The organism is Lachnospiraceae bacterium (genome assembly GCA_022794035.1).
In the GTDB taxonomy this organism is placed as follows: domain Bacteria; phylum Bacillota; class Clostridia; order Lachnospirales; family Bianqueaceae; genus CALWPV01.
Map to the genome: position 1 here is coordinate 1 of JAAWDX010000003.1, position 57,671 is coordinate 57,671.

Consider the following 57,671-nt stretch of genomic DNA (forward strand, 5'->3'; position numbering starts at 1 on the left):
ATAGAGGGTATTTTTGAGCCGATTTCATAGAATACATAAAAACCAAGAAAACCCTTGCAGGCCGCTTAAACACTGGAAAAACAAAAAACCGCCTATACAAGCGGTTTTCATGAAAAATCGGAATGACAGGATTCGAACCTGCGGCCTCTGCGTCCCGAACGCAGCGCTCTACCAAGCTGAGCCACATTCCGATTTGCCTTTCAGCCTAATCATTATAGCCAAAGTTCGGGTGATTGTCAAGAGCTCCCATAAAAAAGTTTGCAAAACCTTGTAGGATTACGATACATGTGTTGTTTCCTTGAATAGATCAAAACGATTATGCGCTCTTCTCTATTGCTTTAGCAATGGCTTTGTACAAGCCGTCCATAAAGACTTCCTTATCATTAGAACGAAAACGCAGTATGTAAAGTGATAATGTTTCCGGACTGCAACAGCTTTTACCCGTTTCCAGTGAGTTATAAGCCTTATAGCTCATCTCCAGAATGGCCGCCATTTTCTCTTGCGAAAGCCCTTCCTTACTCCTTGTTCTCAATAGCTCCACCCTAACATAATTTTTGTACGCCTCGCGAATTTTCTTCCTCATGATAAATTCCTCCTTCTATAAAAATTTATCATCATTGTACAAAGATTATGAGGTATACGCCATGAAGTACGCTTCATAAAATAGATTCGCCGTATTTTAGTGCTGTCCCCTCCGGCCTATAGTGGTAGTTATGATCAGAAATATAAAAAAATTTTACGTACAATAGATGTTAAAAGTACGTTAGCCATGGTTAGATGCGTTCGATATAACGGATCATTTGCGCCAATAAGCACGTTGCCAATGCTTAAATATAGAAAATCCAACGGGTAAAATGAAAAAAATAATACGTTATATCACCTGATCCAGCGGTAACACAACGTACCTATTTTCCCAAGTCACCCGTTAAAAGGATACGATTTCAAATCGGCAACGGATCATTTGACCATCTGCCCCCCCCCCCTCCTCCTTTTGATCATTTCGCTTGAAAGTCAAAGCAAAAGCCTGTCGTCCGTATTCATTACCTTCTGCTCAAAGGAGCAGCAGCACGCAATTTGACAATCCGCAGACACCTTGTTATAATAAATAAAAGAGCTGCCGATCATGAGCTTGAAAATATTTAAGTGGAGCGATCGCTTTATTTTCAGGCATAGGCGGTTGTTTTTTTATATTCAATAAAGCAGCGCAGATTCAATGGTTAGTAAGCCCGCGCATACATATGCGGATATTTTATATACTATCAGTAGCATCCGCACCATATCAGAAACGGAGAATCAACTTGGACTGGATTGAAATTTTAGGCTATCATTTAGAAAATCTGTCAGCAGCCGAGGTGCTGTTGGGCCTCTTTCTCGCCGCCGTGCTTGCCGCTTATCTCACAAAGCGCTGCCAAAAAGGCATGCTCCAGAGCAGGCAGGCCCTGTGCATTTGGGCGAGCTTCGTCTATATTTACATGGTCTATCTGATCACCATATTTTCGCGCAGTCCGCGCAGCGAGGCCGAGTACATGCTCACCCCCTTTTGGTCCTACGCCTTCATCATCCAATATGAAAACGAGGCCGTCCTGCAGGAGAATATCCTCAACTTCTTGCTGTTCATGCCAGTCGGCGTACTGCTGCAAGAGGCATTTCGCACCCGCAAGGCGGGAAAATGGATCACGCTTGGCGCCCTGGCGCTGTCAATCTCCATCGAAGTATTGCAGCTGCTGTTAAAACGCGGGCTCTTTGAATGGGACGACATGTTTCATAACGCGCTGGGCGCGTACATCAGCTGCCGAATCTGGTACGCGCTTCGGCGTAGAACATGGGAAAGGAAATCAGCATGAAAAAAGACATTTATATATTGGGGCACCGCAATCCAGACACCGATTCGATCTGCTCCGCCATTGCCTATGCAGAATTAAAGAATAAAGAAAATGACGGAAGCCGCTACATTGCGGCCCGTGCTGGCCAGATAGGGCCGGAGACAGCTTATGTGCTCAAGCGCTTTGGCGTGCGTCAGCCGGTCTATGTGAATAACATCGGAACGCGCGTACGCGATATGGAGATCCGCAAGGTGCCGAGCATCGCGAGAACGCTTTCGCTGAAAAAGGCTTGGAACCTGATGGCAGAGCTCGGAGCCGTTACGCTGCCGATCACCGATGAAGAGAATGTGCTGCAGGGGCTGATTACCATCAACGATATCGCGCTGTCCTACATGGAGGAGCAGGACGGCAACATTTTGGCAAAGGCCAGAACCTCCTATCAGAATATTTTAGAGACGCTGGAAGCAGAGATGGTGGTCGGTGACACAGGCGCAGTGTTTGACAAGGGAAATGTGCTCATTTCAGCGGCCAATCCGGATGTGATGGAGGATTATATCAAAAAGCATGATATGGTCATTACCGGAAACCGCTATGATTCACAGCTTTCCGCGATTGAGTCAGGCGCTGGCTGCATCATCGTGTGTCTGGGGGCGACAGTGTCCAAAACCATCCGCAAGCTGGCGGCGGACAGGCAGTGCAGCGTAATTGTAACGCCGTTTGATACATACCGCGTTGCGCGGCAGATCAATCAGAGTATGCCGGTGGAGGCATTTATGAAGTCCGAAGATTTGGTGCTGTTTCATCCGGGGGATTATACGGATGAGATTAAAGACGCGATGCAAAACACGCGTATCCGTGATTTTCCGGTGGTGGATAAGGCCGGGCACTATATCGGCATGATCTCACGCCGCAACCTGCTGGGAATCCGCAAGCGATCGGTCATTTTAGTCGATCATAACGAACGCAGCCAGGCGGTAGAGAATATTGAAAATGCAGAGATTTTGGAGATCATCGATCATCACCGCATCGGATCGCTGGAGACGATGGAGCCGGTTTATTTTCGCAACGAGCCCGTGGGCTGTACGGCCACCATTGTTTATGAAATGTACTGCGAAAAGGGGCAAACGGTATCGCCGCAGATTGCCGGGCTTTTGTGCAGCGCCATCCTGTCCGATACGCTGGTATTTCGCTCGCCCACCTGCACGCTGGCAGACCGAAGGGCGGCGAAGGAGCTGGCAGAGATTGCCGGCATCGACTGTCAGCAGTTTGGCATCGAGATATTTACAGCCGGCAGTAATCTGAAGGATAAAACGCCGGAAGAAATCCTCTATCAGGATTACAAGAAATTTGAATTCGGCGACGTCACCTTTGGCGTGGGGCAGATTAACAGCATGAGCGGCGAGGAGCTTGCCCGCATCGAGCAGCGCCTGCTGCCATATCTGGAAAAGCACTGCCGCGAGCATGGGATGAGCATGATGTTCTTTATGCTGACCAACATCATAGAAGAGAGCACGACGCTCATGTGCTTTGGCAGCGGGGCAAGGGAGCTCGCAGCAGAGGCTTTCGGCCTGCGGCCGGAAAAGGACAGCCTCGTTCTCGCGGGTATTGTATCCCGCAAAAAGCAGCTGATTCCGGCATTTATCGAAGTCATCAACAAAGAGACTTGACACAGCGGAGATAAAATAGTAAAATCGCATATATTATAGAAGAAAAGGCAAAGAAGAGAAGAGTACGTCCATGCAGGAAGCGGCAGAGAGTCCCGGCAGCTGAAAAGGGATGCGGAAGGCAGGGCGGAACATGGCCTCGGAGCTGCGCACCGACCCGCCCATGTAGGCGGCAGGCTGCGACGGGTACGCCCGTAAGCGCGTGTGGATATAACGGCTTAATAAATTAAAGTTTAGCCCTGTATCCAATGAGGCTTTTAGGCGCACCTCGGTGCGGCTGAGAGCAAATTAAGGTGGTACCACGAGCGGCGCTCTCGTCCTTAGTAGGATGGAGCGCCTTATTTATTTTGAGGAGGAATGTCACATGTGTGAAAGCTGTAACAAAAAAGGAAAGTATTATATGACCACGGCCATTGCCTATACGTCGCGCAAGCCGCATATCGGCAATACCTACGAGGTGGTGCTGGCTGATGCCATCGCGCGCTACCGCCGCCTGCAGGGCTATGACGTATTTTTCATGACCGGCACCGACGAGCATGGGCAGAAGATTCAGGAAAATGCAGAGCAAAACGGCGTTACGCCCAAGGCCTATGTGGACAAGGTGGCCGGCGAGATCAAGGACATCTGGGATATGATGAATGCAAGCTATGACAAATTCATCCGCACGACGGACCCGGATCATGAGAAGGCCGTACAGAAGATTTTCAAAAAGCTCTATGAGCAGGGCGACATCTACAAGGGCTATTATGAGGGCTGGTACTGCGTGCCCTGTGAATCCTTCTTCACGGAGACGCAGCTGGTGGACGGCAAATGCCCCGACTGTGGCCGCGAGGTGAAAAAGACAAAGGAAGAAGCCTATTTCTTCAAAATGAGCAAATATCAGGACCGCCTGATGCAGTATATCGAGGAGCACCCCGAATTTATCCAGCCGGAGTCGCGCAAAAAGGAAATGGTCAATAACTTCCTAAAGCCGGGACTGCAGGATCTGTGCGTATCGCGCACCTCCTTCAGCTGGGGCATTCCGGTTGATTTCGATCCGGGGCATGTGGTCTATGTATGGATGGACGCGCTCAACAACTACATCACCGGCATCGGCTATGACCCCGAAAATCCAAGCGAGCAATACAAAAAATACTGGCCGGCCGATCTGCATCTCATCGGCAAGGACATTCTGCGGTTCCACACGATCTATTGGCCGATCTTCCTGATGGCCATGGGCGAGCCGCTGCCCAAGCAGATCTTCGGCCATCCGTGGCTGCTGTTCGGCGAGATGAAGATGAGCAAATCGCTCGGCAACGTGATTTATGCCGACGAGCTGGTTAAACGCTTCGGCGTAGATGGCGTGCGCTACTATGTGCTGCGCGAAATGCCCTTTGCCAGCGACGGCAGCATCACCTATGAAAGCATCATCGCCCGCTACAACGCCGATCTTGCGAATACTATTGGTAATCTGGTCAACCGCACCATCGCCATGGGCAAAAAATATTTTGGCGGCATCGTGCAGGCGCAGGGCGCCAAAGAGGCGCTGGATACTGATCTGATCGATACGGCCCTGCAGGCAGTCAAAAACGTAGAGGAAAAGATGGCAGAGCTGCGAGTGGCTGACGCCCTGGAGGAAATTGTTAATCTGGCGCGCCGCAGCAATAAATATATCGATGAAACCGCGCCCTGGGCGCTGGCCAAGGATGAGGCGCAGAAGGAGCGTCTGGGCAGCGTGCTGTATAACCTGCTGGAGAGCATCCGCTATATCGGTGTGCTTCTGAAAAGCTTTTTGCCGGAAACAGGCGAGGGCATTTTAAATCAGCTGGGCGTGAAGGAAGCGGGACGCAGTCTGGAGTCCTTAGAAAGCTTCGGATTCCTGCAGGCCGGAGAGGAGACCAATGATCCGTCTCCCCTGTTTGCGCGCATCGATGAAGCCAAAATGCTGGCTGAGATTGCCGCTGAGCGGGCAGAGCAGGAGGCAAAGGCTGCGCCTAAGAAGGAGGAGCCAGCGCCGGAAGAAGAAGCCAAGGCAGAGATCACGATTGATGATTTTGACAAGGTAGAGCTTAAGATCGGTGAGGTACTGGAGTGTAAGCCGGTGGAAGGCGCCAAAAAGCTCTTGGTATCGCAGATTAAAATCGGGGATGAAGTGCGGCAGATCGTATCCGGTATCGCCAAATATTATAAGCCGGAGGAAATGGTTGGCAAAAAGGTTGTGGTTGTCACCAACCTGAAACCCGTGAAGCTGCGCGGCGTGCTGTCACAGGGCATGATCCTGTGTGCCGACGACGGCGAGGGCGGCTTCTGCGTGCTGCGTCCGGAGAAGGATGTGCCCAGCGGCAGTACGGTAAGCTAAAAGGAGAAAAACGATGTATTTTGATACGCATGCACATTACGATCATGAGAAGTTTAAAAAGGATCAGGCCGAGCTTTTCAGCGCGCTGCGCGCTGCCGGTGTGGAAGCCGTTGTCAACTGCGCCAGCGATCTTAAAAGCTGCGCGGCCACGCTCAAGCTCACGGAGCAGTATGATTTTATATTCGGCGCTGTGGGCGTGCATCCGCATGAGGTAGAAAAGCTGGATGAAGACGCCGTGTATCAGCTGTATAACTATGCGTGCCGCTCCGAAAAGATCGTAGCGATCGGCGAGATCGGGCTGGACTACCACTATGAATTCGCGCCGCGCGAGCTGCAGAAGGACTGGTTTGTGGAGCAGATCGAGCTGGCCAAGGAGGTAGAGCTGCCCATCGTCGTGCATAGCCGCGATGCGGCCAAGGATACCTATGATATCATGGAGGCTGCGGATGCCGGCGAGGTTGGCGGCGTGGTGCACTGCTTTGCCGGCAGTCTGGAGATGGCCAAGGCCTATGTAGAGATGGGCTTTTATCTGGGCATCGGTGGCATGCTGACCTTTCCGGATGTGAAAAAGATTCTGCGCGTAGTGGAAGAGATTCCGCTGGAGCATCTGCTGCTGGAGACGGATGCACCGTATCTGGCGCCGGTGCCGAACCGCGGGAAGCGCAATGATTCACGTAACCTAACCTATGTGGCCGAAAAGGTGGCGGAGCTAAAGGGGATCACTCCCGAAGAGGTGGCGCGCGTGACGCGCGAAAACGCTTGCCGTCTGTTTCAGGTGGAGCTATAGCATATGACCGATAAGCAAAATTTAATTGCAGCACCGCAAAATACGATCGCGGTGCTGCAAAAATATGATTTTCAGTTTAAAAAGCAATTTGGGCAAAACTTTCTGGTGGACCTGCATGTGCTGGATAAAATCCTTCGTGCGGCCGAGATTGGCCCCGAGGATGTGTGTCTGGAGATCGGTCCGGGGATCGGCAGCCTGACGCAGGCCATGGCCGAAGCCGCCCGGCAGGTGATTGCCGTAGAGATCGACAGACGGCTCATTCCGGTGCTGCAGGAGAATCTGGCGGCCTATGATAATATTGAGTTGGTGAATGCCGATTTTATGGAGCTGGATCTGCCTGCCTTCCTGCGGGAGCGCGGCATCACGCAGCCGCTCAAGGTAGTTGCCAACCTGCCGTATTATATCACAACGCCGATTATCATGGGGCTGTTTGAAAGTGGCATACCGCTGAGCAGCATTACGGTGATGGTGCAGGAGGAGGTAGCCAGACGCATGCAGGCCGGACCGGGCTCTAAGGATTACGGCGCGCTTTCTCTGGCCGTTCAGTATTACGCGGAGCCGTATATCGCCGCCTATGTGCCGAAAAACTGCTTCATCCCGCGGCCAGGGGTAGGATCAGCCGTGATCCGCCTTGCAAGAAGGCCGGAGCCGCCGGTGCAGGCCGATGATCCGCAGCTTTTGTTTGCGCTCATCAAGGCAGCGTTTGGCCAGCGGAGAAAAACGCTGGTCAACAGCGTAAGCGGAAGCCCAGAATTGAACGTGCCCAAGGAAGCGGTGCTGGCAGCCCTGCAGCAGACAGGAATTTCAGAAAAAATCAGAGGAGAGGCGCTGACACTGCCAGAATTTGCAGCGCTGGCCAATGCGCTGGGAAAGACGGGGAATTAAAAGATGACGCAGCATTATTATTCAAAGGAGCCGGTGAGCGCCTCCCATATCCGCCATATTGAATATGAAATTGCCTATCAGGGGAGGCCGCTGCAGTTTCACTTTGAAACGGACAGCGGTGTGTTTTCGACGAGCCGGGTGGATCATGGAACCGATATTTTATTGCGCGCCATCGCCAAGGAATGGCAGGACCTTAAAGAGCCGCCGAAGCATGTGCTGGACATCGGCTGCGGCTACGGCCCCATCGGGATTACGCTCGGGCATTTTTTCCCGGCCGCGTCCGTCTGTATGCTGGATGTGAACGAGAGGGCGATGGCGCTGGCCAGAGCCAATGCGCAAAAGGCCGGGCTGGCACAGTTTACGGTGGACACCGTAGAGCATTTTCCGCAGCAAGCCTTTGACCTGATTGTGACCAATCCCCCCATCAGGGCGGGAAAGGCCGTGGTATACGGCATCTTTGCAAAGGCACAGGAGCATCTTGCGCCCGGCGGCGCCTTTTATGCAGTCATCCGCAAAAATCAGGGCGGCCCCAGCGCAGTCAAAGAGCTCACGCGTCTGTTTGGAGAATGCCAGATCATCGAACGGCAATCGGGATTTCACATATTAAAATGCATAAAATGAGATGCCTTCTCATAAGATGGACTATCAACATCTTAGGAGGAAGCATATGGGATATGTGCGTTTATTTATAGAGCTGCGCAAAGAGGACAGCGGCGAGGCGGCAGGACAGGCACGGATCGAGATGCAGGACCGGACGGGCCGCGTGGATGTGAAGGTGCGGGGCGTGCTGATGGGCCTGGCAGAAGGGGAGCCCTATCAGGCGGTTTTGGTGTGTGAAAATGCGGGCAGCTACCGGGAATATCCGGTGGGCCAGTGCAGCGCCAACAGCCGCGGACAAGCCAGCCTCATGTACCGCGGCAGTGTGCAGGCGGAGCCGGGTGATCCGCTTGGCATCGGCAGTTTTAAGGCCATTTTGGCCCGCAGCGGCGGGAAAAGAGTGGTGGGCTATCGCTTTGAGCCGGTGCTGATTCCGGATCGGTATGAAGAGCCCGTCAGAGCGGAGCATTTGCCAGAGGAAGAGGATAGCGCGGTGATGGAAACAGCCGCCGCGGCTGAAGAGGCTGTAGAGGAGCTGATTGTGGCTGAGGAGCCGGCTTTGGCTGAGGTGGCGGCTGAGCCACCGGAAGCTGAGGAGAGCGTTGTTCCGGCAGAGTCTGATTCGGCAGAGGTGATGAGCAGAGAAGAGCCAGAAGCGGTCGAGGCCGAGGAAGCAGTATCGGGAGAGAACGTAGTGCCGGTGCAAGAGATGGGCATCGATCCACTGCCGGTGTATGTGCTGCAGGATCTGAATCAGGTTGAGGAGATCTGCGGCGAAGCAGGCCGGCGTGCATTTGACCGGTATCATCATTTAATTCTTGTACGGCAGGGGGAAAAAAGTCAGCTGGGTATGCCATGCCGCTATCGCTCCAGTCAGCAGGAGGAGCTGCAGGCGGATGGCTATACAGAGTTTATGACGCCGCACGGCGGCGCGCCCAGCTACGGAGAATTTGGCTATTGGATGAAACGGCTGGAATAGTCTGAAATAGAAAAGAGTGAAACAAATGATAAAGGGCGTTATATTTGATCTGGACGGGACGCTGCTGGATACGCTGGAGGATCTCTCGGCCGCGGGCAATGCGGTGCTTCAGAGGCATGGCCTCGCGGCGTATCCCAAGGAAGCGTACCGGCTGATGGTAGGAAACGGCATTCCGCGGCTGGTGCGCCGGATGCTGACAGGCACCGATGCCAGAAGCGGTGAAAAAAGAGAACAAGAAGCCGCCGCCATGCTTCCGGCAGGACTGGAAGAGGCGGCGCTTTCTGATTTTATGGCGTATTATGCAGCGCATAAGCAGGACCATACGAGGCCCTATCCGGGCATCAAGGAGCTGCTCATGCGGCTGCAGGCAGAGGGAGTGCGGCTGGCAGTTGTGTCCAATAAGGCGGATAGCGCAGTGAAGGAGCTGGCGCAGCAGTATTTTGGCGCTGCATTTACCAGTGCAGTAGGGCTGAAGGAGGGCGGCAGGGCAAAGCCGGATCCAGCCTCCACGCTGGAGGCTGTGAAAAGGCTGGCGCTTCCTAAAGAACAGATTTTATACGTGGGCGACAGCGATGTGGATATGCAGACGGCGTACAATGCCGGTCTGGCCGGGTGCGGCGTGCTCTGGGGCTTTCGTACGGAAGAAGAGCTTAAAAAAGCCGGCGCCAGATATCTGGCACCGGATGCACAGGCTCTTTATGAAATTATTTCATCGACAGGCCAATCCGCTTTTTAGCAAGATCGAGGCTGATGACCTTGACCTCGACAATATCGCCCACCTTAACGACATCCAGAGGATGCTTGATGAACTTGTGGCTCATCTGAGAGATATGCACAAGTCCGTCCTGATGCACTCCAATATCGACAAAGGCGCCGAAATCGATCACATTGCGAACGGTGCCTTTTAATATCATGCCAACGCTTAAATCCTCCATCGACATGACGTCGGTGCGCAGGATCGGCGCGGGCATATCGCTGCGCGGATCGCGGCCGGGCTTCGCAAGCTCCGCGGCAATATCCTGCAGTGTGGGCAAACCGATAGAAAGCTGATCGGCAAGCTGCTGCTGATCCATTCCTTTAATCTGCACGAGAATGCGCGGCATGCCGGCGCGCAGCTCGCCGCTTTCAGTAAGCTGCTGCAGATCATAGCCCATCTGCGTGAGCAGGCCGCGGGCGGCTTCATAGGATTCCGGATGCACGGCCGTATTGTCGAGCGGCTCGTCGCCGTCCTGAATGCGCAGGAAGCCGGCGCATTGCTCGAAGGCCTTGGGGCCAAGCTTGGCCACCTTTAACAGCTGCCTGCGGTTTGTGAAGCGGCCGTTTTCCTCACGGTAGGCCACGATGTTTTTGGCGATAGGCTTGCTAATGCCGGAGATGTAAGCCAGCAGCGAGGGGGAGGCGGTGTTGACGTCTACGCCGACACGGTTTACGCAGTCCTCGACTACGCCGGTGAGCGCGCTGCTGAGTTTTTTCTGGTCCATATCATGCTGATACTGGCCGACGCCGATCGATTTGGGATCAATTTTTACAAGCTCCGCCAGCGGATCCTGTAGGCGGCGGGCAATGGAAGCAGCGCTTCTAAGCGCCACATCAAAATCAGGAAATTCCTCAGTGCCGAGCTTAGAAGCAGAATATACGCTGGCGCCGGCCTCATTTACGATAATATAGCTGGCTTTTACGGTAGCGCCCGGATTATAGTCAGACAGCACCTGAGAAACAAATTGTTCAGATTCGCGCGAGGCTGTGCCGTTGCCGATGGCAATGATGTCCACATGATAGCGGCCCAGCAGCTCGGTCAGCTTCTTTTTAGCCTCCGGGATGCGGCCCGGCCCGGATGTCGGATAGATCACGGCGGTATCGAGCACCTTGCCTGTGGGATCGACTACGGCTAGTTTGCAGCCGGTGCGGAAGGCCGGGTCAAAGCCAAGCACGGTCTTGCCGGCAATCGGCGGCTGCATCAGCAGCTGCGTCAGATTTTTACCAAATACATGAATAGCGCCGTCCTGCGCCTTCTCGGTGAGCTCGGCGCGAATCTCATTTTCGATGGAGGAGGCGATCAGGCGTTTATAGGCGTCCTGGATTGCAGAGACTAAAAAGTCACGGCGCAGCGGACTTTGGACGATCTGAGCCTCCAGATAAGACAAAATCTGTTCGGCCGGGGCCTCTAAGGAGACCGTGAGCATCTTTTCGGCCTCGCCGCGATTGAGCGCGAGCACCTGATGGCCGGCGATTTTGGGGATGGCCTCGGAAAATTCATAATACATCTCATAGACGCAGGTCTGCTCCGGATCCTTAGCCTTGGAGACGATGCGGCCCAGCTTTTGTGTGAGCTGGCGGATGTGCTGGCGGTAGTCGGCCTGATCGGCAATGATCTCGGCGATAATGTCAGATGCGCCGGCAAGAGCGGCAGCAGCATCGGGCACCTCTTTTTCGGCGTTTACATAGGCAGCGGCCAGCGCCGCCAGCTCGCCGCTCTCCTGCTGAGCGAAAATGAGGAGGGCGAGCGGCTCCAGACCGCGCTCCTTGGCAATGGTGGCGCGGGTGCGGCGCTTAGGGCGGTAGGGGCGGTACAGGTCGTCCACCTCCACCATGGTCTGCGCCTGCTGGATCTGCGCCAAGAGCTCAGGCGTCATCTGCTCCTGCTCGGTGATAGAGGCGATCACCTGCTCCTTTTTGGCCTCCAGATTGCGCAGATAGGCCAAGCGCTCATTAAAATCACGCAGGATTTCATCGCTCAGGGTGCCGGTCATCTCCTTGCGGTAGCGGGCAATAAACGGAATCGTGTTGCCCTCGTCAATCAGCTGTAAAACATTAGTAACCTGCCAGTCCTGCAGGGCAAATTCCTGCTGCAGCTGGCGGGCAATAGAAGTAAGTTCTTGCATATATAGCATCCTTTTTGAATGAGTATTTTGAGAAATTATACCTAATCGAGAGAGAAAAGTCAAACAGGGCATGGGAGGGCGGCGGCTGCTCTGATTGTCCGGCCTTCCGCCGCCACTGGCGGAAATGGGCGAAATAGCTTAAATTTTTATGCCAACTGTGGCTGAAAAAGCAATCTATGGCTGAAAAAACTCAGTCATAGATTCATTTACTGCCCATGTGTGGCTGAGTCTTTTCAGCCACACATGGCGGAAGACTGCAGAATAGCTGAAATTCTTACGCCATTCGGAGAATTTACGCCAGACCCGGCGCAGGTCTGAACCCCGTGGCCACTATTTTTTAAACTAATTTAAAAAGGGCTTCCCTTTTCAAGCTGAATTTGTTATAATAAGAAATATGATCATTACAGGCCGCATGGCGGCAAAGGAGGAAATATGCACACATATCAAACAAAAGGTACCTGCTCACGGCAGATTGATTTTGAGCTGAGAGACGGCAAGGTTTATAATGTCAATTTTGTAGGAGGCTGCAACGGCAACTTGAAGGGGATCAGCAAATTAGTAGAAGGAATGGATGCAAAGGAGCTGATTGAGCGCCTGAAAGGCAATACCTGCGGCAGCAAGCCGACTTCCTGTCCTGATCAGCTGGCACTTGCTTTGGAGGCTGCACTGGCCGAAACGAAAGCAGAGGCGTAGATTGAAAAATAAGCTTGATAGCTTATTTTTCAATCGGCTATTTGTGCCGGAGCGTCACAAATAAGCTCAGATGGCATTCCTGCCACATACGCTTCGGAATGGAGGAATAAGATGCGAGGAAAAGGAAGAGTCACCAATTTAACAGAGGGAACCATTTGGAAGCAGCTCGTGCTGTTTGCTCTTCCGCTTATGGCCAGCAACCTGTTTCAGCAGTTATACAATACGGCTGATTCCTTGGTAGTTGGCCGTTTTGTTGGAAGTACGGCACTGGCTGCGGTAGGTTCCACAGGTGCACTGACCGGACTGATTATCGGCTTTTTCATGGGCATGGGTACAGGCTCAGGCGTAGTCATTTCGCAGTATTACGGCGCTAAAAACTATGAAAAGCTGGAAAAGAGCGTACATACAGCTATGGCGCTGGCAATCGCTTTTGGCGTGGTGCTGGCTGTAGTCGGCGTGATTTTATCCCCCTATATGCTCAAATGGATGAGCACGCCAGATGATGTCATGGATCAGGCTACGCTCTATCTGCGGATCTATTTTATCGGCATTATTTCATTAACAGTTTATAACATTGGAGCAGGAATCCTGCGTGCGGTCGGCGATTCTAAGAGGCCGCTGTATTATCTGGTGATCTCCGGTGTGACAAACGTAGTGCTGAACCTGATTTTTGTAATCGTATTTCACCTGGGCGTGGCCGGCGTGGCGCTGGCAACGATCTGCTCTCAGGTGCTGTCTTCTGTGCTCGTCATTTACAATTTGACGCATACCAGCGGACCGTTCCGCCTGCATCTGAAGGAAATTCGCTTTGACAAGGAGATCCTGTGGCAGATTGCCAAGATCGGTCTCCCAGCCGGTGTGCAGTCGATGGTGATTTCATTGTCTAATATCGTGATTCAGTCTAAGGTGAATATGTTTGGCTCAGCGGCCATGGCCGGCCACTCGGCAGCCAGCCGTATCGATTCGTTTGTATATATGCCGCTCAATGCCATTTCCTTGGCAACGACCACCTATACGGCGCAGAATCTGGGCGCCGGCAAGATGGACCGTGTGAAAAAAGGGACGAGAACCTCGATTCTGATTGGTCTTGGCGCAACCATTGCCGTAGGCTGGATTGCCGGCTTTGCGGCAAAACCGCTCATTGAAATGTTTTCAGATGAACAAGAGGTTATCTTCTTTGGCATCAAGTCGTTGCGGATGCGCTGTATGACCTATTTCCTGTTTGTATTTACCGATGTGCTGGCAGGCGTGATCAGAGGAAGCGGCAATGCCGTAGTGCCGATGGCGATTTCGATGATCAACATGTGCGCGGTGCGGATTCTGTGGCTTATGATTGCGATGCCCTTCTGGACGGATTTCAATGTGATCGTGTTTAGTTATCCGCTGACATGGGGGCTGGCGTCGCTTTGTTATCTGATTTATTATCTCAAAGGCGGCTGGCTGAAGAAATGGAAGCAGCTGCATGAAGAGCCTGTAATGGCAGAGGAGTAAAATCGATGGCCAGTATTATGGATCAGGAGCGGCAGTTTCACATTCAAACACTGCCGGATGAAGTCGGAGAATATGTGATCCTGCCCGGCGATCCGGGACGGGTGCCGGCGATTGCCGCGCTGCTGGAAAATGCCGTCTGCGTAGCGGAAAACCGCGAATATACGGTGTATACTGGATGGCTTGACGGTCAAAAGGTGACGGTCTGCTCAACCGGTATCGGCGGCCCTTCAGCGGCGATTGCAGTAGAAGAGCTGATTAAATGCGGCGCGCATACCTTTATCCGCGTAGGGACCAGCGGCGGTATGGATCTTGCCGTGACAGGCGGCGATCTGGTGATTGCAAGCGCTGCTGTACGCGGCGAGGGCACGAGCCGCGAATATCTGCCGCTTGAATATCCGGCGGTGGCAAACCATGAGGTAGTGCAGGCGCTGGAGCAGGCAGCTAAAAAGCTATCAGATGAAGCACTGGGGCATGGCTATCATGTGGGCGTGGTGCATTCTAAAGACAGCTTCTACGGAGAGGTAGAGCCGCAGGCAAGTCCTGTGAGCCGTGATATTGAGCAGCGCTGGGACGCCTACATGCGCTGTGGCTGCCTCACATCGGAGATGGAATGCGCAGCGGTATTTTCCGTCGGTTTGGCGCGCCGTGCGCGCTGCGGAGCGGTGCTGACAGCTCTTTGGAATGTGGAGCGTTCCAAGCAGGGGCTGCCGGATCAGATTACGTATGACAGCAGCCGGGCCATTCGATGTGCGATAGAGGCGATCCGCATTTTGATGGCGGGATCGGGTGCTTTGTAGGTTTTTCACAGAGAAGCAGCAAAAGATTTATTCATTTTGAATGAAATAGAGAAGTTGTGTTTTTGATTGCACTTGTGAGAGGAAATGTGTATAATACTAGGTGAATGACAGGGAACGGGTCAGTCGCCTAGTATTTTTATGCTGGGCATGTAAGAAGCATATGAAAAGAATGGGAGAGATTCAATGACTTCGGAAGAACTCAAACAGCTACAGATCATGGCCTGCAAGGTGCGCATGGGCGTGATCGAGGGGACGCATGCCGCCAAATGCGGACATCCGGGCGGAAGCTTGTCAGCGGCCGATATCTTTACGTATCTTTATTTTAAGGAGCTAACGGTAGATCCTTTGAATCCGGCATGGGAGGAGAGGGATCGTTTTGTGCTTTCTAAGGGACATACGGCCCCGGGCCTGTATGCGGCCTTGGCGCATCGGGGCTTTTTTCCTCCGGAGGATCTGCAGAAGCTAAGAAAAATCGGCAGCTACCTGCAGGGGCATCCGTGCATGACGGAGACGCCCGGTGTGGATATGTCCACCGGCAGCTTGGGACAGGGCGTTTCGACGGCAGTCGGCATGGCGCTGGCACTGAAATATCAGAAAAAACCGCAGCGCGTTTATACGCTTTTGGGGGACGGCGAAATTCAGGAAGGTCAGGTGTGGGAGGCCATGATGTTTGCATCTCACTATCATCTGGACAACCTGTGTGTGATCATTGATAATAATAATCTGCAGATCGACGGCTGGGTGAATGAGGTCATGAGCCCCTATCCGATCGACGAAAAGCTGGCAGCCTTTGGCTTTGGCGTTCAGACCATCGACGGCCATGATTTTAACCAGATCGAGCAGGCGTTGGCGCAGGCAAAACAGACAAAAGGAAAGCCCTATGGCATCATCCTTAAAACGATTAAGGGCAAGGGCGTATCTTATATGGAAAATGTGGGCAGCTGGCATGGCAAGGCGCCCGACGACGCACAATATGAAATCGCAATGAATGAGCTGAGAGCTCAGCTTGCACAGCTGGAGGTGGAATAAGATGAGTGAAGAAAAGAGAATTGCCACCCGAGAGAGCTGCGGAAACGCGTTAGTTGAGCTCGGTAAGGAGCATCCGGAGATCGTGGTAATGGTTGCAGATCTTGCCGATGCGACCAAAACAGAAATCTTCAAGAAAGCATTTCCGGAGCGCTATTTTGACTGCGGCATCGCCGAGGCCAATATGATGAGCGCCGCTGCCGGTATGAGCACCTGCGGTTTGGTCCCCTTTGTGAGCAGCTTCGCCATGTTCGCGGCCGGCCGCGCATTTGAACAGATCCGCAACAGCATCGGCTATCCGCGGTGCAATGTCAAGATCGCCGCGACGCATGCCGGTATTTCAGTCGGCGAGGATGGCGCAAGCCACCAGTGCTGCGAGGACATCGCGCTTATGCGCAGCATTCCGGGGATGGTCGTGATCTGCCCGGCCGATGATGCAGAGGCCCGCGCAGCGGTAAAAGCGGCGTATGAATATCAGGGACCGGTGTATTTGCGGCTTGGCCGTCTGGCTGTTCCTGTATTTCACAAGGATGAAAATTATGAATTTGCAATTGGTAAAGCAGAGGTGATCCATCCCGGACAGGATGTCACCATCATCGCAACTGGCCTGATGGTAAAGGAAGCGATGGACGCGGCTAGATTGCTAGAAGCAAAGGGCATCGGCGTGCGCGTGATCAATATGGCTACCATTAAGCCTTTGGATGAGGAGATCGTGTTGCAGGCGGCTAAGGAGACGGGGCGTATTGTTACGGCAGAGGAGCATTCGATTGTAGGCGGACTTGGCGAAGCGGTATGCAGCCTGCTTTCGGAGAAGTGTCCCACGCCTGTGCGCCGCGTAGGTGTGAACGATGTATTTGGTCATTCGGGACCGGCGCTCGAGCTGCTAAAGGAGTTTGGCCTCTCGGCGGAGCATTTGGCAGAGGTCTGCGAAGCGTTTATTCAGGAAGCCTGAGAGCGTTTTTAGTGGATGTGAATATGAAAAATGACGGAAAAATGATTCCGTCATTTTTTTATACTTTATCTGTGTTTTCTGATTGATTCTTTTTGAATTGATATTTTCCCTTTCCATGACCGGATATGGGGATAATTATGCCTGCTTGAAGCAAATTAGAAATCAGTTTAGAAGCGCCCGAGCTTTTCAAATCCAGAAGCTGCATCACAGCACTCCTGCCAAAAAATTCAGTAAAGCCAAACTGATCAAACAATCTATGAATATGGGCGATAGTTTTTATGGAGAACGTTTTTCCCTTTTTAGAAAGTACACTTTCAATGTCCACTTTTTTATCATGAATATCCACTTTTTCACCTTTTAAAAATCTGCTTATGTGCAAATCCCGATTATGCAGTTCATTCTTTTCATTTAAAAGTAAATTCCGCAGAAATGCTTCAAGATATTCTGTTGTCTCGTGAATGCCTTTCTGTAAATTAGTATAATTTGCACGAACAAGTGCATTTCTAAAATACCATGCATTTTCTGCAAATATATCATTGGTTGCAGTAAAGCCAAGCATTCGTAGATATTTGATAAAGAATACGGCTGTTGTTCTTGTATTACCTTCTCCGAAAATGTGGATTTGCCAAAGCCCTGAAATGAATATAGCAAGATGGTGGATGATATCATCTATTAAAAGCCCTTTATAACTAAAAGCCTTTTCTTGTGAAAAATCATATTCAAGTGTAGCTCTAAGCTGTGAAGCACTTCCATATAAAACTGTTGCTCCGTCAAGGACCCATTCCTTTTTAGTAATATTGTAATCTCTAATTTTTCCTGCATGCTTATATATTCCTTGAAAGAGTTTATGATGAATTGAAATATATTCATTAGGAGAAAAAGAAAACGCTGTTTCAGAAAGTATCTCGGCAATGCGGGAAGATACTTTATCAGCTTCTTCAGTGCGTTCATTATCGGAGGTATGCATGGGTTTTTCTTCGTAATAACTGTCAATAAGACGCTGAGCCTCTTTAAAAGTAATTCTACCCTCGATATTCTGAATAGCAGTATCAATCAAATATTTTGATGGTTTGAGCCCGTCCACTGCTTGAAGCCCAATTGCTGTACTCCATGCATATCCTTTAGTAGCTTTATCCGGCTCAGACTCTTTTAAGTATTCCTTAAAGGGGTCTTTTTTCATATCGATTACCTCGCATCACATTTTATCACTTACCTTAATTATTATAACATAAATGCCGGCAGCCTGTACAGAATAGAGATAAATGATCTATTTGAAAAAGGAGATGCTATCGTTATGATCAATGATCAAAGAAAAGTCGTATTAGTGGGGACCGGCATGGTGGGGATGAGCTATGCCTATGCATTGCTTAACCAGCCGATTTGCAATGAACTGATTTTAATTGACATCGATAAAAAAAGAGCAGAGGGAGAGGCTATGGATCTGAGCCATGGCATTCCGTTTGCTTCCTCGCATATGAAAATCCGTGCAGGTGAATATACCGACTGCAGCGATGCAGATTTAGTAGTGATCTGCGCCGGAGTGGCGCAAAAGCCCGGCGAATCCAGACTGGACCTTTTGCAGCGTAATGCCAAGGTGCTGCGCAGCATCGTAGAGCCGATTGTTGCCTCAGGCTTTCAGGGGATTTTTCTAACGGCAACGAATCCGGTGGATATCATTACACAGATCATCCATGATATTTCAGGCTTCCCGGCGCAGCGGGTACTCGGCAGCGGCACAACGCTGGACAGCGCACGGCTTCGCTATATGATTGGCGAATATTTTAGAGTGGATCCCCGCAATGTGCATGCTTATGTGATCGGCGAACATGGAGATTCTGAATTTGTACCGTGGTCACAGGCAATGGTAGCCACCAAGTCGGTGCTGGATATCTGTGAGGAATACGAGGAGCAATGCCATTTTTGCGATCTGCAGGGGATTGAGAATCAGGTGCGCACCTCTGCGCAAAAGATTATTGCAGCGAAAAAGGCTACCTATTATGGGATCGGCATGGCGCTGGTACGGATCACCAAGGCGATTTTTAATGATGAAAACAGTGTGCTGACCGTTTCGGTAAGAAGCAGCGGATGGTATGGCACAGAGGATATCTATCTGGGACTTCCGGCATTTATTAACCGCTCTGGTGTACGGAGCATTTTGAATCTGAAGCTGACAGAGGAGGAGGTAGCCGAGCTTCAGCGTTCCTCCCGTACGCTAAAGCAGTTTTATGATCAGTTGACAATCTGAAGGCTTGCAATATAAGAAGCAAGTTAGAAACAAAATATTACAAAGTGTATACAAAGCGGAGAAGCCCTCGCAATTTTTCCCTTATATAGTTAAAGCATCATTTATATGAATACCACAGAAAGAGGGAGAGCAAATGATTGAGATAAAGGAGTATAGGGGACAGATTCGCAACTGGAGAATGCTTTGTGAGAAATTAGGAGTTGCCTGTGATCTTACCAGACAGGAGCGGGAGGAGCAGATCCTGATCAGGGCATACGAGACATGGGGATATGATCTGCCGCAGCATCTCGACGGGATGTTTGCGGCAGCTTTATGGGATGAGGAGAGGCAGGAGCTTTTCTGCATGCGCGATCCCTTTGGCACCAAGCCGTTCTATTATTATCAAACAATAGAGGGCCGGCTTTTGTATGGGCACAGCCTGCAAAGCTTTATGAAGGATCCGGGGTTTATCAAAAGGCTGAATGAAAAGGCGCTGCAGCTGTATCTGAATATGACTTATATAGCGGGAGAGGACACCTTTTTTGCGGGCGTAAAGAAGCTAATGCCGGGGCATTATCTGATCTGGCGGGAGGGCAGGCTTACGGTCCAGTGCTATTGGAAGCCGAAGTTTTGCCCTGAAGAAGGACGGACGCTGCAGGAGTGGGCGGATGAGATTCATGATACGCTGGAGCAGGTAATGAGAGAGACCAAGGAAGAAGACGAGCAGGCAGAGGTATTTCTTTCAGGAGGTGTGGATTCTTCGTATCTACTCGCCATGTCAGATGCGGCGGTGTCAGATTCGTGCGGCTATGAAGAAAAAGAATATGATGAGGCAGAGCTGGCCAAGCAGATTGCGGAGGCGCTTGGAAGAAAAAATGAGAAATGCCTTGTGACGCCGCAGGCTTATTTTGCGGCGGTTCCCTATGTGATGAAACAGATGGAGCAGCCGCTGGGCGATGCTTCGGCCGTCGTATTTGCCATTGCCTGCAGGCAGGTCGGCAAAAGAGCACGGCTGTGCTATTCGGGAGAAGGAGCAGATGAATTTTTTGGCGGCTATCATATCTATCAAAAGGCAGAGGAATACGGTGAGCGTCTGGAAAGCTTCTATGTGGGCAATACCAATATCATGCGCGAAGAGGAAAAACGGGAGATTCTAAAGCGATATGATGAAAGCGTTCAGCCGCTTCAGCTGATGCAGGAGATCTATGCAGATACAAAGGGACTGGATCCGCTGACAAGAATGATGATGATTGATATCCGGCTCTGGCTGGAAGGCGATATCTATCTGAATATTGACAAGATGAGCGCGGCAGCGGGACTGGAAATCCGCATGCCCTTTACAAATATGAAGTTTTTGGAGATTGCCTCGCGTATGCCTTCAAAATATAAGATTGCTGCCGGACAAAATAAGGTAGCCTTTCGTACGGCAGCGGCCAAGGTGCTGCCGGAGGAGACGGCCTTTCGCAAAAAGCTGGGCTTTGCCGTCCCGATTCAGGACTGGCTTGCGGACGACCGCTATAATCAGGATGTGAAGCAAAAGCTGCAGGGGCCGCTGGCAGAACGGTTTTTCCAGCCGGCTCCTCTCACGGCGCTCTTAGAGGATTTCTTAAACGGCAATCGCCAAAGCTGGAGAAAGATATGGACGATTTATACATTTCTGGTGTGGTATGAGGAATATTTTGTGAAATGGTAGGATTTTGCAGGGATCTGTGGTACAATCTTGGATAAATGAACATAAGAGAGGAAGTCGCAGATGAAGTATCCTAGCTGTAAGAAAGTAGATGTTGAGGAAACGTTTTTTGGAATTTCACTGGAGGATCCGTATGCGTGGCTGAAGGCGGCGAAGGATCCGGAGGTGCTGGACTGGGTCAAGCGGGAGAATGCGTATACGGATGCATGGTTTGACCAAAAGGAGATTGAGGAGAAGGTGCGGCAGTTAAAAGAGGCTGCCGGCGAAAAAGTAACGTATCGCTCTATCTCGCCGTGGAGAGGGGGCTATGCGGCTACCCGGATTGAGGATGGCTGCTACAGTCTGGTGCGTTTGAATGCGGCCATGGAGGAAGAGGCTGTGATCGTGGGACAAAAGCAGATCGAAGGCTTTACGCCCTTTGAGCTTAAGGTGTGTCCCGCAGACAGCGACAAGATAGCGATCTATGGCTTATACGATGGCGCGGCGCGTCCGGCTGCTCTGATCGTGGACATGAAGGAGAAGCGCGTGCTGGCCAAGGCGGAAAATACATTTAGCTGCACATGGTCAAGGACGGCGCCGGTGTTTTACTATTCTGATACGATCTCCGATGCTGCCACGCAGCAAAGCCACTCGCGGGTGATGGGCTATCAGGTGCTGACCGGCGAGACTGTCTGCATTTACAAGGACTCAGCGTATTCCGTGTTTGGCACGGTGCAGGCTTCGACGGATGACCGGTTTTTGATGATGGAGATGATGAGCGATTATTCGCATGCGCGGTTTATTGTATATGAAGAGGCAACCGGAAAAACTGTGGATATCACTGAGAGCCGCAGCACCCAAATGCAGTATGTGGATTCTATGCAGAACCAGCATTTCTTTATCTCTAAGGAAACCAGCTCGTTTGGCGAGGTGCTGGCGGTGGAGAATGGGCAAGGACTTTCAGCGGCCAGAGTGGTGCGCGCGGAAGAAAAAGAAGTGCTGGACAGCGGTTTTGTGCTTGGTGAAAAGCTGTATCTGATGGCGATGGCGGATGTGCGCACCCGGATTTTATGTATAGAAGATGGCCGGGAGAGCGTAGTGGCTCTGCCGGAGGAGATCGGTACGGCCGGCATTATAGGACGGCTTGCCGAGGGCATTTTGCTGCAGTTTGAATCGTTTACCTGCCGGCCGATGACGCTGGCCTTTGACGGAGAACAGATGAAGGTTTTGCATTCGGAAAAGGCAGCGGAGCACCCGGATCTGATTGTGGAGCAGCGGTTTGCGCCTTCTGTGGAAGACGGACGGCAGATTCCGTATTTTATGGTGTATAAAAAAGGAACTCAGCGCAGCGGACAAAATCCGGTGTGGATGTACGGCTACGGCGGCTATAATTCGGCGATGCTGCCGGGGCATAAGGAAGCGGTGAGCGGCCTTGACATTGCGGATTGGGCAGAGAAGGGCGGCATCTATGTGCTCTGCTCCCTGCGCGGCGGCAGCGAATATGGTACTGGCTGGCATGAAGAAGGCATGGGCATGAAAAAGAAAAACTGTTACTATGATTTTATTGGCATCACAGAGCAGATCATCCGGGACGGATGGACGGCGCCGGAGCATATTGCTATTTCCGGCTGTTCTAACGGCGGCCTTCTGATGTCGACGCTGGTGACGATGCGGCCGGACCTCTTTGGCTGCGTGATCGATTCCGTGCCGCATACGGATATGATCCATTTTGCGGAGGATGACCGCGGGCCGATGTATATCACAGAGTATGGCAATCCGCGGGAGAGCCGAGAAATGTTTGAGTATATGCTGAGCTACTCGCCGTATCATAATGTGAAAAAGGTGAATTACCCCAGTATCTATATCCAGACCGGAGAATGTGATAACAATGTGCCGCCGTATCATGGCAAAAAGTTCGCGGCGCGTATGCAGGAGTGCAATCAGAGCGAGAATCCGGTGCTGCTGCGCGTGCTGGCGAAGGGTAGCCACGACCGCGGCAGCGGCGAGGTCTACTGGCGGACGATTGCGGAGATGCAGCTGTTTGCACAAAAGGCTCTGGGGCTGTGAGGCAGGGCGTTTGCTATGAGGTTTTGCGGCTGCGCCGCTAAAAATATTTTGGGTTAGTGTGGGATTTGCCCTCTCAAAGGTTCGATACTAATAGTAAAGAGCTTTTGGGAGGGTTTTTTATGCAGGAAAGAGAGAGGTATTTGCAGGAGCTGCAGGAGATGTTCTGGGAGCAGCAGCAGAGAGCTATGCAGCTGGAGAAGGTACTGACGCATACGCCGGGGTGTATTGTGCGAAAACGAGGGCGGATGTATTGGCAGGTGCGCTGCGGCGGCAAGCAGGTGCAGCGGTATGTGAAAGGGACGGAGATTGAGAAGGTGGAGGAGAGAATTTGGGTGATGAAACAGCTGCAGCAGAGGCTTGAGGAGCAGAGGCAGTTTCTGCAGGAGCTGCAGGGGGCCTTGCGGATGTTTGGTCTGGACGGGGCGGATGTCCTGCGGCAATATGAGGCGCAGCGCGGGCAGGACGGAATGCTGGCGGAGAAGCAGGCGGCTGCGCAGCAGGAGGCAGCGGGCAAGAAATATGCTGCAAATTATAAGCATCTGACGGATCGCGGTGAGCTGGTGGCGTCTAAGTCGGAGGAGATGATTGCTAATATGCTGAGTGCGCGGGGGATTCGATATGAGTATGAGAGGGAGATGATGGTGGCGGGCGTGAGCCTGAAGCCGGATTTTGTGATATGGCGCGCAGATGGGAGTATGGTGATCTGGGAGCATGCGGGGCTGCTGGATGATGTGAAGTATCGAAAGAATTTTGAAAGGAAGATGGAGCTGTACCGCCAAGAGGGATTCACGCAGATGAAAAATCTGATCGTGACATACGATGAAAATGGGGCATTTAGCATGAGGGCGGTGCGGAGAATGATTACGGCGTATGGGCTGTAATTGAGGGGGCTTGGCCCCCTCTGGGCGGAGGTCCGTCCCTTTAGCATGAGGGGGTAGTTTTGAGAAGGGCATTTGGAGCAATTTAACGTAGAGAATGTGTTTTAGGACCGTTAGGGATAAGCCTTTGGCAGTGATTTAACGTATCAAATGGGCCGTTAGGCACGTTATCCTAGAAAAGAGAAGGGTGATCTAACTGAGAAAAGCAGCAATTTGCCCCGTTAAATCAGCAAAAATAGCAGGAAGGCAACGTGCAAAAAGGGCCCGAGGCACGTTAAAATAGGAAATATCAGCATGAGGTAACGCGGTGACAAAGGGACGGACCGTCCTCTCAAAATATTAAAGTACTTTTTTTATGCAGAAGCTTGAGTTTTTGTGCAAATTGCTTTATACTAAAGAACAACACCAAGTTTAAGGAGATGGAATGATGAATCAGGATTTTTCTTTTGTCGACGAGATCTGTCGTGCATATATTGATAAAGGCTATTTCCCTTCAGTAGTAGTAGGTATTTTTGATAAGGAGGGTACACTGTATCGCACAGCATTAGGGGATAACCCCACCCACACATCCGTGCGGCAGCCCGTAAACCCAGACACTATATATGATGTGGCTTCTATGACCAAAATCGCAACATCTACACAGATTTTGCTGTTAATGGATGCCGGCCAGCTTACGCTGGAAACCACTGTGCCAGAAGTGCTGACCGAGATCAAGGCGAGACCGACCCTGTATGAGCGGCTTAAAGATGTCACTATGTATCAGCTGCTTACTCATACATCCGGCATCATTGACTGGTATCCCTTCTATGTGCAGGCAGGGCAGGATTTTTACGATGTATTTGAATCTTTTATCGGCAGCACCGAGATCGAGCCGGGGATGGTGTATTCCGATATGAATTTCATGCTGCTGGGAAAAGTGATTGAGAAAATTCAGGGAAAACCGCTGCAGCAGTGTCAGGAAGAATTTAAACAGCTGCTTGAGGCCTCGCATATGGATTTCCTGCCTAAGGATTTCACCAATATGGCACCGTCCAGCTATGGCAACGGCATCGAAGAAGAAATGTGCGCAGAGCGCGGGCTGACCTTTGATGGCTGGCGCAGCAAAACAGAAATTACGCTGGGCGCCGTGAATGACGGAAACGCACATTATTTCTTTGACGGAGTCGCAGGGCATGCCGGCATTTTTGCCAATGTGGATGCCTATGAGCGTCTTGGCCGGCTGTATCTAAACAGCAGCTCGCCGCTCTTTCAGCAGTCGATGAAGGAACAGACCGATGGACGCGGGCTTGGCTGGCAGACGGGTGATATGTATCCGGCAGGCTGCGGTCATACCGGCTTTACCGGCACCTGTATCTGGGTTTGCCCGGAGAAAGGCATCGGTGCCATCGCCTTTACTAATCGGCTTTGCTATCCCGATCGGTATGGAACGAATACCAATGAATTCCGCAGAGAGCTGAACCAGGCGATTTATCAGGCGCTTTAATGCGAAAGGGACGGTGATTGCAGTGACGATTGCACAGGTCAGTGAAAAATATCATATAACGGCCGATACGCTGCGGTATTATGAAAAGATCGGGCTGATTCCGCCGGTCAACCGTAATAAAAACGGAGTGCGGGATTATACAGAGGAAAACTGTAGATGGGTCGAATTTATCAAGTGCATGCGCTGTGCAGGACTGCAGATCGAAGCGCTGGTTAGCTACGTAAAGCTATTTAAAGAAGGGGACGCGACAGCGCAGGAGCGCTTGCAGATCCTTTTAGAGCAGCGGCAGCGCCTGACTGAGCGGATGCAGGAGATGCAGGAGGCGCTGGAGCATTTGGACGATAAAATTGAACGATATGATGTACTGCAAAAAGCAGGCTGTATGTAAGAAATCAAATAAAATCAGGAGGTAAAATCATGTTAGATATTCGAAGAGTAGAAAGAAGAGTAAGTCATCAGAAGAAGGAAATAAACAAGTGTCAAAGTCCGACGGTATAGTGAGGGCACGGTGAGCCTTTAATCACTGCCTACCCTGCTGCGCTGTCGGGTACAGGCCCTTGTTTATCTAAGCGATTATTTAGGATAGATGAGGAGCAAGGATAGATGAAATATTTGAATGCAGCAGAGATATTGCCGGCAGAGCTGATTCGGGAAATCCAAAAGCATGTCAGCGGCAATTTAATATATATTCCCAATGCTTACAGCCCCAAAAAGTGGGGAGAAAAAAGCGGTTCCAGAGAATACTACCGCAAACGTAATCAGGCGATTTGCGCAGCTTATCAAGAGGGAGTCAAGATGGAAGAGCTGACCAAGCAGTATGGGTTAGCGTATGACACCATCCGCCGTATTATTTATGGGAATATCACAAAATAAACAATAAAAAAGGACAAACGGAGTAATGTCGTTTGTCCTTTTATTTTTTAAGCATTTTCCTGTTTTTTCCTCACCAGCTCAATGGCCTGCTTGCCGGTCAGATGCTCTACGATCATTTCCAGAACGCATACCGAATCCCAAGATTTTTCAATTTCATGGCTGCGGTTTTCCTCTGTGTCATCGGGCGCATATTTTAGAGCCAGCTTCTGCAAGGCAAGCATCCGCTCCGTATGATCCTGAAGAAAACGGATCCGGCCAAAAGCGATTGCACTGCGAAAATGCGTTGTATAAGTCTCAGGAATGACTTCATCCTGATCAATCACACAAAAAGAAACCTCATTCTTTTTGCGCAGCGCGTCGATCTTATGACCTGTCTTGGCCGAATGAAAAAAGATGCGACCCTCGTCATAGACATAGCTCATCGGCAGCGCATAAGGATACGGCTCGTCTCCCATGAGCGCAAGCACGCCAGAGGTTCCTGCCTTCATAATAGCAATACAATCATCAAGAGGCAGCTGCTGGCCGCTTCTTCTCATTTCTCGAATCATACGATTTCCCTTTCTCTTTTGGTATCACATATTTATGCCTATCATAAGTGAAAAGCCATCAAAAGTCAAGAAAAGAAGCGCAGCTCATGGACGATAGCGCAGCCATTTGGGCGGAAGGGAACAGGCAGAGAACCCTTCGCGCCATGCGCGCAAAAGAGATTGAGCGAATGCCGTTAGGGGGACGGCTGTCAGAAGCAGCCAGAGATTTCCCAGAGAGGCGGCCGCTGTGATGACGGCGAGGACCCAAAAGGGGGACAGGCCGGAGGAACTGCTCAAAAAGTGAGGACTGAGAAACAGGTTGTCGATTTGCTGCCAGAGCAGGAGCAGGCAGCAGGTGACGATCATTTCGGGCAGCCCATATAAAAAGGAAAGGAAGGAGCAAAGCAGGATGCCGAGCAGGGGACCGATAAATGGAATCAGATTGGCGAAAAAGGTGAGCAGCCCCATGAAAAGGGGAGAGGGGATGGAGAGGCGGAAGAGAAGGTTGGCGGCCATGCTGCTGAAGAAGATGGCAGCGGCCTGGATCAGGCTGAGGAGGAGCTTGGAGCTGATGAAGGCGCGGAAGGCGCGGTCTAGCAGGCTGAGAATAAGCAGGGAGCGCTCGGCGGCAGCAACCGGCAGGAGATGATAGAGGGAAGCGGCAGTGGCTTCGCCTAAGGAGTGGTGCGTGAGGAGAAAATAAAAGGACATGATAAGAGCGATGAAAAAGGAACCGAGACCGCTGAGGAGCGAGGAGAGGGAAGTGAGCAGATCGAAAAGACTTCCCAGAAATTCGGGCAGCTTTTCGAGAAAAGGCTGCAGGTAGGCGCTGAGTGAAAGCTGTGCATATAGGGCCGGGAGGCTGCCGAGCAGATCGGACAGTGCCTGCAACAAATCGGGAATAAGGAAAAGGAGAAGGAGTGCGAGAAAGGCAAAAAAGCCTAAATAGGTGAGCAGCAGTGAGAGCAGGCGGGGAAGGCGGAGGGTATCGCTGAAAAAGTTGACAATGGGTTCTAGGAGATAGATGCAGGCAGCTGCAGCTAAAAGCGGATGCAGACAGGTGATGATCAGGGCAAGGCCGCCTTTTTCAAATAATAGATAAAGGCCTGTTAACAGGATGAGTAAGGGGAAATGACGGGAACAGGAGGAAAAAAAGGATTTCATAGCACGTACCTCGGGATGAATTAAAATGCCGCATAAAATAGCTTGTCATTTCTTTTATAATATGTGGCAAAATTCGGAATTATGAATTGCCGTTTTTGGTTGACGATTCAGACAACTAGGTATATAATTATGTATCGATGTCAATTGAAACCGGAGGTTAAGAAAATGGCACGCTACGAAAAAGAAGACTTTAAGAGAAATATGAAAATTCGCTTGAACTTTAACAATATGATGGAGAAGTTTGTGGGCGAAAAAGGCATTACCGAGGCGGAGCTGGCAGCTTTATCCGAAAAGATTGATTTGGCGGAAGCTGCGATGGTGCAAAAGCGCAAAGAGGGCGGCATGGATTGGAGAGATCTGCCGTATAATCAGGCTGAGGTGGTAGAGGATATCCTCTGCTATGCCAATGAAGTGAAGGATCAGTTTGAAGCCTTTGTTGTGCTGGGCATCGGCGGATCTGCGCTGGGTCCTATTGCGCTGCAGCAGGCGATTAACCATCCGTATTATAATGAGCTGCCGCGTGAAAAGCGCGGAGGCTGGCCTAAGTTTTATGTAGCGGATAATGTGGATCCGGAACGGCTGGTGTATCTGTTTGATACCATCGATCCGGCAACAACGCTGTTTAATGTAACCTCTAAATCCGGCGGCACCTCAGAGACCATGTCGCAGTTCATGATCATTAAAGAGATGCTGGAGGAAAGGCTGGGCAAGGAAGAGGCGGCCAAGCATATCGTCTGCACGACGGATGCGGTGAAGGGCAATTTGCGTCCGATCTGCGAAGAGGAAGGCTATAAGAGCTTTGTGATTCCGGCAGGCGTGGGCGGTCGTTTTTCTGAGCTGACCCCGGTTGGCTTGCTGCCAGCCGCAATGGCAGGAATTGATATCCGGGAGCTTTTGGCAGGCGCTGCCTATATGGATGAGCTGTGTCAGGATGAAAATACCTATACTAACATTGGCTTTATGTATGCAATTCTAAGCTATATTGCCATGCAGCAGGGAAAGAACATTCAGGTTATGATGCCTTATGCTGATTCCCTGAAATATATGTCCGACTGGTTTGCTCAGCTTTGGGCAGAATCTCTGGGCAAAAAATTCGGCAACGACGGCAGCGTCGTGAATGCAGGCCAGACGCCGGTGAAGGCGCTTGGAGTGACGGATCAGCATTCGCAGGTGCAGCTGTATGCGGAGGGGCCGTTTGACAAGATGATTGTTTTCTTAGGCGTAGACCGGTATCGGGAAACGATTACGATCCCCAAAATCTATCAGGAGATTCCGTCTCTGGGATTTTTAGGCGGCGCTACGCAAAATCAGCTCATTTTAACGGAGCAGATGGCAACGGAGTATGCACTTTTAAAGGCCGGGAAAATGAACATGACGATCACACTTCCAGAGGTTAATGAATTTACAATTGGCCAGCTGCTTTATATGTTTGAGGTAGCCACGGCCTTTGCCGGAGAGCTGCTGCAGATCAATGCCTTTGATCAGCCAGGCGTAGAGGGCGGCAAAAATGCCACTTATGCGATGTTTGGCCGGCCGGGCTATGAAGAAGTGAAGGCGGAGCTCGATGCGCGCCCGCAGGCGGAGGCAAAGTATATTATTTAAAGAAAGCCTTCGTCATATGAATTATGTATAATAGGAGAACGACTTTACGGAGTTTTTCTGTTAGAGCAGGTTTCCTGTAGCCTGCCCCATATTTTACAGGAAAAAATATTGTTAACGCTGCAAGGGCAGCAGAATGGAGAAAAAAATGACCAAAAAAGTTATCAGTGTCGCTTTGGCTTTGCTCATGGTATTTTCTTTGAGCGGCTGCAAAAAGGATGAGGTGCAGGCTTACAGAGATGAGCTGAGTCCGGTTATTACAGACGTGCAGAGCATGAATCAGGACGTACAGGATACGGTGAATGCAGTTCTGGAGGCTGTTAATAACAAAGATGAAGCAGCTTATGAGGAAAATGTAGAAAAGCTGGACAAAATCTGCAAGGATTTAAAAGAGAAATATAACAAGATTGCCAATACGACAGCACCGGCCGAGTATGCTGAGGATCAGAAGCTTCTGCAGCAGTATGCTGAGGAAATGGACAAAATGCTGGATGCCAGCATGGAGCTGTACGGTATGGCTTATGACTATGCGGTGACCGGCAATCTGAGCGAAGAGGATGCTGCTAAGATCAACAATCTGCAGAATGAGATCAATACCTACGCAAATTCTACTACGAATTTTGATGAAGTACTCAATCGCGTGATGGGTTTAACCAGCAAATAAGTGTGTATTAAGCATACATCAAAATGAAGGAGGACACCCGGTGGAGTGGATGCAGCGGGAGCTGGCTAAAGGAAAGGAAATCATCAGGAAAGGGCTGGAGGATCAAAGCTTATTTTCTTATGCGTTTCTAAGTCCGCAGCCGCAGGAAGCATCTGAGGATATCCGCTCCATTGTGGTTGTCCTTTTTCCTTATTATGCGGGAGACAAGAAAGGCAATCTGTCATTATATTGCCGGGGATTGGACTATCATGTGGTGACGAAACAGCGTCTTGAGCCGGTAGCCAAAGCGCTGCAGGCGTGTCTGGGCAGTGAGCTGCGTTACGGCATCTATGCAGACACGGGACCGTTGGCAGATCGATATTTGGCGCTGCGGGCAGGCCTTGGATTTATAGGCCGCAATCAGATGCTCATTCATCCGCAGTATGGCAGCTATTTTTTTATTGCGTATATGACGTTTAACGCAGTTTTTGAGCCGGATGTGCTGCCGGCAGCCGGACGGTCAGAATGCATAGGCTGCGGGCGGTGCATTTCCCACTGTCCAGGAGGGGCGCTGCAGCCGGAAGGAGGCTTTCGGGCGGAGCGCTGCCGAAGCGGGATTACGCAGAAAAAAGGGGAGCTGGAGCCGTGGGAGATGGAAATCTTTTACCGGGATTCTCTCATTTTTGGCTGTGATGTGTGCCAGCAGGTGTGTCCGCATAATCAGCAGGTGCCCCTATCGCCTATCCGGGAGTTTACAGAAGATCGGATTGATTTTTTAAGAGAAGAAGATCTGGAGGGGCTTTCTAAGAAACAGTTTTTACAGAAATATCCAGATAGAGCCTTTACGTGGAGAGGGCCGGAGGTTCTTAGACGGAATTTAAGGTGGATGAAGGAAAAATAGCCGGGGAGCCGGAGATGGAAATTGAAAAGAAATATTTAGTGAAGGAGCTGCCCGAACGGCTGGAGGCATTTTCCCACAGCCGTCTGACGCAGAGCTATATCAGCCGGAACCCTGTAATTCGGCTGAGAAAAATAGAGACAGAGCAAGGCTGCTCTTATGTGTTAACGGTCAAAGGGGAGGGGCTTTCTGTGCGGCAGGAATTTGAGCTGCCGCTGACGCGGGAGGCATATGAAGATTTATCCCGTAAAACAGAGGGCCGTATTTTGGAAAAGGTGCGATATCGTATTCCTCTGGCGCAGGGGTATACGGCAGAGCTGGATCAGTTTGAAGGGGAGCTGAGCGGACTTATTTTGGTGGAGGTAGAGTTTCCGTCAGAAGCGGAGATGAATGCCTTTGTACCGCCAGTCTGGTTTGGCGAGGATGTATCAGAAAGTAGGAAGTATCATAACAGCGTATTATCAGAAGGCTGATTACAATACGGAGAAAGCATATGGAAAATACACAGCTAGAGCTTCAGGCTTTATATCATAAGGCTATGGAGTGTTATCAACAAAACGAAGAGGATAAACACGATGAGGGGCTGCAGTTTTTGAAGAGCGCTGCCGAAAAGGGCATGCCGGAGGCCTGCAAGCTCCTTGGAATTATATATATGAGCGGGCAGTATGCGCCGTGGCCGGATAAGGATATGGAAGCGGCCGCGATGTGGTACCGGAAGGCGGCGGAAGGCGGCGATGAGGAGGCCATGTACTGGCTCGGACAGTGCTATGAGCTGGGCATCGGCGTGGAAGCCGATGCTAAGGAAGCTGCCTACTGGACGGAGCAGGCTAAGGAGCATGGCTTTGTGGCAGAAGAGGAAAAGCCGGGAGCGGATTTGCCGGCGCAGCCGGAGGAAGCAGAAGACGAGAAGGACGCACAGCAATCGGAAGCAAAGGAACCGGATGAGAATGCGGGCGCAGCGCATTGGCTGCAGGAAGAGGAACGGGCGCAGCGTGCGAACAGAAAATACCGGCGCATGATGGGTCTGGGCGGTGCTGTTATTGGACTGCTGGTCACCTGGCTGGCAGTGCTTCTTGGATATCTATTGTTGAAGGAGAAGCTGCAGGGGGATACGGAGATGATTTTTCTGGCAGCATCTGGAGCTGCTACACTGCTGGTGATGATCATTGGCGCCGCAGTGGGGGCAAAAAAGGCTGCGCGGAGGATTGAGCAGATCGGCGAATATCGTAAAACGCCGTTCTATCATGCCTTTGGCTGTGAGCTCGGACATATGGATGCGCAGCAGAGGTGGTGCCGCAGGGTGTATACGTCGCTCAGCAAGAATTATTATCCGGTTACGTACCGGCAAAAGGAAGACGCGGCTATGCTGCGGGAGTATAGAGGGCTGCTCTATCCGTATTGGATCTATGAAAATGGCAAGCAGCAGCGGAGACCGGAATTTGTGATATTGACTGAAAAGGCAGTTTATGTCGTGCACACGACTTATTATACAGGGCGGATACAGGGAGACCTGCGGGACGCGCAGTGGGCGCTGTACTCAGATGGCGATAAGGATCTGACGGCGCAGAAAATCCCCAATATGGTGGATGAAAATGCACAGAATATGGCCGCGGTTAAAAGTGAGCTGGCCGGGTATCTTAAGTGGCCGCTTGAGCAGGTTCCTTTTTATAATGTCATTTTGCTTAATCAAGAGGTGGATATTAAAGGACTGCGGCGCGTGAGCGCGGAGAACGATACGCTTATTGTGCAGGGAGGCGCGGATAAGCTGAGAGGGAGCATCGGTCTTTGGGAAAGCCGCTTTGCCACGCACAATATGAATATGCAGGAGCTGAGAGGCGCCTTTACTGAAGTGGGGCGGCGCTTTATGGAAAGAAGCGGCTGGTAAAACGGAAGGAGCAAAGGGATGAAAATACTATTTCAGGGAGACAGCATTACCGATGCCGGCAGGGACCGGCAGAATATGCATGATCTGGGCAAAGGGTACCCGCTGTATGCAGCTGAGTATATCCGCAGGGCTAATCCGGGCGGGACATTTGAATTTATTGATTTAGGAATATCCGGCAATCAGACAAAGGATCTGGTAGACCGTCTGCAGACAGATTTCATCGACATTCAGCCGGATATTGTTTCAATCTTAATCGGCGTCAATGATACCTGGCACCATGCCGAAGACAGAATCTGGATTCCAGATGCCATATTTGAGGAGCGCTACCGAAATGTGCTGACAGGCATAAAGCAGCATACAAAGGCAAAAATCATGATGCTGGAGCCATTTTTGATTCCGGCCGCGGACAAGCAGTTCTTTCGAGAGGATTTGGATCCGAAGATTCAGATCATCCGCCGCTTGGCGCGGGAATTTGCCGATGTGTATCTCCCGACGGATGGGCTGTTGGCGGCCGCCTACATCGGAGAGGATCCGCTATCGTTTGCAGAGGACGGCGTGCACCCCACACAGAAGGGGGCTCAGTTGATCGGCAGCCTGTACGCGCAGTATATACAGCCGCTTTTATCAGGACAGTCTTCATGAATTGTTCATCTTTCTTTAGTTGCATTCTAAAAAGCAAGATGGTAAAATATTTTATCATAGATAGGCGGAGGTAAGCATGAAACTACTGGAAAAGATTTTTGGAAATCCTAGTACAAAAGAAATTAAACGGATTCAGCCGCTGGTCGATCAGGTATTGGCGCTGCAGAGCGAAATGGAGCAGCTGTCGGATGACCAGCTTAAGCATAAAACCATAGAGTTCAGAGAGAGACTGGGTCAGGGAGAGACGCTCGATGATTTACTGCCGGAGGCATATGCGGCCGTACGCGAGGCCGCGTGGCGTACGATAGGCCAAAGGCATTTCCCGGTGCAGATTATCGGCGGTATTATTTTGCATCAGGGGCGGATTGCCGAAATGAAAACCGGTGAGGGTAAAACACTGATGTCTACACTGCCGGCCTATTTGAATGCGCTGGAAGGAAAGGGCGTTCATATCGTGACCGTCAATGATTATCTGGCAGCGCGTGATACCGAGTGGATGGGTCAGATTCACCGCTTTTTGGGACTGAGCGTAGGCTGTATTTTAAATGGGATGGATAACGCGCAGCGCCGGGAGGCTTATGCATGTGACATCACCTATGGAACGAACAACGAGTACGGGTTTGACTATCTGCGGGATAATATGGTGGTGTATAAGGAGCAGATGGTGCAGCGGGATCTGCACTATGTAATCATCGATGAGGTGGACTCTGTGCTGATCGATGAAGCGCGTACGCCGCTGATCATTTCCGGGCAGAGCGGCAAATCCACATCCCTGTATCAGCAGGCGGACATGCTGGCGTCACGGCTTCAGAAGGGGCGCGTGATTGGCGACCAGAGCAAGATGGCGCAGCTGATGAATGAGGAAGTCATTGAAGAGGGCGATTTCATTGTTGATGAAAAGGATAAGGCATGCAGCCTTACCGAGCAGGGCGTAAAAAAGGCAGAGCAGTTTTTCCATCTGGAAAATCTAGGCGACCCGGAAAATGCAGAGATTGCCCATCATATCAATACGGCGCTGAAGGCGCATTATCTGATGGCAAAGGATAAGGACTATGTCGTCAAGGATAATCAGATTATCATCGTCGATGAATTTACAGGGCGTATGATGCCGGGACGCCGGTATTCCGATGGCCTGCATCAGGCAATTGAGGCCAAGGAAAAGGTGGAGGTGAAGCGGGAAAGCAAAACGCTTGCGACGATTACCTTCCAGAATTTCTTTAACAAATATCATAAAAAATCCGGTATGACCGGTACGGCTAAGACAGAGGAAATCGAGTTCCAGCAGATCTATTCTATGGATGTAGTAGAGGTGCCGACCAATCGGCCTGTACAGCGAAAGGATTTGCCGGATATGGTGTACCGCACCAAGAAGGAAAAGTTTAATGCGGTGGTGCGCGATATTAAGGAATGCCATGAAAAAGGGCAGCCGGTGCTGGTGGGCACAATTACGATCGATACGTCAGAGCTTTTGAGTAAAATGCTGAAAAAAGAGGGCATTGCCCATAATGTGCTGAACGCAAAGTTTCATGAGCGCGAAGCAGAGATCGTAGCGGATGCCGGACAGCTGGGCGCTGTCACGATCGCAACGAACATGGCCGGCCGTGGTACGGATATCAAGCTGGCAGAAGGGGTGGCAGAGCTTGGCGGTTTAAAGATTATCGGAACCGAGCGGCATGAGTCCAGACGAATCGATAATCAGCTACGCGGACGTTCCGGACGTCAGGGAGATCCCGGCGCTTCTCGCTTCTATGTTTCTATGGAAGATGATTTGATGCGGATCTTTGGCGGCGATAGAATGCAGAAGGTGCTGACAACCTTCCGTATCCCGGAGGATCAGCCGATTGAAGATAAGATGTTCAGCGGTGCGATTGAAAAAGCGCAGAAGCGGGTAGAGGAGAATAACTTCGGAATCCGAAAACGTCTGCTGGATTATGATCAGGTAATGAATGAGCAGCGAGAGACGATCTATGCAGAGCGCCGTCGTGTGCTGGACGGGATCAATCTGCGGGAGGATCTGCTGCAGATGATGGATGGCCTGATTGAGGATAAGGTAAAAGAAGTAACTGCTGAAAGCAAATATGCGGAGGAGTGGGATCTGGACCAGCTGACCAGAGAGCTGTCAACGGTGATTCCTATGGGCAAGATTGCGATCAAGCAGGAGGACTATGCCGATACTACGCCTGAAAAGCTGATACAGGGACTGCAAAATAATGCGCATAAGCTGTATGAGCTGAAAGAGCAGGAGATTGAGCCAGAGCGCATGCGCGAGGTGGAGCGTAAAATCCTGCTGCACAGCGTCGATATGCTTTGGACGGATCATTTGGACATCATGGATCAAATGCGGCAGGGGATTGGTCTGCAGGCCTTTGCACAGAAAAATCCGCTGGATGAATATCGTCTGATTGGTTATGATATGTTTGAGGAGCTGAATGAGAATATTCTAAAAACAACGATCCGCAGCCTGTTTGCAGTGAAAATTGTGGAAAATCAGGAGGTCGAGCGGAAGGAGATTGGGAAGAATATTTCCACCAACCGAGGTCAGGACAGCAGTCAGGTTAAGAAACCGGTGCGCCGGACAGAAAAAAAGGTAGGTCGTAACGACCCCTGCCCTTGTGGCAGCGGCAAAAAATATAAGAACTGCTGCGGCAGAAATGCCTGAGGCGGTAAAAATTAAAAACAGAGAGGGTGACAGAAATGCTTGAATTTGATGAGTTCAAATTTGAACTTGACAAATACAAGGGAGCCTTAGCAGAACTGGGTGAGTCCCTTTAACTTAGATCGTCTAAGACTCAAGGTAGAAGAGCTGGAAAGAAAACAATCTGAGCCGGGCTTTTGGGATGATCCCGAACAGAGCCAGAAGATTGTGCAGGAGGCCGGTTCTTATAAACGGACATTAGATGAATTTGATGAAATGATGGGCGCCTACGAGGATGCAGAGGTCATGCTGGAAATGGGCGAGGAGGAAGAGGATGAATCTTTGATTCCCGAGATCCGTGAGCAGATCGATACCTTTGCGCGCCTATATGAAAAGCTGCGGATCTCTACGTTGCTGTCCGGCGAGTTTGACCATAAAAGCGCGATTTTGACGCTGCATGCCGGCGCCGGCGGCACCGAAGCCTGCGACTGGACGGGAATGCTGTACCGGATGTACACGCGCTGGGCAGAACGGCACGGCTTTAAGGTAGAGGTACTGGATTATCTGGACGGGGATGAGGCCGGTGTTAAGGGCGTAACCATTCAGATATCAGGCGAAAATGCCTATGGCTATTTAAAATCAGAAAAGGGCGTGCACCGGCTGGTGCGTATCTCGCCGTTTGATGCGGCAGGCCGCCGCCATACGTCGTTTGCATCCTGTGAGATCATGCCGGAGCTGGACGATACGATTCAGGTGGATATCAATATGGATGATCTCAGAATCGATACCTATCGTTCGAGCGGCGCTGGCGGCCAGCATGTCAATAAAACCAGCAGCGCAATCCGTATTACTCATTTGCCTACCGGTATTGTTGTGCAGTGCCAGAATGAGCGGTCACAGTTTCAAAATAAGGATAAGGCAATGATGATGCTCAAAGCCAAGCTGTATGAGCTGGAAAAGGAGAAACAGAGCGAGAAGCTTTCAGATATCCGCGGCGAGGTAAAGGACAATGCCTTTGGCAGTCAGATCCGCTCCTATGTATTTCAGCCCTACCGTTTGGTAAAGGACCTGCGGACAGGAGAGGAAAACGGTAATATTCAGGCCGTCATGGACGGAGATCTGGATGGTTTTATGAATGCCTATCTGGCCTGGATTAACCGGTAAAGGACTTTTCGTGCACTTAGTGCTCCGGAATGGAGGTTAGTATGAAGAAACTGTTAAAAAAAGCGTTGATATGTCTGATGACCGGCGTCTTGGCACTTAGCTGTACCGGATGCATCACGGGAACCGTCTATGGGAAACCGCTGGATGAAACGCGCGATGTGGATGATGTGCAGGCAAGCATGTTTATGTCTAAGATCATGGAAGCGATGCAGAAGGATTCACTGGACGAGATCAATCAGCTGGGCTACCATTATGGGCAGGAGGACGCAGAGACCTTTGAGGCCTTCTGGGAAAGCTGGCAGCAGTATAAGCCTGTTTATGGACAGATCGAGGGCTTTTCTCTTTCTGAAAGCTATCAATATGGCAACGAAATGGTCTTTGTTTTCCTAGCCTCCATGGAAAAAGGAGAGATGCAGATATCGGCCATGTATACCAGCGACTTTGAGCTGGTGATGCTGTATCTGTACGAAACGGGAGAGGCAGCGCTTGCAGGCGCTAAGATGCCCGATGAGGTAGCGGAAGAAGCGATTACGCTGGGAGCGGATACGGAATATCCGGTAGCCGCAAAGCTCACCTACCCCAAGGGAGCACAGGCAGGCGATCAGCTGCCGGCTGTCGTGCTGGTAGGGGGCGATGGTCCTAATACGGTGGACCTTAAAGCAGGCAACACGTATTTGTACCGGGATTTAGCCTGGGGGCTGGCTCAGCAAGGAATTGCCTCTATCCGATATGATAAAAAGGTTGCCACCTATCGTGAGCAGCGGCAGATGGCAGATGCACCGGCAGAGCTTTTCACTGTGGCATGGGAATATACGGATGATGCCTTAGCAGCTACAGAGCTTTTGCGCAGCAAGCCCTATGTGAACGCTGAGCAGATTTATTACATCGGGCATAGCCAGGGAGCAACTGTAGCGCCCAGAGCAGATGCGCAGGGCGGAAACTACGCCGGTATGGTGTTGCTGTCGAGTTCTCCCAGACCGTGGTATGATGTGATCTATGATCAATATATCAATTATGGATTGATAGATCAGGATGATGAAAAGATTTACTATCTGGTCAGCAAGATGGAGGCAGAACGGGATTTTCTGGCAGAAGCGGAATACAATGACATGGATGAAGAAGAGCTGCTGGGACAGTTTGTCGATCTGCAGCCGGCATATTTCTGGAAGGATTTCTTTAGCTTTGATTATCTGCAGGCCATGAAGGATGCCCAAAAGCCGACGCTTATTCTGCAGGGCGACGCCAGCTTTCAGATTACAAAGGACGTCGATTTTGCTGCCTGGCAGCAGGAGCTGGCAGGAGCAGACTGGGCCACGCTGAAAAGTTACGAAGGACTCAACTTCTACTTCACACCGTCGCAGGGCTGTTTTGCCGGACACTATAAAGAATTTGACATGCCCGGGCGAGTGCCAGAGCAGGTTATACAGGATATAGCCAGTTGGATTCTGAAAGGACATATTTAATAAAGAAAAAGAGGCTTTCTCTTAAGAGGGAGCCTCTTTTTAGACAGCATATTATTCTTGCAGCCGCCGGCGGCGGAAATGGATGAAATTCATTTCAATTCCACGGGAATCCATACCTCGTAATACCTGTTTTCTTTTCTCATATTATAGTCAGTCCAAAGATGCAAAACTTCGATTGCGAGATCAGATTTTAGCTTATATTCTGAGGTAGGAAGCCACGAATCATATATCAGTTCAAATAATTTCGGAAATTCTTCCCACGCCAGTGTTCCGCACTCTGTTGTAAAAGCAGCGTAGGTACCGGCAGGAATTTTAACCATCTCCAGTTTATCTGTCTTAACATCCGGTTTCTCTCGTGCGATCATGTATTTGCCGTCTTGCCATACGCCGTACCATGTTCCATCATAAGCTATGTTTCCTTTTTGGTTCCAGCGTCCTTCGCATAGCTGAGCGGGAACATCATCGCAAGTATCTGACCACATAGAGTGACGCAGTTCCTCCCGTGTCTTATATCCTTGATTTTCATACTGCTTTGAGATGCCGTAAACCTCGATGTCATTTAACTCAATCATTCTGAAATTCATTTCCTTTGCTCCTTTGATGATAATGTGAAAGGAAGCAGGTGAATATATCTTGAGGGAGCCGCCGTTTCTGCGATACGCTGATGGTGTAATGCCATGCTGCTTCGCAAAGGCTCGTGAAAAGGCGGTTGCACTGTCGTATCCGTATTTTATAGCAATGTCAATGACAGGCATTTTTCCATAGCGCAGCTCCTGTGCTGCAAGAGTCAGACGTCTGCGTCTTATATACTCGGTCAGCGTCATACCAGTCATATAGCTGAAAAAACGAATAAAGCTGTCTGTGGTAATGCATGCGATTTCGGCTGCCGTATTAAAATCTAATTCTGCGCACAAATTAGCCTCAATATAATCAATGGCTGCGTTTAGTTGCTTCAACATATTCATCTGTTTCACCTCCCGCTCATAGTGTATCAAATGGGCATGCTGCACGACTGATTTTTTAGGGGCAAAATCAGTATCATTACTTTTTATCAATCTTAGCGGAAAACACGGAATAAAAGTCATTTAGTCCTCGGTTTTGCCAAGGAGCGGCAGGGCGACGCGGGTCTTGAAAAATTGAATCAGTGGTCCGTTTAACAGTGCATTGCAGATCGTTCCGATCCCGACGATCATCCATAAATTGCCTCCGGCAAGCAGGCAGAATAGGATGCCAATGATGACGACGGTAATATCGCTGATCATGCGGGCAAGACGAAAGGACAGGCGGCCGTGACTTGCATTTTGGATCATGAGGGGGACACTGTCATAGGGGGAAATGCCCATATCTGCTGTCATGTAGAGGGCTACGCCTAGTCCGATAAAAAGACTGCCGAGGAGAATGGCAGCGATTTGCAGCGGCAGCGTCATGGAAAGCTGCAGGACATCATGCGCGAGCCAATAAATAAAATCAGCCATATATCCTACGCCCACCATATTGATGATTGTGCCCGCACCGATGCAGCGGCGTGCCTTGAAAAATATGACAATAAGAATGATTGTGTTCATAATCAGCTGCCAGGTGCCAAAGGACATATGCAAAAATTGACTGATGCCCAGATTCATACAGGTGAAGGCATCCACGCCCAGCTCGCTTACGCGGTATAGACCAACGCATATGCCGATCAGCAGGTTCCCGATCAGCATCATGCTCCATCTTTTTATTAGCATTTTTTTATTCAAAGTATCATTACCTTCCTCGGGTTTATTATGAGTTTTTGCCGCCTGTATTATACCATGACGACATCGCAAGTTTGCCTCTGGCAAACTTGGAGCGCAGCACAAATGCTTGAATAACCAAAATATATCTGGCTGTGCTTATTATACCACAAGTTCAGCTCGTTCCTCACTGAACTTGGCAAGAAATCCCTGCGGGATTTTTGCAGTCGTCCTGTGTTTGTATTATATTATAGATTCAGCTACGTGTGGCGTAAATATTGAAATTAGCTGAAAAAATTCAGCTATGCATGGTGGAAAAAGTGAACAATGGTGAAAAATTCTCCGTTACGGACGGCTTCTGAAAGGTTCCATGGCTGAAGAAATTCATCTAGACATAGCGGAAGAGATCAAAATAGCTGAAAAAATTCAGCTATATTTTCGATTTCAGCCACATCTAGCGCAGTCACTGTCACTTATTCAGCCATACCTAGCGCAGTCACTGTCACTTATTCAACCACACCTGACGCAGCCACCGATCATATAACTATACCCGGCGAAAGCAGGTTGCTTTTCATATCTGAGGCAAGAATCCAAAAACAAACGTTTATATTCGGGCAGCGACAGAAGCCTTGATTTTGCATAGCGCCATGAAGTATAATAAATATATTGTTAATGCGAAGTCGCGATGGATGAGAAGAAGAAGGAGAAATCAAATGGAAGTCATTCCTTTTGTTCATTTACATGTACATACGGAGTATAGTCTGCTGGACGGCTCTTCAAAGATCAAAGAGATTGTAAAACAGGCAAAAGCACTGGGGATGAACAGCCTTGCCATTACGGATCATGGCGTTATGTATGGCGTGATCGATTTTTATAAGGCCTGTAAAGAAGAGGGGATTCATCCTGTGTTAGGCTGTGAGGTCTATGTGGCGCAGGGCAGCCGTTTTCAGAAGGAGGATCGCAGCGATGCCAAGTACGATCATTTGGTGCTGCTGGCTGAAAATGAACAGGGGTATCGCAACTTAATGGCGCTAGTTTCAAAAGGGTTTTTAGAGGGGTTTTACTACAAGCCGCGTATTGACTTTGAGCTGCTTAAAGAATATCATGAGGGGCTGATTGCGCTGAGCGCATGTCTGGCAGGCGTTGTGGCAAGGCCGCTTTTGAATATATCCTATGAAAAAGCCAAAGAGGTTGCGCAAAAATATAAAGAATTGTTTGGACCGGAACATTTTTATCTGGAACTGCAGGATCATGGAATTCCCTCTCAGACGCAGGTCAATCAGGGACTGCTGCGAATGAGCAAGGAGCTGGATCTGCCGCTGGTTGCTACAAATGATGTGCATTATACCTATCAGGAGGATAAGGAAGCACATGATATTCTTTTATGCATTCAGACTGCTAAAAAGGTTCAGGATACGGACCGCCTGCGGTATGAAGGGGATTATTATTTAAAAAGCGCGGAGGAAATGGCGGCGCTTTTTCCCTATGCGCCGGAGGCCATTGCCAATACGCAGAAGATTGCGGATCGGTGTCAGGTAGAAATTCGTTTTCATGAGCGTAAGCTGCCCATATATGAGGTGCCCGAGGGATATACGGCGAGCGCATATCTGCGCAAGCTTTGCGAAGAAGGACTGCAGGAGCGCTATCTTAAGGGAGAAAATGCACAGCCGGAAAAGGAGCAGGAGATTCGTCAGCGGATGGAGTATGAGCTGAGCGTAATTGAAAGCATGGGCTTTGTGGATTATTTCTTAATTGTATGGGACTTTATCTATTTTGCGCGTCAGCGCGGCATCAAGGTCGGGCCAGGCCGGGGGTCAGGCGTTGGCAGCGTGGTGGCCTATTGCTTATATATTACGAGCGTGGATCCGCTGAAATATAATCTGATTTTTGAGCGGCTGCTGAACCCTGAGCGGGTGAGCATGCCGGATATCGATACCGATTTTTGCTACCGCAGAAGGCAGGAAGTGATTGATTATGTGGTAGAAAAATACGGAAAAGAGCAGGTGGCGCAGATCGTCACCTTTGGTACGATGGCAGCGCGGCTGGTCATCCGCGATGTGGGGCGAGCGATGGACCTGCCGTATAGCGAGGCAGACCGAATTGCTAAAATGATCCCGAATGAGCTGCATATGACGATCGATGGGGCGCTTGAGAAGAATCCGGAGCTGAGAGAGGCCTATGAAGAGGACGAGACGATCCGGAAGCTGATCGATATGTCGCGCAGGCTGGAGGGGCTTCCGCGCCATACCTCAACGCATGCGGCAGGGGTGCTTATTTCGCGCACGGCCACTATGGAATATGTACCGCTGAGCGCCAACGACGGCAATGTGACGACGCAGTATACGATGAATACGCTGGAGGAGCTGGGGCTTCTTAAGATGGACTTCTTGGGGCTCCGTACGCTGACGGTGATTCAGGATGCCGTGGATATGATCGAGGCTACCGAACATAAGAAGATTGATATCGATGCGATCGATATGGAGGACAGCGAGGTATATCAGATGATCGGCGCTGGAAAGACGGACGGCGTTTTTCAGCTGGAGAGCGGCGGGATGACTTCATTTATGCGCGAGCTGAAGCCGGAAAATCTGGAAGATATCATTGCCGGAATCTCTTTGTACCGTCCGGGACCGATGGATTTTATCCCTAAATATCTGGCGGGGAAAAAGGACCCCAGTGCGATTCAGTATCAGACGCCGCTTCTGGAGCCTATTCTCAATACGACCTATGGCTGCATTGTATATCAGGAGCAGGTGATGCAGATTGTGCGGGATCTTGCCGGCTATACGATGGGGCGTAGCGATCTGGTGCGGCGGGCGATGTCTAAGAAAAAGGCAGATGTGATGGCCAAGGAGCGTCAGAATTTTGTATTCGGAAATCCAGAGGAAAATGTAGAGGGGTGTATTAGCAGAGGAATTCCGCAGCAGGTAGCGGAGACGATCTTTGACGAAATGACGGACTTTGCTAAGTATGCGTTTAATAAGTCTCATGCAGCTGCCTATGCAGTGGTGGCGTATCAGACGGCGTGGCTGCGGTATCATTATCCAATAGAGTTTATGGCATCCATATTGACATCCGTGATAGAACATCCCGGAAAGGTGATCAGCTATATCCAGAGCCTCAAAAATATGGGAGTTGAGCTGCTGCCGCCGGATATCAACGAGGGCTACAGCGGCTTCTCGGTATCGCTGAGCGGGGGCGTCAAAAAGGTGCGCTATGGCCTTTCTTCTATTAAAAATGTGGGCAAAACGCTGATCGACCGGATGGTTGAGGAGAGAACGCAAAATGGTCCCTTTAAGAGCTTGACTGATTTTTGCCGGCGGATGCAGGAGCTGGATTTGAATAAACGAGCGATGGAAAACCTGATCAAGGCGGGAGCCTTCGATTCGTTTGGCGCTGAGCGCAGCCAGTATATGCAGGCATATCCATTGATTATGAATGCGGCCGTGCAGTGGAAGAAGAATATGCTGAGCGGGCAGATGGACTTGTTTGGCATGGGCGGCGAGGAGGAAGCGGCAGAAGAGACGAGGGATCCGCTGCCGAATATTCCGCCGTTTCCGGATGGCCTGCGGCTTTCGTATGAAAAAGAGGTGCTGGGGATCTATCTGACGGGGCACCCGCTGGCCAGTGATGAAGAGCTGTGGCGCAGTCATATTACGCATTTTGCTTCGGATTTTCAGCATAAGGAAGAGGATGAAGAGGGCGGATATGACGATCAGCAGAGCCGGCTCATCGATGGGCAGGAGGTTGTGATCGGCGGCCTGATTATGGATAAAACGGTCAAATCAACGAAAAACAATAAAATGATGGCCTTTATCACGGTAGAAGACTTGTATGGCAGCGTGGAGGTTTTGATTTTTCCCAATCGGTATGAGCAGTACCGGCATCTTTTGCAGGAGGATAGCAAGATCTTCGTTAAAGGTAAGGTGAGTCTGGAGGAGGAAGAAGACAGCAAGCTGATCTGCGATTATATCGCACCGTTTGAAAAGGCGGATGAGATCCATCAGACACCGGGGCGTTACCGCAGGTCTGCCGCGGAGGGAGTGCAGGCTGCAGCACCAAAGCAGGCGCCGCCGGCGCAAAAACCTTCTTTGTTATGGCTCAGATTTGCTTCTAAAGAGGAGTGGGAAGCCAAGCAGGCTCAGGTGTGCAATCTGCTGACGGCCGACCCGGGGGGATATGAGGTGCGGATCTTCTTAACGGCCGAGCAGCTGAGAATGAGAGCGCCAAGTCAATATAATACGGCGGCATCCGAAGGGACGCTTCTGCGTCTGCGGCAGCTGCTGGGAGATGCCAATGTTGTATTATGAGGCGCTGCGCCGGTAAAAGTATAATTACTACTTGAAATTCAGGCCAAGATGGAGTAAAATTAAAGAAATATAAAATTATACTGGCGCAAAGTTGCGAAAAAGAAGGGAGATCAAAAGAATGGCGAAAGAAATTCGCACCATTGCTGTTATGACGAGCGGCGGTGATGCACAGGGGATGAATCCGTGTATCCGTGCAGTCGTAAGAAGCGCCTTAAATAAAGGGTTAAAAGTAAAGGGGATCATGAAAGGCTATAGCGGCCTTTTGAATGGAGATATCGTAGATATGACCGCGGCTAGCGTGGGCAATATCATCAATAAAGGCGGTACGATCTTGTATACGGCGCGCTGCCTGGAATTTATCGATCCGGATCCGGATAAGGCGGCGGCAGCGCATAAGGCGGCTGCGGATAAAGCGAAGGAGCATGGCATCGACGGTTTGGTCGTGATCGGCGGCGACGGTTCGTGGAAGGGCGCGCAGAAGCTTTCTAAATATGGAATCAATGTAGTAGGCGTACCCGGAACGATTGACCGTGACATTGCCTGTACGGAATATACAATTGGCTTTGACAGTGCTGTCAATATTGCGCTGGAGGCTGTGATCCGTCTGCGCGATACCTCTGCTTCTCATGAGCGCTGTTCCGTTATCGAGGTGATGGGACGCCACTGCGGTGAGATTGCGCTTTGGGCTGGTCTGTGCGGCGGTGCGGATGCCATTTTGATTCCGGAGCGTCCGGAGTCCGCCAACATAGAGTATATTTTGAAGGTCATCAAAGAAAACCGTGCACGCGGCAAGAATCATAACATCATCGTGGTTGCCGAAGGCGTCGGACATAGCCAGGAGCTGGCAAAAGAGATCGAACGGATCACCGGCATTGAGTCCCGTGCGACCGTGCTGGGGCATGTGCAGCGAGGCGGAGCTCCCACGGCGCTCGACGTCAAGCATGCGTCCATGATGGGAGCCTATGCAGTTGACCTCTTGGTAGCCGGCGCAAACAACCGCGTGGTGGCTTATCGAGATGGCGAATATGTGGATTATGATATTGACGAGGCATTGGCCATGGAGCGTAAGCCCTCGCTGGACATTGCGGATGTCAACAGCCGAATTTCCACCTATAACTAATTGAAGATTTATAAGAAAGGAGGATGCAATGCAGCGCATCGCTCCTTTTTTGCTTTTTATAAAGAAGGGATCCCACATGAAAGAAATTAAAGTACAGGTACAGGTCAAACCGGCAGCATATCAGCTGCTGATCGGGCATGATTTATTTACAGAGCTGGCAGAGCAGCTGCGGAAATCTCCTTTGGCCACGCGATATGCCGTCATCACAGATTCCGTGGTAGGACCGCTTTGGGCCGGCGCATTGCTATCTGCCTTAGAAAACGAAGGCCTTGCGGCCGAAAAATTTGTGTTTCCGGCAGGAGAGGCATATAAGACGAGAGAGACAAAGGAGCTGCTGGAGAACCAGCTGCTGGAGCGCGGCTTTGGCCGCGACACGGCGGTATTGGCGCTGGGCGGCGGTGTTGTCGGCGATGTTGCCGGATATGTGGCGGCCACCTATATGCGCGGCGTACCGGTGATTCAGATCCCAACGACAACCTTGGCGATGGCGGATTCCAGCATCGGCGGCAAAACCGGTGTGGATACGCCGTATGGAAAGAATCTGATCGGCGCCTTCCATCATCCGGCGCAGGTCTATATGGACATGAAGACGCTGACAACGCTTGATGAGCGAAATTATCGGGCAGGGCTGGCAGAACTGGTCAAGCATGGGTTTATTAAAGATCTTTCGATACTGGATTTTGTGCAGGCGCATAAGGAGCTTATTTTGAAACGCGATGCAGCCGTGCTCGAGCAGCTGTTTGAAAAAAACTGTGCGGTTAAAAACGACGTGGTATCGCGGGATGATCAGGAAAAAGGACTGCGGCAGATTTTAAATTACGGGCACACAATGGGGCATGCAGTTGAAGTGGGAAGCAAGTTTGATTTGATCCATGGAGAGTGTGTGGCAATCGGCATGGTCTTTGCCGCTAGGCTGGCCTGCCAAAAAGGCATCTGCAGCAGAGAATGGGCCATCCGACAACGGACGATTCTGGAAGAGCTGGGGCTCCCCGTCGATTTGCCAGCTGCGCTGGAGGCGGAGGAGGTGCTGCGCCTGATGAGAATGGATAAAAAGGTGCGGCAGGGGCAGATTCAGTTTGTGTTACCGACGCAGCCGGGAGAGGTGATTTTCGGGGCGGCGGTTTCAGAAAAAGAAATCATAGAGGCGATGAAAGGAGACAGGCTATGACGTATCGAAGAGTGCGGCTTGGACAGATCGGCAGTGAGAGGACTATCAGCTTTGCAGTGCAGGAGATCGCGAAGTATCTGAAAAAGATGGATCCCGAGCTTTATGTGGATGTGCTGCAGACAGAGCGGATGGAGCAGGATTTTGCACATATCATCTGGATAGGCCGGGACGAGGCGCTGGCAGCCCATGTGCCGCAGGTGAAGGATTCGGCGCTGGATGATGCGATTGCTATTGATGTGGAAGACGGAGAGGGCTACATCACCGGCTCGAATGATCGCAGCGTGCTGCTGGCGGCTTATCGCTTTTTGCGGGAGCTGGGCTGTGAATTTGTGCGCCCGGGGGAAGAAGGCGAACGAATCCCTGCGCGCGAGGCGCGAAATTTGACGGTGCATGTGCAGGAAGCGGCCAGCTATCGTCATCGCGGTGTCTGCATCGAGGGGGCGGATACGTATGAAAATATTCTGGATATGATTGACTATCTGCCGAAGGTGGGGATGAATGAGTATTTTATTCAGTTTCTAGTGCCGGCAACCTTTTTTGAGCGCTGGTATTGGCATGAGAGCAATCCGTATTTGGAAAAGGAGGAGCTGACGCGGCAGGATGTGGCAGCTATGGTGACCAGCCTGGAGGGGGAAATTGCCCGGCGCAGCCTTAATTATCATAAAACGGGGCATGGATGGACCTGCGAGCCGTTTGGCATCGACGGAACCTCATGGGATACGAATCGTAAATATGATATCACAGAGGAAACAAAGCAGTATCTGGCGCAGGTAAACGGCAAGCGGGAGCTTTGGGGCAATGTGCCGCTGAATACGAATCTGTGCTATTCGAATCCGCAGGTGCGCGGCAGGATGGTGGAGGCCATCACGCGCTATTGCAAGGAAAATCCGCATGTGGACACGCTGCATTTTTGGCTGGCAGATGGGTCTAACAATCACTGCGAATGTGAGGAATGCAGGAAAAAACGGCCGTCGGATTGGTATATCCGGATGCTGAATGAGCTGGACGCCCGAATGACGGAGGAGGGCGTGTCTACACGGGTTGTTTTCTTGATTTATGTGGATCTGCTGTGGGAGCCGGCAGAGGAAAGGCTAGAATATCCTGAACGGTTTATTTTGATGTTTGCACCCATTACGCGCCGCTATGGGCAGTGCTATGGGGAATGTCTGCGCTTTGAGGGAGAGATTCCGGAGTATCAGCGCAATCAGCTGGCGATGCCGCAGTCGCTGGAGCAGAATTTGGAGCATTTGCGGCGCTGGCAGAAGAAATTTGCGGGCGATAGCTTTGATTATGATTATCATATGATGTGGGCGCATGTGCTGGATCCGGGGTACGAAAAGTGTGCGAAAAATGTATTTCAGGATATGAAGGATCTGCATAAGGTTGGGCTTGAAGGGATGATGAGCTGCCAGGTGCAGCGGTGCTTCTTTCCTACGGCGCTGCCCTTTGTGATGATGGCGGCTGCCCTGTGGAATGAACAGGCTGATTTTGAAGAGCAGGCTCTTGCGTATTATCAGGCAGCCTTTGGAGAGGACGGTGCATTAGTTCACTGCTATCTGGGAGAGCTTTCAGAGCTTATGCTGGCATATGACGGCCCTGCTTTTGGCGGTCATTCATTGGGCCCCCTGTGTCAGGATTATGCCGCGCTGCAGGAGGCGGTGACAGCCTTTCAGCCGGTGATCGAGCGAAATCTCAAGAAGGCCGGAGAGTGTCATAAGGAGTGGGAGCTATTGCAGTTTCATAGCGCTTATGTGAGCGCGGCGGCCTCTTGTTTGCTGCTTCTGGAAAAAGGAGAGACAGAAGCATGTGCAAAAGAGGCGGAGCAGCTTTTTGATCTGTTGAACTGCAATGAGCTGGCGGTGCAAAAGGTGCTGGATGTCCAGAATATGTGCAATGTTTTAAAGACGCGGCTGCTGCCTAAAAAATAATTTTATGGCGACGGTGGGATTTGGGCTAAAAAAGTACGATACTATAAGTAGAGGACTATAGGCCGCTGTACTTCATTTTGTAATGAAGTAAAAATATTTCTTGATTAATAGATGAGAATGTGCTATAATTTGCTTCTGGATTAAATCCTTGCTCTTGTACTGATGCGCCAAAGGGACGGATCAGAAGAGGGCCATAGACCAAAAGGAGGTGTACACGATGAACAAGTACGAGGTTGCAGTTGTGATTTCTTCTACCTTAAGCGATGAAGAAAGAGCTGCTGTATTAGAGCAGGTAAAAGGCTACATTGCCAAGTATGATGGAGTCGTTACGGATGTGGATGAATGGGGCAAGCGTAAGCTGGCTTACGAAATCCGCAAACAAAGCGAAGGATACTATTACTTCATCAAAGTGGATGCAGAATCTGCTATGCCGATTGAGCTGGAAAAGAATCTGCGTCTTATGAACGAAACCGTGCTCCGTTACCTGATCGTTAGAGAAGGCGAATAAGTAGCACAACCGAAAGGGGTTTTGTGATGAACAAAGTAATTTTGATGGGCAGACTGACAAGAGAGCCGGAGGTTCGTTACAGCCAGGGCGCACAAGGAACGGCCGTGTGCCGTTACAGCCTAGCTGTAAATCGTTCTTATAAGCGAGATGGCGAGCCCGACGCAGATTTTATCAATGTGGTTGCGTTTGGCAATCGCGGTGAGTTTGCCGGTAAGTATTTTAAAAAGGGTATGATGGTCGCCGTTGTAGGTGAGCTGCGGATCAGCAGCTACACCGATAAAGACGGCAATAAGAGATGGAGTACCGACGTAGTCGTAACGGAACAGCATTTTGCAGAGAGCAAGGCCTCTTTTGAGGGTCGTTCTTCTCAGGATAGCTACGGCGGCGGAAACTCTGATTTTGCGCCGGCTGGAGGCCGAGGGTATCAAAATGCACCTCAGCAGCAGGCACCTGCCTATCAGCAGCCGGATGGATTTATGCCGATCGATAATGAGATCGAAGGCGATGAAGACCTACCCTTCTAATTAAGCATAAGGAGGTAATGACGATGCCTGAGAATACCGCACCCCAGAAGAAGAGAAATGGCGGCATGAGACGTAGAAAAAAGGTCTGCAATTTCTGTGGCAATGCAGCAGAGCAGATTAACTACAAGGATGTTGCTAAATTAAGAAGATACGTTTCCGAGAGAGGAAAGATCCTTCCTCGTCGTATCACGGGTACCTGCGCCGAGCATCAGCGTGATCTGACGATTGCCATCAAGCGCGCCAGACATTTGGCTCTGATGCCTTACGTAGGAGAATAAAAAAGGAAAGAAAGGAATGACGCAGGGTCATTCCTTTTTTAATATTGAGATGAAAATAAGAGAAGTTGTGAGTGCTCAAAACAGCATGTATAAACAGATCATGCGCTATCAGAGCAGCCGGGAAGCTAAAAAAGCCAATGTATTTATTGTCGAAGGGGTACGAGCTGTAGAGGAGCTTTTATTGTCTCCGGAATGGAAAATAGAGAGTCTGTGGGTTTCACAGGAGCGCCTGCAGGAGGATGCCTTTTTTAGTGTATTGAAAGAGACTCTTCCGGAGAGCAGCACTGTGTATGTGCTGCCGTCTGCTCTGCTGTCAGATCTTGCGGATACACAGTCTCCGCAGGGAGTGCTGGCAGTTGTGAAGAGAAAAACTGTTAAACCAGAGGAGTTGTTCTCAGGCGCAGAGGCGGCGCCCCTTTACGTAGTACTGGAAAACCTGCAGGATCCGGGAAATCTGGGAACTATTTTGCGTACAGCGGACAGTGCGGGAGCTGCCGGGGTTTTATATACAAAAGGAACTGTGGATATTTATAATGCTAAGGTTGTGCGCGCAGCGATGGGGTCGCTGCTGCACATACCGGTCTGTGCGGTAGAGACGATTGAAGAAGCAGGAGCACTGCTGCATGCGCATCAGGTGAAGCTTCTGGGAGCGCATTTAAAGGCAGCCAGCTATCATTTTGAACAGGATCTGACAGGGCCGGTAGCCATTATGATCGGCAACGAAGGAGCAGGGCTATCTGTACGGGCAACCGAGCAGGCAGATGATCTGGTCAAGATTCCGATGCTGGGCAGGGCAGAATCACTCAACGCGGCGATGGCCGCCGGAATTCTGATGTATGAGACGGTGCGCCAGCGGCTGCAGGGCTAGAAGCTGTAAAACATGGCAGAAAAAGGGGCTGTATGAAAACAGCCCCTTTTTTTAAATGATGCAGGTTTATTTGGCGAAAAGCTCTGCCAGCTTTATGACGACCTGAACACTGGTCTCCATGTCTTCGATACAGGCAAATTCGAAATGACCATGGCAGTTTTGACTGCCGGTACCAAGATTAGGGCAGGGAAGGCCCATAAAGGAAAGCCGAGCGCCGTCAGTGCCACCGCGGATGGGCTGGATGTGGGGCTGAATACCCAGCTCCTCATACACCTTGATGACATGATCAATTAAGACCATATGCGGCTCAATCTGCTCTTTCATATTAAAATAGGAATCCTTTATGGTAAGGCAGATCGTACCTTCGCCGTATTTGTGATTGAGAAAATCAGCAATGCTTTGCATGAAAGCTTTTTTCTTTTCATATAATACAGTATCATGATCGCGGATGATGTATTTGAGCGTGGCATGCTCGACACTGCCGCTGATGCTAATTAAATGCGTAAAGCCTTCGCGGTTTTCGGTGTATTCCGGGCGTTCAAAGGTTGGCAGCATGCTTTGAAATTCCATGCCGATGAGCGCGGCATTGAGCATTTTATTTTTGGCGGAGCCGGGGTGGATGCTGAGGCCGGTGATTTCAACTACGGCAGAAGCGGCATTGAAGTTTTCATATTCTAATTCGCCGAGTGTACCGCCGTCCAAGGTGTATGCATAGTCAGCGCCGAATTTCTGAACGTCAAAATGGGCTACGCCCTGACCGACCTCTTCGTCAGGAGTAAAGCCGATCCGAATGGGGCCATGCAGGATCTGCGGATTCTGGATCAGAGCTTCAGCCGCCGTCATGATTTCGGCTATGCCGGCTTTATCATCGGCGCCTAAGAGGGTGATGCCGTCGGTAACGATGAGGCTTTTACCCTGATAAGCGGCTAAATTTTCAAATTCGGATGTGCGCATGACGATGTTTTTTTCGGTGTTTAGGACAATATCCCTGCCGTCGTAGGCTTCGATGATGCGGGGCTGGATATTGGCGCCGGGAGCATCGCAGGAGGTGTCCATATGAGCGACAAAGCCCAGAATGGGGCCGGTGTAGTTTTCGATCGTGGAGGGAATGGTGCCCATGACATAGCCGTATTCATCGCGGCAGGCATCGGTGATGCCGATGGACTTCATCTCTTCGACCAGTGAATCGGCGAAGGGCAGCTGTTTGTCGGGAGTGCTTGGAAAAGTAGCGGAATCCGGATCGGATGTAGTATCGATGCGGACATATTGTAAAAACCGTTTAGAAACGTGCATGGTAGAACCTCCTAAAAGTAGTTTGATATTTTGTATACTATCACAAAGCGCGGAGGTTGTCTACTTAAGAAGAGAGAAGTAATTTTTTTGGAATTAGCACTTGACAGTGGGTTGAGGCGTATGCTATACTAAAGTCCGCTTCGTTAGGAGCGTTTGCGGCCCGTTGGTCAAGCGGTTAAGACATCGCCCTTTCACGGCGGTAACGGGAGTTCGATTCTCCCACGGGTCATCTGGTGCCATAGCCAAGTGGTAAGGCAAAGGTCTGCAACACCTCTATCCCCAGTTCAAATCTGGGTGGCACCTCTTATTGTCCTCTCTGTATATTGGATGTATACGGAGAGGATTTTTATTTATATGCTGCGGCTCGCTGCTGTGTATGGGCTTGAGGGGAGTTTTGAGAAGAGAGATTCGGAGAATATAACGTACAAAGATCAGTTAAGGGGATGCTTTTAAGGCAATGATAACGGGCTAAATTGTGTGTTTTACCCAGTTATAAATTAAAAGTACTCTGCATTTTAACGGGGAAAAGTTTGATTTTCTCCGTTAAAATGCAGAACAAAGCATCATGACAACGGGTTACAGGAAGAGCAAGATACGTTCAAGGCTCAATCTGAGCGGGTTGGTAGCAGTGAATTACTGAATTACGCAGCAGGAGGCAGGGGCTGGACAAAATAGGAAAAAAGGTCTATAATCAATTCGGCGATGAAAGCCTGTATAAAAAAATTACAATTGTTACAGCATAATAATAAAACGATGGGAGTGTATCAAATGAGTGAAGCGATTGAAAATTGCAATCATGATTGTTCCAGCTGCAGCGCTAACTGCGAGTCACGGGATCCGAAAAGCTTTTTAGAAGCGCCTAATCCAAAAAGCAATGTTAAAAAGGTGATTGGCGTTGTCAGCGGCAAGGGCGGGGTAGGCAAGTCATTAGTCGCCAGTCTTTTGGCGAGCGGCCTGCAGAAGCAGGGAGTGCATACCGGCATTATGGATGCTGATATCACAGGTCCGTCGATTCCCAGAGCTTTTGGAATCCGCAGCAGAGCAACGGCAAATGATGACGGCCTGATTCCCGTTAAGAGTCAGGGCGGAGTCGATATTATGAGTATTAACCTGCTGCTGAATGGAGAAACGGACCCGGTTATTTGGCGCGGCCCTGTGATTGCAGGTACTGTAAAACAGTTCTGGACAGATGTCGTATGGGAGGATATCGACTGTCTGGTAGTGGATATGCCGCCAGGAACCGGTGATGTACCGCTGACCGTATTTCAGTCGCTGCCGATCGATGGTATTGTGATTGTCACATCTCCGCAGGATCTGGTTTCTATGATTGTCACCAAAGCGGTAAAGATGGCGGCTATGATGAATGTGCCGATTATCGGTATTGTAGAGAATATGAGCTATCTGGAGTGTCCTGACTGCGGAAAGAAAATTTCCGTATTCGGCGAGAGCCATGTGGAGGATATCGCGCAGAGAAATGGCCTGAAGGTGCTTGGGCGTCTGCCGATCGATCCTACAATTGCTGAGGCAGTAGATCATGGCGCGGTAGAAACCGTAAACGGCAACTGGCTGGATGAGGTCATAGAAGCAGTAAAGGCAATGCCTAATAAAGAATAAGGATTCATTTAAACTAAAGAAAACGCTCAGGAGAGGTACTTTACAGTGAAGTGCCTCTCCTTGTATTTTATGAATTATTCCTTGACAAAAGCGGCTATAGATCATAAAATCTTTTTTAGTTAGCATATGTTAACTAAGAGGGGTTTTCACACGGTTATTTGTGCCGAAGCGCCGCAAATAGCTTCTATTACAGGTGCAAATTTGATATTTGCGCCGTGCCCTCAGCATTAAAGTGCTTCGGAACGGAGAGTATGATGACATTAGATACATTAAAGCCCGGTCAATCCGGGATGATTGCGGCTGTAGGCGGAGAAGGAGCGCTGCGCCGCCGGCTGCTGGATATGGGGCTGACACCGGGGACAAGGGTAGCTGTTAAGAAAATGGCGCCGATGGGAGACCCGATTGAGCTGTCGCTACGGGGGTATTTGCTGAGTATCCGCAAGGAGGACGCGGCCAAAATTACGCTGAAGGAGGAGCTTTCGAGCCGATGAGTTATTTGTTTGCACTGGCAGGAAATCAGAACTGCGGCAAGACAACACTGTTTAATTGTTTAACCGGAAGCAATCAGCATGTAGGAAATTTTCCGGGTGTTACAGTCGAGAAAAAGGAAGGGCAGCTAAAGAATCACAAAGATGCCTATGTAGTGGATCTGCCGGGAATCTATTCGCTTTCGCCGTATACCTCGGAGGAAGTGGTAACGCGTGATTTTATTATTCAGCAGCATCCGGATGCTATTATCAATATCATTGATGCGACCAATATTGAGCGCAATTTGTATTTAAGTCTGCAGCTGATGGAGCTGGAGGTTCCGATGGTGATTGCACTTAATATGATGGATGAGGTCCGGGCCAGCGGCAACAGCATAAAAATAAAGCAACTGGCAGAACAGCTCGGCGTGCCGGTAATTCCGATCTCTGCCGCAAAGAATGAAGGGATTTCGGAGCTGGTGCATCAGGCACTGGATGTGGCTAAAAACCATCAGAAGCCGGAAAAAATGGACTTCTGCCATGGAGAAGTCCATGTGGCTGTGCATTCAATCGCGCATATTATTGAGGAAAAGGCGATGCAAAAAGGTCTGCCTCGCCGCTATGCGGCTACCAAGATGATCGAATGGGATATGCCGACGATGGCACTTTTGGAGCTGACCGAGAATGAAAAGCACATTATTGAGCATGTGGTGCAGAACATGGAGGAAAAGCTGGGGACCGACCGCGAAGCAGCGCTGGCAGATATGCGCTATAGCTATATTGAAACGGTCTGTCAAGCCTGCGTGCATAAGCAGGGAGAGACGAGGGAGCAGGTACGTTCGGAAAAAATGGATCGCTTGCTGACGCATAGAGTTCTGGGAATCCCGATTTTTCTGGGCGTGATGCTGTTGATCTTTTGGCTTACGTTTGATTTTTTGGGGGCACCGCTGCAGGACTGGCTCGGAATGGGCATCGACGCAGTTACCGATATGGTGGAAAAGGGCCTTGTTTCTTTGCAGGTGCAGCCATGGCTGCAATCGCTGATTGTGAATGGGATTTTTGTCGGTGTAGGAAGCGTGCTTTCCTTTTTGCCGATTATTGTGCTGCTCTTTTTCTTCCTTTCCCTTTTAGAGGACAGCGGATATATGGCCAGAGTGGCTTTTGTAATGGATAAGCTGTTGAGAAAGATTGGGCTTTCGGGCCGTTCCTTTGTGCCTATGCTGATCGGCTTTGGATGCAGCGTGCCGGCAATCATGGCTACGCGGACGCTTTCGAGTGACCGCGACAGAAAGATGACGATTTTGCTTACGCCGTTTATGTCCTGCAGTGCTAAGCTGCCTATTTATGGTATGATCACGGCGGCTTTCTTTCCGCATGCAGCAGCTCTGGTGATGATCGGTGTGTATGTGCTGGGCATTGTGGTTATGGTGCTCTCGGGGCTTCTTCTGAAAAATACCATTTATAAGGGCGATTCCGTTCCGTTTGTGATGGAGCTGCCGGCATATCGTTTCCCGAGCCCGAGGAGCGTTGTGCTGCATATGTGGCAAAAGGCTAAGGATTTTTTGCGCAAGGCATTTACGATTATCTTTGTGGCGTCGATTGTCATTTGGCTGCTGCAGAGCTTTAATTGGTCGCTGCAGTATGTAGAGGACGGCGCTAACAGTATCCTAGCTTCTGTTGGCAGTTTCATTGCGCCTGTTTTCAAGCCGATTGGATTTAGTGATTGGCGCGCGGCAACGGCTATCATCACAGGCTTTACCGCTAAAGAATCTGTGGTAAGCACGATGTCAGTATTGACAGGGGCGGCAAATGATGCTCAGCTTTCGCTGATTTTGTCGGAGATGTTTACAACAACAAGTTCGCTTTCGTTTTTAACGTTTACCATTTTGTATATGCCCTGTGTGGCCGCTTTTGCTGCCTCTAAACGGGAGATGGGGTCATGGAAAGGCGCAATTGGAAACGCTGTTTATCAGACGGCAGTCGCGTATTTGGCTGCACTTTTGGTGTATTTTGTGGCCGGTGTCTTGCTGGCACTTTGAGAAGAAAAGGATTTGTTATAAGGTTGTCAAAGAGTTTTAAGTGGAAGTGTTGCATAAGAAACAGAGTTATGCTAAAATAAATTCTGTAGGATATATACGAAGGCGATGTGTCTTGTTAGGAGGGCTTACGTGGGACAAGACCGAAGAGTCTGGAAGGGACTTGCTTCTTTTTTACAGCTCAGTTATCTGATTTTGATTCCGATCGTTCTATGCACTTTGCTGGGAAAATGGCTGGAAAGCAAATGGGATACCGGTGGAATTCTAATGGTTATTTTCATTTTGCTTGGGATTGCCGGCGGTCTCAGAAATCTTTATATGTGGTCAATTGCACAGGTGCGGATGAGTCAAAAAGAGCAGCAGCGCCGCGGATTTGATGAAGGAGATCAAAATCATGTTCGATGATAAGCTTTCTCTGTTTTGGCAATTGGCTTGGAAAATTCTGGTGATCTGTCTGCTGATTTTCGGAGTAGGTATATTTTTTGCAGATCCTTTGCCTTGGGGCCTAGGCTGCCTTTTAGGCGGCGGTTTTACCCTGATCAGACTGCGAATGATGCAAAGCTCCATAGAAAAGTCTGTTCAAATGGACGCGAAAAGAGCCTCCCGATATGCGAAGGCTCAATATATTTTGCGCTATTTTTTATCAGCAGCTGTGCTGGCAGCTTCAGCAATCCTTTCGTGGCTGAATCCAATCAGCACCGTTCTGGCCATGATCTCGCTCAAAGCGGCCACCTATATTCAGGGGATTTTGGATAAGAAATTCAGGCCGGAAGAGGAGTATCCCATTGTAGAATGGGAGGAGGAAGAGGACAGCGAAGACGAAGAGTGGGATCGCTGGCAGACCTATCATCGTAAAGCCGGAAAAAAATTAAAATACGAGCTGCGGCAGGGCGTGCTGAAAAAGCAGCCCGATGTGATTTCAAAAACAGAGGAGCCGCCGGCAGAGCCGGAAGAGGCTGATGGCCAGCTTTCTCTTTTTGATCAAGAGGATCCGCAGTAAAATCATAATGTTACATCATTGCAAGGCATGATAGTAGGAGGAAAGAATGAATCTTAACAGATTGCTTTGGCTGGCAGCGGCCGGCGAAGAGGAGATGGATTTTAATATCCATGT

The 57,671-nt window shown here is 50.3% G+C and carries 50 protein-coding genes, 3 tRNA genes, 1 pseudogene and 1 other annotated feature (1 of these 55 running past the window's edge); of the genes and pseudogenes, 45 read left to right on the forward strand and 9 right to left on the reverse strand.

Annotation, left to right across the window (positions count from 1 at the left end):
• Positions 1 to 117: 117 nt before the first annotated feature.
• Both HFE64_01685 and HFE64_01690 read right to left on the reverse strand, forming a co-directional pair.
• Positions 118 to 191, reverse strand: a tRNA-Pro gene (locus HFE64_01685).
• Positions 192 to 316: 125 nt separating this feature from the next.
• Positions 317 to 583, reverse strand: a complete 267-nt coding sequence (locus tag HFE64_01690; GenBank protein MCI8632182.1) for a helix-turn-helix transcriptional regulator — start codon at positions 581 to 583, stop codon at positions 317 to 319.
• A 715-nt stretch (positions 584 to 1,298) separates the two neighbouring features.
• Between HFE64_01690 and HFE64_01695 the strand changes: the two genes are divergently transcribed.
• The 8 genes from HFE64_01695 to HFE64_01730 all read left to right on the forward strand — a co-directional run bounded on the left by HFE64_01695 (position 1,299) and on the right by HFE64_01730 (position 9,809).
• Positions 1,299 to 1,844 (forward strand): VanZ family protein, encoded by a 546-nt coding sequence (locus tag HFE64_01695; GenBank protein ID MCI8632183.1) that lies wholly within the window; start codon positions 1,299 to 1,301, stop codon positions 1,842 to 1,844.
• Positions 1,841 to 3,490, forward strand: a complete 1,650-nt coding sequence (locus tag HFE64_01700) for a putative manganese-dependent inorganic diphosphatase (protein MCI8632184.1) — start codon at positions 1,841 to 1,843, stop codon at positions 3,488 to 3,490. The genes HFE64_01695 and HFE64_01700 overlap by 4 nt, the downstream gene beginning before the upstream one ends.
• Before the next feature lie 41 nt (positions 3,491 to 3,531).
• Positions 3,532 to 3,812 (forward strand) — a binding site (T-box leader).
• A 39-nt stretch (positions 3,813 to 3,851) separates the two neighbouring features.
• Positions 3,852 to 5,825 carry a methionine--tRNA ligase gene (metG, locus tag HFE64_01705; GenBank protein MCI8632185.1) on the forward strand — a complete coding sequence of 658 codons (1,974 nt, stop codon included), beginning with the start codon at positions 3,852 to 3,854 and terminating at the stop codon, positions 5,823 to 5,825.
• Positions 5,826 to 5,838: 13 nt separating this feature from the next.
• Complete coding sequence (locus tag HFE64_01710) at positions 5,839 to 6,612, forward strand: TatD family hydrolase (protein ID MCI8632186.1); 774 nt, start codon at positions 5,839 to 5,841, stop codon at positions 6,610 to 6,612.
• 3 nt (positions 6,613 to 6,615) lie between these two features.
• On the forward strand, positions 6,616 to 7,497 hold the full coding sequence (rsmA, locus tag HFE64_01715) for a 16S rRNA (adenine(1518)-N(6)/adenine(1519)-N(6))-dimethyltransferase RsmA (protein ID MCI8632187.1): 882 nt from the start codon (positions 6,616 to 6,618) through the stop codon (positions 7,495 to 7,497).
• A gap of 3 nt (positions 7,498 to 7,500) precedes the next feature.
• Positions 7,501 to 8,118 (forward strand): class I SAM-dependent methyltransferase, encoded by a 618-nt coding sequence (locus HFE64_01720; protein ID MCI8632188.1) that lies wholly within the window; start codon positions 7,501 to 7,503, stop codon positions 8,116 to 8,118.
• Between the two features lie 46 nt (positions 8,119 to 8,164).
• Positions 8,165 to 9,073, forward strand: coding sequence for a hypothetical protein (locus HFE64_01725; protein MCI8632189.1), 909 nt, complete (start codon positions 8,165 to 8,167; stop codon positions 9,071 to 9,073).
• 25 nt (positions 9,074 to 9,098) lie between these two features.
• Complete coding sequence (locus tag HFE64_01730; GenBank protein MCI8632190.1) at positions 9,099 to 9,809, forward strand: HAD family hydrolase; 711 nt, start codon at positions 9,099 to 9,101, stop codon at positions 9,807 to 9,809.
• Here the strand turns inward: HFE64_01730 and HFE64_01735 are convergent.
• The gene (locus HFE64_01735) at positions 9,778 to 11,955 is read right to left on the reverse strand and encodes an RNA-binding transcriptional accessory protein (GenBank protein ID MCI8632191.1); all 2,178 of its coding nucleotides are present in this window, start codon (positions 11,953 to 11,955) and stop codon (positions 9,778 to 9,780) included. The two genes, HFE64_01730 and HFE64_01735, sit on opposite strands and share 32 nt — an antisense overlap.
• A 432-nt stretch (positions 11,956 to 12,387) precedes the next feature.
• Here HFE64_01735 and HFE64_01740 point away from each other — a divergent pair, with 432 nt between their 5' ends.
• From HFE64_01740 to HFE64_01760, 5 genes are all read left to right on the forward strand, one after another.
• Positions 12,388 to 12,648: a TIGR03905 family TSCPD domain-containing protein gene (locus tag HFE64_01740; GenBank protein MCI8632192.1), complete on the forward strand. Its 261-nt coding sequence runs from the start codon at positions 12,388 to 12,390 to the stop codon at positions 12,646 to 12,648.
• A 111-nt stretch (positions 12,649 to 12,759) separates the two neighbouring features.
• Positions 12,760 to 14,139, forward strand: coding sequence for an MATE family efflux transporter (locus HFE64_01745; GenBank protein MCI8632193.1), 1,380 nt, complete (start codon positions 12,760 to 12,762; stop codon positions 14,137 to 14,139).
• 5 nt (positions 14,140 to 14,144) lie between these two features.
• A complete protein-coding gene (locus HFE64_01750; protein ID MCI8632194.1) occupies positions 14,145 to 14,936 on the forward strand; it encodes a nucleoside phosphorylase in 792 nt (263 codons plus the stop codon).
• A gap of 183 nt (positions 14,937 to 15,119) precedes the next feature.
• A complete protein-coding gene (locus tag HFE64_01755; protein MCI8632195.1) occupies positions 15,120 to 15,965 on the forward strand; it encodes a transketolase in 846 nt (281 codons plus the stop codon).
• Between the two features lies 1 nt (position 15,966).
• Complete coding sequence (locus HFE64_01760) at positions 15,967 to 16,914, forward strand: transketolase family protein (GenBank protein MCI8632196.1); 948 nt, start codon at positions 15,967 to 15,969, stop codon at positions 16,912 to 16,914.
• A gap of 58 nt (positions 16,915 to 16,972) precedes the next feature.
• Here the strand turns inward: HFE64_01760 and HFE64_01765 are convergent, their stop codons facing one another.
• Entirely contained in the window at positions 16,973 to 18,094 is a 1,122-nt protein-coding gene (locus HFE64_01765) for a cell filamentation protein (GenBank protein MCI8632197.1), read from the reverse strand.
• A gap of 114 nt (positions 18,095 to 18,208) precedes the next feature.
• On the opposite strand from HFE64_01765, the gene HFE64_01770 reads away from it, so the two are divergent.
• The 7 genes from HFE64_01770 to HFE64_01800 all read left to right on the forward strand — a co-directional run bounded on the left by HFE64_01770 (position 18,209) and on the right by HFE64_01800 (position 26,108).
• Entirely contained in the window at positions 18,209 to 19,159 is a 951-nt protein-coding gene (locus HFE64_01770; protein MCI8632198.1) for an L-lactate dehydrogenase, read from the forward strand.
• Between the two features lie 133 nt (positions 19,160 to 19,292).
• Complete coding sequence (asnB, locus tag HFE64_01775) at positions 19,293 to 20,831, forward strand: asparagine synthase (glutamine-hydrolyzing) (GenBank protein ID MCI8632199.1); 1,539 nt, start codon at positions 19,293 to 19,295, stop codon at positions 20,829 to 20,831.
• A 60-nt stretch (positions 20,832 to 20,891) separates the two neighbouring features.
• On the forward strand, positions 20,892 to 22,874 hold the full coding sequence (locus HFE64_01780; GenBank protein MCI8632200.1) for a S9 family peptidase: 1,983 nt from the start codon (positions 20,892 to 20,894) through the stop codon (positions 22,872 to 22,874).
• A 119-nt stretch (positions 22,875 to 22,993) separates the two neighbouring features.
• On the forward strand, positions 22,994 to 23,755 hold the full coding sequence (locus HFE64_01785; GenBank protein MCI8632201.1) for a hypothetical protein: 762 nt from the start codon (positions 22,994 to 22,996) through the stop codon (positions 23,753 to 23,755).
• Between the two features lie 424 nt (positions 23,756 to 24,179).
• On the forward strand, positions 24,180 to 25,235 hold the full coding sequence (locus HFE64_01790) for a beta-lactamase family protein (protein ID MCI8632202.1): 1,056 nt from the start codon (positions 24,180 to 24,182) through the stop codon (positions 25,233 to 25,235).
• 22 nt (positions 25,236 to 25,257) lie between these two features.
• Positions 25,258 to 25,623 carry a MerR family transcriptional regulator gene (locus tag HFE64_01795; protein MCI8632203.1) on the forward strand — a complete coding sequence of 122 codons (366 nt, stop codon included), beginning with the start codon at positions 25,258 to 25,260 and terminating at the stop codon, positions 25,621 to 25,623.
• A gap of 215 nt (positions 25,624 to 25,838) precedes the next feature.
• Entirely contained in the window at positions 25,839 to 26,108 is a 270-nt protein-coding gene (locus HFE64_01800; protein ID MCI8632204.1) for a hypothetical protein, read from the forward strand.
• Positions 26,109 to 26,155: 47 nt separating this feature from the next.
• On the opposite strand, the gene HFE64_01805 is transcribed toward HFE64_01800, so the two are convergent.
• Together HFE64_01805 and HFE64_01810 are read right to left on the reverse strand one after the other, a co-directional pair.
• A complete protein-coding gene (locus tag HFE64_01805; protein ID MCI8632205.1) occupies positions 26,156 to 26,656 on the reverse strand; it encodes a pyridoxamine 5'-phosphate oxidase family protein in 501 nt (166 codons plus the stop codon).
• 84 nt (positions 26,657 to 26,740) lie between these two features.
• Positions 26,741 to 27,799 carry an AI-2E family transporter gene (locus HFE64_01810; protein MCI8632206.1) on the reverse strand — a complete coding sequence of 353 codons (1,059 nt, stop codon included), beginning with the start codon at positions 27,797 to 27,799 and terminating at the stop codon, positions 26,741 to 26,743.
• Between the two features lie 165 nt (positions 27,800 to 27,964).
• Here HFE64_01810 and HFE64_01815 point away from each other — a divergent pair, with 165 nt between their 5' ends.
• The 9 genes and pseudogenes from HFE64_01815 to HFE64_01855 all read left to right on the forward strand — a co-directional run bounded on the left by HFE64_01815 (position 27,965) and on the right by HFE64_01855 (position 38,728).
• The gene (locus HFE64_01815; protein MCI8632207.1) at positions 27,965 to 29,401 is read left to right on the forward strand and encodes a glucose-6-phosphate isomerase; all 1,437 of its coding nucleotides are present in this window, start codon (positions 27,965 to 27,967) and stop codon (positions 29,399 to 29,401) included.
• A 145-nt stretch (positions 29,402 to 29,546) separates the two neighbouring features.
• Positions 29,547 to 30,062, forward strand: coding sequence for a hypothetical protein (locus tag HFE64_01820; protein ID MCI8632208.1), 516 nt, complete (start codon positions 29,547 to 29,549; stop codon positions 30,060 to 30,062).
• A gap of 40 nt (positions 30,063 to 30,102) precedes the next feature.
• A complete protein-coding gene (locus HFE64_01825; GenBank protein ID MCI8632209.1) occupies positions 30,103 to 30,942 on the forward strand; it encodes an epoxyqueuosine reductase in 840 nt (279 codons plus the stop codon).
• Positions 30,943 to 30,956: 14 nt separating this feature from the next.
• Entirely contained in the window at positions 30,957 to 31,412 is a 456-nt protein-coding gene (locus tag HFE64_01830) for a CYTH domain-containing protein (protein ID MCI8632210.1), read from the forward strand.
• Between the two features lie 20 nt (positions 31,413 to 31,432).
• A complete protein-coding gene (locus tag HFE64_01835) occupies positions 31,433 to 32,824 on the forward strand; it encodes a hypothetical protein (GenBank protein MCI8632211.1) in 1,392 nt (463 codons plus the stop codon).
• Positions 32,825 to 32,842: 18 nt separating this feature from the next.
• Positions 32,843 to 33,466, forward strand: a complete 624-nt coding sequence (locus HFE64_01840; protein ID MCI8632212.1) for a GDSL family lipase — start codon at positions 32,843 to 32,845, stop codon at positions 33,464 to 33,466.
• A gap of 76 nt (positions 33,467 to 33,542) precedes the next feature.
• Positions 33,543 to 36,125: a preprotein translocase subunit SecA gene (secA, locus tag HFE64_01845; GenBank protein MCI8632213.1), complete on the forward strand. Its 2,583-nt coding sequence runs from the start codon at positions 33,543 to 33,545 to the stop codon at positions 36,123 to 36,125.
• 35 nt (positions 36,126 to 36,160) lie between these two features.
• Positions 36,161 to 37,265, forward strand: a pseudogene (locus HFE64_01850) (peptide chain release factor 2).
• Between the two features lie 41 nt (positions 37,266 to 37,306).
• Complete coding sequence (locus HFE64_01855) at positions 37,307 to 38,728, forward strand: hypothetical protein (GenBank protein MCI8632214.1); 1,422 nt, start codon at positions 37,307 to 37,309, stop codon at positions 38,726 to 38,728.
• Between the two features lie 89 nt (positions 38,729 to 38,817).
• Here the strand turns inward: HFE64_01855 and HFE64_01860 are convergent, their stop codons facing one another.
• On the reverse strand, positions 38,818 to 39,693 hold the full coding sequence (locus tag HFE64_01860) for an AraC family transcriptional regulator (GenBank protein MCI8632215.1): 876 nt from the start codon (positions 39,691 to 39,693) through the stop codon (positions 38,818 to 38,820).
• A gap of 120 nt (positions 39,694 to 39,813) precedes the next feature.
• Positions 39,814 to 40,455, reverse strand: coding sequence for a hypothetical protein (locus tag HFE64_01865; GenBank protein ID MCI8632216.1), 642 nt, complete (start codon positions 40,453 to 40,455; stop codon positions 39,814 to 39,816).
• Positions 40,456 to 41,165: 710 nt separating this feature from the next.
• On the opposite strand from HFE64_01865, the gene HFE64_01870 reads away from it, so the two are divergent.
• The 8 genes from HFE64_01870 to HFE64_01905 all read left to right on the forward strand — a co-directional run bounded on the left by HFE64_01870 (position 41,166) and on the right by HFE64_01905 (position 51,147).
• On the forward strand, positions 41,166 to 44,753 hold the full coding sequence (locus HFE64_01870; protein MCI8632217.1) for a DNA polymerase III subunit alpha: 3,588 nt from the start codon (positions 41,166 to 41,168) through the stop codon (positions 44,751 to 44,753).
• A gap of 118 nt (positions 44,754 to 44,871) precedes the next feature.
• The gene (locus HFE64_01875; protein ID MCI8632218.1) at positions 44,872 to 45,873 is read left to right on the forward strand and encodes a 6-phosphofructokinase; all 1,002 of its coding nucleotides are present in this window, start codon (positions 44,872 to 44,874) and stop codon (positions 45,871 to 45,873) included.
• 76 nt (positions 45,874 to 45,949) lie between these two features.
• A complete protein-coding gene (gene aroB / locus HFE64_01880) occupies positions 45,950 to 47,041 on the forward strand; it encodes a 3-dehydroquinate synthase (protein ID MCI8632219.1) in 1,092 nt (363 codons plus the stop codon).
• On the forward strand, positions 47,038 to 48,969 hold the full coding sequence (locus HFE64_01885; protein ID MCI8632220.1) for a DUF4838 domain-containing protein: 1,932 nt from the start codon (positions 47,038 to 47,040) through the stop codon (positions 48,967 to 48,969). Before aroB ends, HFE64_01885 begins: the two co-directional genes overlap by 4 nt.
• A 217-nt stretch (positions 48,970 to 49,186) precedes the next feature.
• A complete protein-coding gene (rpsF, locus tag HFE64_01890) occupies positions 49,187 to 49,477 on the forward strand; it encodes a 30S ribosomal protein S6 (GenBank protein MCI8632221.1) in 291 nt (96 codons plus the stop codon).
• Positions 49,478 to 49,503: 26 nt separating this feature from the next.
• Positions 49,504 to 50,001: a single-stranded DNA-binding protein gene (locus tag HFE64_01895; GenBank protein ID MCI8632222.1), complete on the forward strand. Its 498-nt coding sequence runs from the start codon at positions 49,504 to 49,506 to the stop codon at positions 49,999 to 50,001.
• A 17-nt stretch (positions 50,002 to 50,018) separates the two neighbouring features.
• On the forward strand, positions 50,019 to 50,279 hold the full coding sequence (locus tag HFE64_01900) for a 30S ribosomal protein S18 (GenBank protein ID MCI8632223.1): 261 nt from the start codon (positions 50,019 to 50,021) through the stop codon (positions 50,277 to 50,279).
• Positions 50,280 to 50,328: 49 nt separating this feature from the next.
• Complete coding sequence (locus HFE64_01905) at positions 50,329 to 51,147, forward strand: RNA methyltransferase (protein ID MCI8632224.1); 819 nt, start codon at positions 50,329 to 50,331, stop codon at positions 51,145 to 51,147.
• Between the two features lie 66 nt (positions 51,148 to 51,213).
• Here HFE64_01905 and pepT read toward each other — a convergent pair whose 3' ends face one another.
• A complete protein-coding gene (gene pepT, locus HFE64_01910) occupies positions 51,214 to 52,440 on the reverse strand; it encodes a peptidase T (GenBank protein MCI8632225.1) in 1,227 nt (408 codons plus the stop codon).
• A 157-nt stretch (positions 52,441 to 52,597) separates the two neighbouring features.
• On the opposite strand from pepT, the gene HFE64_01915 reads away from it, so the two are divergent.
• The 8 genes from HFE64_01915 to atpB form a co-directional block, all read left to right on the forward strand.
• Positions 52,598 to 52,669, forward strand: a tRNA-Glu gene (locus HFE64_01915).
• Between the two features lie 3 nt (positions 52,670 to 52,672).
• Positions 52,673 to 52,743, forward strand: a tRNA-Cys gene (locus tag HFE64_01920).
• Between the two features lie 477 nt (positions 52,744 to 53,220).
• A complete protein-coding gene (locus HFE64_01925; GenBank protein ID MCI8632226.1) occupies positions 53,221 to 54,054 on the forward strand; it encodes an Mrp/NBP35 family ATP-binding protein in 834 nt (277 codons plus the stop codon).
• A 254-nt stretch (positions 54,055 to 54,308) separates the two neighbouring features.
• Positions 54,309 to 54,545 (forward strand): ferrous iron transport protein A, encoded by a 237-nt coding sequence (locus tag HFE64_01930; protein MCI8632227.1) that lies wholly within the window; start codon positions 54,309 to 54,311, stop codon positions 54,543 to 54,545.
• Positions 54,542 to 56,560 (forward strand): ferrous iron transport protein B, encoded by a 2,019-nt coding sequence (gene feoB / locus HFE64_01935; protein MCI8632228.1) that lies wholly within the window; start codon positions 54,542 to 54,544, stop codon positions 56,558 to 56,560. The genes HFE64_01930 and feoB overlap by 4 nt, the downstream gene beginning before the upstream one ends.
• Before the next feature lie 129 nt (positions 56,561 to 56,689).
• Positions 56,690 to 56,962, forward strand: coding sequence for an AtpZ/AtpI family protein (locus HFE64_01940; protein ID MCI8632229.1), 273 nt, complete (start codon positions 56,690 to 56,692; stop codon positions 56,960 to 56,962).
• A complete protein-coding gene (locus HFE64_01945) occupies positions 56,934 to 57,557 on the forward strand; it encodes a hypothetical protein (GenBank protein MCI8632230.1) in 624 nt (207 codons plus the stop codon). The genes HFE64_01940 and HFE64_01945 overlap by 29 nt, the downstream gene beginning before the upstream one ends.
• Positions 57,558 to 57,603: 46 nt before the next feature.
• A protein-coding gene (atpB, locus tag HFE64_01950; protein ID MCI8632231.1) for a F0F1 ATP synthase subunit A crosses the window boundary here: on the forward strand, positions 57,604 to 57,671 show its start. Its footprint extends 706 nt past the window's final position; only the first 68 of its 774 coding nucleotides appear in the window; it begins with the start codon at positions 57,604 to 57,606; the stop codon falls past the right edge of the window.

Excerpts from the sequence above, each read along its gene's own strand:
- HFE64_01690 (MCI8632182.1), bottom strand. The coding sequence starts at position 583 with ATGAGGAAGAAAATTCGCGAGGCGTACAAAAATTATGTTAGGGTGGAG.
- HFE64_01700 (MCI8632184.1), top strand. The coding sequence starts at position 1,841 with ATGAAAAAAGACATTTATATATTGGGGCACCGCAATCCAGACACCGAT.
- metG (MCI8632185.1), top strand. The coding sequence starts at position 3,852 with ATGTGTGAAAGCTGTAACAAAAAAGGAAAGTATTATATGACCACGGCC.
- HFE64_01710 (MCI8632186.1), top strand. The coding sequence starts at position 5,839 with ATGTATTTTGATACGCATGCACATTACGATCATGAGAAGTTTAAAAAG.
- rsmA (MCI8632187.1), top strand. The coding sequence starts at position 6,616 with ATGACCGATAAGCAAAATTTAATTGCAGCACCGCAAAATACGATCGCG.
- HFE64_01720 (MCI8632188.1), top strand. The coding sequence starts at position 7,501 with ATGACGCAGCATTATTATTCAAAGGAGCCGGTGAGCGCCTCCCATATC.
- HFE64_01725 (MCI8632189.1), top strand. The coding sequence starts at position 8,165 with ATGGGATATGTGCGTTTATTTATAGAGCTGCGCAAAGAGGACAGCGGC.
- HFE64_01730 (MCI8632190.1), top strand. The coding sequence starts at position 9,099 with ATGATAAAGGGCGTTATATTTGATCTGGACGGGACGCTGCTGGATACG.
- HFE64_01735 (MCI8632191.1), bottom strand. The coding sequence starts at position 11,955 with ATGCAAGAACTTACTTCTATTGCCCGCCAGCTGCAGCAGGAATTTGCC.
- HFE64_01740 (MCI8632192.1), top strand. The coding sequence starts at position 12,388 with ATGCACACATATCAAACAAAAGGTACCTGCTCACGGCAGATTGATTTT.
- HFE64_01745 (MCI8632193.1), top strand. The coding sequence starts at position 12,760 with ATGCGAGGAAAAGGAAGAGTCACCAATTTAACAGAGGGAACCATTTGG.
- HFE64_01750 (MCI8632194.1), top strand. The coding sequence starts at position 14,145 with ATGGCCAGTATTATGGATCAGGAGCGGCAGTTTCACATTCAAACACTG.
- HFE64_01755 (MCI8632195.1), top strand. The coding sequence starts at position 15,120 with ATGACTTCGGAAGAACTCAAACAGCTACAGATCATGGCCTGCAAGGTG.
- HFE64_01760 (MCI8632196.1), top strand. The coding sequence starts at position 15,967 with ATGAGTGAAGAAAAGAGAATTGCCACCCGAGAGAGCTGCGGAAACGCG.
- HFE64_01765 (MCI8632197.1), bottom strand. The coding sequence starts at position 18,094 with ATGAAAAAAGACCCCTTTAAGGAATACTTAAAAGAGTCTGAGCCGGAT.
- HFE64_01770 (MCI8632198.1), top strand. The coding sequence starts at position 18,209 with ATGATCAATGATCAAAGAAAAGTCGTATTAGTGGGGACCGGCATGGTG.
- asnB (MCI8632199.1), top strand. The coding sequence starts at position 19,293 with ATGATTGAGATAAAGGAGTATAGGGGACAGATTCGCAACTGGAGAATG.
- HFE64_01780 (MCI8632200.1), top strand. The coding sequence starts at position 20,892 with ATGAAGTATCCTAGCTGTAAGAAAGTAGATGTTGAGGAAACGTTTTTT.
- HFE64_01785 (MCI8632201.1), top strand. The coding sequence starts at position 22,994 with ATGCAGGAAAGAGAGAGGTATTTGCAGGAGCTGCAGGAGATGTTCTGG.
- HFE64_01790 (MCI8632202.1), top strand. The coding sequence starts at position 24,180 with ATGAATCAGGATTTTTCTTTTGTCGACGAGATCTGTCGTGCATATATT.
- HFE64_01800 (MCI8632204.1), top strand. The coding sequence starts at position 25,839 with ATGAAATATTTGAATGCAGCAGAGATATTGCCGGCAGAGCTGATTCGG.
- HFE64_01805 (MCI8632205.1), bottom strand. The coding sequence starts at position 26,656 with ATGATTCGAGAAATGAGAAGAAGCGGCCAGCAGCTGCCTCTTGATGAT.
- HFE64_01810 (MCI8632206.1), bottom strand. The coding sequence starts at position 27,799 with ATGAAATCCTTTTTTTCCTCCTGTTCCCGTCATTTCCCCTTACTCATC.
- HFE64_01815 (MCI8632207.1), top strand. The coding sequence starts at position 27,965 with ATGGCACGCTACGAAAAAGAAGACTTTAAGAGAAATATGAAAATTCGC.
- HFE64_01820 (MCI8632208.1), top strand. The coding sequence starts at position 29,547 with ATGACCAAAAAAGTTATCAGTGTCGCTTTGGCTTTGCTCATGGTATTT.
- HFE64_01830 (MCI8632210.1), top strand. The coding sequence starts at position 30,957 with ATGGAAATTGAAAAGAAATATTTAGTGAAGGAGCTGCCCGAACGGCTG.
- HFE64_01835 (MCI8632211.1), top strand. The coding sequence starts at position 31,433 with ATGGAAAATACACAGCTAGAGCTTCAGGCTTTATATCATAAGGCTATG.
- HFE64_01840 (MCI8632212.1), top strand. The coding sequence starts at position 32,843 with ATGAAAATACTATTTCAGGGAGACAGCATTACCGATGCCGGCAGGGAC.
- secA (MCI8632213.1), top strand. The coding sequence starts at position 33,543 with ATGAAACTACTGGAAAAGATTTTTGGAAATCCTAGTACAAAAGAAATT.
- HFE64_01855 (MCI8632214.1), top strand. The coding sequence starts at position 37,307 with ATGAAGAAACTGTTAAAAAAAGCGTTGATATGTCTGATGACCGGCGTC.
- HFE64_01860 (MCI8632215.1), bottom strand. The coding sequence starts at position 39,693 with ATGAATATGTTGAAGCAACTAAACGCAGCCATTGATTATATTGAGGCT.
- HFE64_01865 (MCI8632216.1), bottom strand. The coding sequence starts at position 40,455 with ATGCTAATAAAAAGATGGAGCATGATGCTGATCGGGAACCTGCTGATC.
- HFE64_01875 (MCI8632218.1), top strand. The coding sequence starts at position 44,872 with ATGGCGAAAGAAATTCGCACCATTGCTGTTATGACGAGCGGCGGTGAT.
- aroB (MCI8632219.1), top strand. The coding sequence starts at position 45,950 with ATGAAAGAAATTAAAGTACAGGTACAGGTCAAACCGGCAGCATATCAG.
- HFE64_01885 (MCI8632220.1), top strand. The coding sequence starts at position 47,038 with ATGACGTATCGAAGAGTGCGGCTTGGACAGATCGGCAGTGAGAGGACT.
- rpsF (MCI8632221.1), top strand. The coding sequence starts at position 49,187 with ATGAACAAGTACGAGGTTGCAGTTGTGATTTCTTCTACCTTAAGCGAT.
- HFE64_01895 (MCI8632222.1), top strand. The coding sequence starts at position 49,504 with ATGAACAAAGTAATTTTGATGGGCAGACTGACAAGAGAGCCGGAGGTT.
- HFE64_01900 (MCI8632223.1), top strand. The coding sequence starts at position 50,019 with ATGACGATGCCTGAGAATACCGCACCCCAGAAGAAGAGAAATGGCGGC.
- HFE64_01905 (MCI8632224.1), top strand. The coding sequence starts at position 50,329 with ATGAAAATAAGAGAAGTTGTGAGTGCTCAAAACAGCATGTATAAACAG.
- pepT (MCI8632225.1), bottom strand. The coding sequence starts at position 52,440 with ATGCACGTTTCTAAACGGTTTTTACAATATGTCCGCATCGATACTACA.
- HFE64_01930 (MCI8632227.1), top strand. The coding sequence starts at position 54,309 with ATGACATTAGATACATTAAAGCCCGGTCAATCCGGGATGATTGCGGCT.
- feoB (MCI8632228.1), top strand. The coding sequence starts at position 54,542 with ATGAGTTATTTGTTTGCACTGGCAGGAAATCAGAACTGCGGCAAGACA.
- HFE64_01945 (MCI8632230.1), top strand. The coding sequence starts at position 56,934 with ATGAAGGAGATCAAAATCATGTTCGATGATAAGCTTTCTCTGTTTTGG.